The sequence below is a fragment of the Streptomyces sp. NPDC028289 genome (genome assembly GCF_055565975.1).
Map to the genome: position 1 here is coordinate 1 of NZ_JBVHTI010000018.1, position 57671 is coordinate 57671.

Consider the following 57671-nt stretch of genomic DNA (forward strand, 5'->3'; position numbering starts at 1 on the left):
ACTGCCGCGGATAGTTCTTCATGACCACAAGATATCCGTTCTCAGATCCTCAGGACCCAGCGTCTCGCGTGTCCAGGATCAGAGGTCAAGGCCCGTGGCCCGGTCTGCGTACCCGGGTGACACAGCGGGCGCAGTACTCGCCGGGGTGGCGCAGGCCGAGCGGCTGGACGTGACGGCGACAGACGCGAAACGGATCTTCAGGACGGCGACGGAAGACATGGCGTTCTTGGCCATACCGCAAGTCGTGGCCCTACACATCGAGTTGTGCGTCGGCACGGTGATCGAGTGCAAGCGTTTCCCGAGCCTCATCGGGCAACAGAAGCAGTCGCCTGAGTGGTGGGCTGTGCCGCTCTTGGCGAAGACGGTCAGGTTCCGTGAAGCGGAGACGACCGCAGACCATCTCATGAAGTTCTGCGTAAAGCTGCGGAACACCATCATGCATGGTGCCGGCAAGGTCGACGACAAGCTGATCCAAGTATGGAGAGACCTTCCTCATGCGGCGAAGACGCGCTGGGAAGCGCTGGTCGGACGACCCTTCACGTACGCGAGGATCGGTGCGCTGCCGGACCTCCACTGGCCTGAGGTCATGGCCACGCTTGCGGTGACGAAGGAGTCGGCCGGCGAGATCAACGCACGGATCGGGCGGCTGCTCACGCGGGAGCAATAGGCTCAAGTCATCGCCCTTGACTATCGGAACGGTTCGCGGCACAGACGGAGGCGCTTCAACAGCATGACGCCGCGCAGGACGGTGGCGGACGAGAACAGCAAACCCCGTCCGGGCCAGGAGCGTGCCCTGCAACGGCTGCTGGGGCACGCCACCACGTATTACCGCCCGTTGGGGATGACCCCCGACGAACTGCGTGCGGGCCGAGAGGCCATTCGTTAGGAGCGGGCGCTCTGCCATTGAGCTACTGGTGGACCGAAAGTCCACGGACCGGGCTCGAACCGGTATCTCCCGCACAGTTACGACTCTGGTGATGAACCGGCCCATCCCGCAGATGATCGCCTCACACACACTTTACCGAGGAACGCCGTCAGCTCAAGCGCTCATTCGTCAAAACGAGCGCTCGATCACAGCTGCAATGCCGGGGACGAGTCGTTGTCTCGACTACAGCTCGATCTGGATGTGCTCCACATCGGTGAACTCCACGCCAAGGCCCGCGGCCCGGGTGTTGTTGGCGCGGAAGTACATCCGTGCGAGGCCGTCGGCCGCGATCTGCTGGAGCTGCTGCTCGGTGGCGCCCTGCTCGCGGGCGGTGAACAGGCGGTCCGCGAACTCCGGCGGCAGGGCCTGGGTGATGTCGCGGATGCGGGCGTCGTCGGTCGTGCCCGGCGCGGCGGTGAACCCGAACCGGGCGCGGGTGGAGACGACCAGGCCGGCCGTGGACGCGGCCCGCTTCTTCGCCTTCGCCCGGATCTGGGGCTGCCACCGCTTCTTGACCTCACGCTCTATGCGGTCACGCAGGTCCCGGCGGGGCCGCTTGAACTTGCCCGCGACGTACCGCTCCACGGTGCGCTGGGAGATCCCGAGGGTATCCGCGGCGGCCTTGGTGCCCTTGAGTTGCTTGACCAGGTACTTCATCTGCGCCTGGGCGCTCTGCGGGATGCGGCGGGTGAACGCCCCTTCCAGCGCGGCGTCCAGGCTGTCCCCGATCGAGTCGGCCATCGTCGGCTACTCCCCTTCCCCGGAGGCCGGGTCGGTCTTGATGAGGTTGGCGAGGTTGAACACGGCGCCCGCCTCTTCGAACTGAGCTTCCGCCCACAGCACGGTCTGGGTGCCCTGGTGCTTGACCATGCCCGGCGAGACGCCGAGCCGGAACGTGCCCGGTACCGGCTTGCCCTCGTCCGTGTACGGCAGGACGTCCAGCGGGGACGGCCCGGGTGAGGGGTAGACGATGCAGTCCGTGCCGATCGCGACGGGGTGACGGCCGGTCGCGGCAGCGGTCTTGAGGATCTTGCGGTGCATCCCGATCCGGACGGTGGCCAGCACGGCGGCCCGGATGTCGGGGCGCCAGGTCTCCCGCGCGAGGGCCGGCCACGGCTCGTAGTACGGCACCTGGCCCCGGCTGCGCTGCCGCAGTTTGCCGATGCCACCCTTCGCCGTGGACTTGATCGCGTTCAGCAGCAGCGCCATCGTCGGGTCGACCTGCTTGTGCACCGCCATCGCGTCCAGGAACTCCTGGCCGCCCATCTTCGTGGTGACACCGAGATCGGCCATCGTGGCCACGTAGGCATTGCGCAGCCGGTCGTACCAGGGGTCCAGGTAGCGGCCGGACTCCAGACGTACGTACGCCTCGATCGGCGCGACCTCGAACCCGAGCTCCTGCGCGTAGGCGACGGTTGGGGTGGCGTACCAGGCCGGGCCGGTCGGGCGGTCGCCCTTCGGCGTGAACGGCGAGGGCAGCCGGTCGGCGTCCAGGGTGCGCCCGCCGGTCTGCACGCGGGACAGGTTGACGTGGGATAGGTCGACCAGCCACGAGCCGGGCACTTTCGGGTCGAAGGCGGGGTTGCCGGTCAGGTGGGTGGGGGCACCCAGGCCGACGGTGAGGCCGTTGGTGGCCGCCGCGAACGCCATGTTGACGTCGATGGCGACCAGGTACGGCAGCATGCACTCGTCATCGGTCAGCGGCCGGCACCAGTCGTAGGGCTCCTCCATCAGCATCTCTGCCGGGGTCCGCAGGTGGTGGCGCTCGAACTTCCCCTTCAGGATCGGGTGCTCGTCCGGGACCTCGCACTCCACGACCTCGTACACCGCCGTCAGGGCGTCCGCGTTGAGCGCCCGCTCGAACTCGCCGGTGGTCTCGTTCTTCTCCGCGCGGGTCGGCGGGCGCAGCGCGGTCATGAGCTCCAGGCCGGTCGTCGACGTGGTGCCGCGCGGCGTCATCACCCGCTGCGCGTACGTGCCGAGATAGCGGGCGAGGTCGGCCGGGTGCATGCCCGGCAGCTGCGGGTCGTCCTTCTTGTCCCACTCCCGGGCGTCCAGCGCGTTCCACGACGGGATGCACAGCTGCACGCAGCGCCGCCGGGAGCCCTCCGGGTCGCGGAAGACGCGTGCCCACGGGCCCAGTCCGCGCTGGGTGAGCTGGATTTCGGCCCGCTGGATCTGCTTGACCACCTTGTGGCTGTCCTTGAGCCGGCCCGCGCGTCGTTCCTCGTCCGACAGCACGGCGGGCAGTCCGTAGCGCTCCAGCGCGGCCGGGGTGAGGACCAGGATCGGGTCGGCGTCGCGGCCGTTGCGGTGCAGGCGAGTCTGACCGAGGCGAGCTTCGGTGATGGTCCAGTCGACCAGCGCGGGCAGCGACTTGGCGGGCACGTCCAGGACCAGGCCGCCGACGCAGTACGCCGACACCTGCCCGCCCTCCCAGTCGACGACGGCGAGCGGGCCGTTTTCGAAGCGCGGGTCGACGACGGCCGCCGCCGAGGCGGCGGTCTTCTTCACCGCCTTCTTCGCGGCCGGCCGCCGCGACGTCGACGTCGGCCTGGTGAAGCTCGTCGGCGGGTGGGCGGGCGGCTTGGCAGCGGCCGGCGCCGCCGCGGACGGGGTTTCCGGAGCGGAGGTGGCGGTGAGCGTATCCGGCACCGCAGGGTCGGGGGCCGCCTCGGTGGCGGGGGCGGGGAAGCGCGCGGTGAGGCCTTCGAGCAGCCGGGCGTACGCGGTGCGCTGCGGCGGCCGCGGTTCGTTCTTCCCGGACTCCCAGTTCGCCACCGCCTCCCGACGTGTGCCGAGCACCTTCGCAATATCGGTCTGCGTCAGACCGGCGGCCTCACGCAGACGCCGGCGTTCCGCGGGCGGCGGCAGGTCGTTCTGGTCGACCCGATTCAGCAGCGCATCGACATTGTTGAGCAGCTCGTACTCAGTGGGCACAGAGCTCACCTCCATCAGCACCCTACTCCAAGCACTCATTGGATCGATCAATGATTCGCACATTGGATCGCACATTTTGGATGGGGTGCGGGGCTTGGTCTGTGCGTCACAGCAGTGCTCCGGTCAACGGTCCGCGGCGGGCTGGTGGGCCAGGCCGGTGTCGCGCATGATGCGGTCGACGGTCTCATGCAGAGCGCTGTCGGCGCCGATGACGGTCTCGGCGCCGCCGGGCAGGAGATCGCGTGACCGGTACCAGTCGCGCAGCTGCGTCTCGCTGACGTCGTCCGCGATAGGCTTGGTGGCGTGCCGGGTGAGGGTTTCTCCGAACGGGACGTCCAGGTAGTAGCCATGGGCCGGGCCGCGGTGGTGGGTCTGATGCAGGTTGGGGTGACAGCTTGTTGGCGGTGCCGGGCCGGTCCCGTTCGCGGAGCACGATGCGGCGGAGGTTGTCCTGAGCGATCACGGCCAGGCCGCGGCCGAACCGCTCGCGCAGGCCGGCCGCGACGGACGACTTGCCCGAGGCGCTGTTGCCGCGCAGGACGACCAGCCGGGTTTCTTCGGTGCCCACCATCACGGCGGTCACGTAATCGACGGCCTGTGACAGCGCCGGCGGTGTTCCGGGGGGCCGGATTCGGCGTCCGGACGGCTGGCTTTGCGCTGTGGCGCAAAGCTCCCGCCGACGCGCAGCACGCCCTCCGCTGGGTCAGGCTGCGCTTCGTGAGAGCTCGACCTGCCAATTCAATCTCGATTGATGGCTGCGTCGCGTCTGCGGTTGAGCTGCGTCATGAGCCACGGCTATCCGCTCCGCGCCAGGCCGGGCGGCAGCCGACCTGGAGCAATTGTCAATTCCTGTGGATTGCTGGGTGGTACTCCAGTGCGACCTCGTGATCTAGCTAGGCGTCGAGGTAGTGGTAATTCCCATCCGGGAGGCCGATCACCAGGCCGCCGCTGTGGACCCTCCACTCGCTCATGCCGTCGACGTCGTGGCTGACCAGAAACAGCCCCCGGGGCCTCTCGTCGTACTCGTCATCCTGGTAGGAAGCCGGGATCTGGGCGATCTGACGCAACCTCTCCTCGAACCAGTCGAGGGACACCGCGCGGATGTAGCCCCCGTAGAAGGCCCACCTGACGCCGTTGTACTGCCGAGCGGGGAAGGCCCAGCCCCCACTGTAGGTGCGCTCCGGATCGTCTGCTTCCACGATCTCCTTGATCTGGGCCAGCTGTTCGTCGTCACACTCCAGCCAGCCCCTGACCGAGACCATGGTTCCCACGGCGGTTGCTCCTCATTCGTGTGGCGCGCTGCCCTGGCGCACGGTTCCTATGCGCTTGCACGCTAGAGGCAACCTGCTCGGTCCCGCAAAGGGATTGACAGGTGGATCAGCTGCCTCAGGCGAGAGCGCGCCATGCCCATTCGGTCGGCCTCGCGATTTTGCGCTGGGCCTGGGTGAGTATGAGAACGGCCAACGCGTGGTCATCAGGGGTTGTGTGGACTCCTGAAGATCGTGCGATGGCCACGGGTCACAGCATGGACGCGGCCCGCTGGCAGGCGATGTTCGGCCAGGCCATGGCCCGCATCGCGGGCCGGTTTCGCCGAGTGGAACTGCGGGCGACGGCACGGGCGTTCATCCTCGGACTGCTGTCCGGCGTTCGAACGCAAGAACTGCATGCAGCTGGCCGAAGACGCTGGCCAGGCCCGCCCCGGCGCGATACAGAGGCTGCTGCGAAGCGCACGCTGGGACGCCGACGGGGTGCGTGACGAGGTCCGCCAGGCACGCTCTTTCAGACCACCGGCCACACCGCAGTACCACCTTCTGGCCTGGTCAATCTGGCGCAGGCTCCACCAGGCACAGGCCAGACGCGCCCACCACCGACGACGGCTCACCAGCCACTCGGACACCTAGACGATCAAGTCCTATGTCTGGCTGACCCGTCTCGCAGGGTTCCGCCTCAGCGCGCCTTGGTCACGATGCCATTGGCGCCCGCATAGGACAGAAACTGACCTATATCGGGGTTAGCGTCTTCACCAAGTTGTGGTTCGCGCTCCAGGAGGCAGTCAGATGTCCGTCAAGCCGGTTCCCCAGGGCTACACCACCGTGACGCCGTGGATCATCTCTCGCGACACGGTGCAGCTCATCGCCTACATGAAGAGGGCCTTCGACGCGGAGGAGCTCGCTTGTCTCACCGGTGAGGACGGAAGCGTCGAGCATGCGGAGGTACGAATCGGCGACTCGGTGGTGATGTTGTTCGACGCACGGCCGGAGTGGCCGCCGACCCCCGGCTTCCTCCGCCTCTACGTCGAGGACGCCGACGCCGTGCACCGTCAGGCCGTTGCGGCTGGCGGCACCTCGGTCACCGAGGTCACCCATCTGTTCTTCGGTGACCGGGTCGGGCGGGTGCGTGATCCGCTGGGCAACCTGTACTGGATCCAGACCCGCGTGGAGGATCTGAGTCCGCAGGAGATGGAACGCCGCCTCGGCGACCCGGAGTTCACCAAGGCGATGGAGTACGTCCAAAGCGCCGACTTCTTCCCCGGCCGGGCCTCTGACCTCGGCTGACAACGTGCCTATGCGTTGGTCAGGTCGGCGGCCTGGAGCATGGTCCTCCAGCAATCGCGCCGCCCGCCGACGGGCGGGACCGGAGTGTCCAGGAACGTGAAGAGGGTGACCAAGATCGTTGTGTGACGAACAACCTGGACACCCTGCTGACCGCACTGTACGTGAAGACCGACGACGAACTGGCGACAGGCCGATGGATGGGCAGGCCACCGCAGTTGACTGATGCGGAGCTGGTCACGCTCGCGGTCGCTCAGGCTCTGCTGGGCTTCGGTTCCGAGACGCGCTGGCTGCGCTACGCGAACTCGCACATGTCCTCGATGTTTCCGTATCTGCCGCAGCAGTCCGGGTACAACAAGCGCCTCAAGGCGGCGTTGCCGCTGGTCAAGAAGGCGATACGGATGCTGGCTGCGGACACGGACTTCTGGTTCGACAATCACTGGATCGTCGACTCCACGCCGGTGCCGTGCGGCATGTCGCGGCCGACGGTGAAGCGGTCGGACCTTGCCGGGTGGGCCGGATACGGATACTGCGCCTCCCACTCGCGGTTCTTCTGGGGCCTGCGCCTGTACCTGGTCTGCACGCCGACCGGGATGCCGATCCTGTGGGCCCTGGCCAACCCGAAACTCGACGAGCGCGAGGTGCTCCAGGCCATGCTCGACATCGGTGCCGGCCTCGTGGCCGACCGGCCGCGGCTGTTGCTCATCTCCGACAAGGGCTTCGCCTCCAAGGAGTTCGAGAACGACCTCGCCCTGCGCGGCATCACCCTGTTGCGCCCGTCGTTCAAGCGGGAGAGGAAGCGCAAGGGCGAGGGACTGCTCAAGTCGGTGCGGCAGCTGATCGAGTCGGTGAACGACACGTTGAAGGGCCAGTTGGACCTGGAGCAGCACGGCGGCCGCACCCTCGAGGGCGTCGCCGTCCGCGTCGCCCAGCGCATCCTCGCAATGGCCGCCGCGATCTGGCGCAACCACAAGACCGGCGCGCCGATCATACGGTCGCTGGTCACATTCGATCACTGAAGACATCGGACTTGATCGTCTAGATCGCGAAGCCACAGTGGAGTATTAGGGCAACGGGTTGGCGCCTTGGATGACCTGCCCTCCGGAGGCCGCGGGGGCCGACATGAGACGCTGGACGTCTTCTCCTCGGAGCGTCACGAAGGCGGTGAGGCCAGTATCGAGTGCTGCGACCCGATGCCCGTAGACCAGGGCCTGCGTCAGCGTCAGGTCGATCGCTTGTGCTGAACCGCTGAGCTGGTGGTTGCGTCCAGGGAGATGGTGTACGGGTTCGACCTGATCCGGGGGTTTGCTCCGGCGTTGGGATGAGGCCCGCATAGTTGAACGGTCACCGGCTGATCTTCGAGGTGTCGAAGCCCGAAGGAGACCAGCACGATGACCGCACCCGACAGTCTGCCCCTGCACGTCCTCGCCGAGGACAACCTCGCCGCGGCGAGTCCCGATCTGCTGCACGCGATGGTCAAGACGTTCGCCGACGCGCTCATGTCCGCCGAGGCGGACGCCCTCTGCAACGCCGAATACGGCCAGGTCAGCGACGAGAGAGTCAACCACCGCAACGGATATCGCCCACGCGAGTGGGACACCCGCGCGGGCACCGTCGAACTCGCCATCCCCAAACTCAGGTCCGGCAGTTACTTCCCGCACTGGCTGCTGGAGCGACGCCGACGGGCCGAGCAGGCCCTCATCTCGGTAGTCGCCACCGCCTACCTGCTCGGGGTCTCCACCCGCCGAGTCGAGAAGCTCGCCGAGAGCCTGGGCGTCACCCAGCTGTCGAAGTCGCAGGTCAGCGCGATGGCCAAGCACCTGGACGAACAGGTCGCCGCATTCCGTAACCGGCCCCTGGACGCCGGCCCCTACGCCTTCGTCTGGGCCGATGCCCTGACCCAGAAGGTCCGCGAGGGCGGCCGCATCGTCAACGTCCACGCGCTGATCGCGGTCGGCGTCAACGCCGACGGGCACCGCGAGATCCTCGGCCTGGACGTGGCCACCGCCGAGGACGGCGCCGGCTGGCTGGCCTTCCTGCGCTCCCTGATCGCCCGTGGCCTGGCCGGCGTCCAACTGGTCATCTCCGACGCCCACATGGGCCTGGTCAACGCGATCGGCGCCACCCTGCCCGGCGCGAGCTGGCAGCGCTGCCGCACCCACTACGCCCGCGCACTGCTCAGCCAGGTCCCCAAGTCGGCCCAGCCGTGGGTGGCCACCCTGCTGCGGACCGTCTTCGAACAACCCGACACCGACGCAGTCCAGGCCCAGATGCGACACGTCCTCGATGCTCTGGAGGCCAAATTTCCCAAGGCAGCAGCCCACTTGGACGCCGCTCAGGGCGACGTGCTGGCCTTCACCGCGTTCCCGCGGGAGATCTGGCGGCAGATCTGGTCGAACTGTGAGGCTTGCCGGGCAACGCTCCCGTGTCGTGGTCTGGCCCGTGGTCTAACTGGCACCCGTGCCTATGGATTGATCTGCCGGCCACGGCACGGTGCGTTCGCTTCCCATTGCGACCGGACTGCCTTGTCCCGATAGGGGCCTTGCCACCGCTGGCGCCATCAGGCCGTGGCCTACACCCTGCAGCTCCTGGCCCGCCGCATCCAGCACCTCACCGACGAGGTTCGCGAACTCACCCGCCGCATCACCGCCACCATCCAGCTCCACACGCCAGCCCTCCTGGAAGTTACTGGCGTCGGGCCCGACAGCGCGGCCGTTCTCCTCATCACCGCAGGTGACAACCCCGAACGGCTGGCCAGCGAAGCATCCTTCGCGGCGTTGTGCGGTGTCAGCCCGGTCGAAAGGTCATCCGGCAAGACCCAGCGCCGGCGCCTGAACCGCGGCGGTGACCGCCAAGCCAACGCCGCCCTCTACCGCATCACACAAAGCCGCCTGCGCTGGGACAGCCGCACCCGCGCCTACCTTGAACGACGCGTCCAAGAGGGCAAGAGCCGCCGCGAGATCATCCGATGCCTCAAGCGCTACATCGCCCGCGAAATTTACAACCACCTGCGGGGCCTCCCTGCCCACGTCCGCCAGCCGCAGGCAGCTTGACGAACCATAGGGGCATCAACCCACAGGAACGACTCAACAAGGAGATCCGCCGCCGTACCGACGCGGTCGGCATCTTCCCCGACCGCACCGCCCTGATCCGCCTGGTCGGCGCGGTGCTGGCCGAGCAGAACGACGAGTGGACCGAAGCCCGCCGATACATGGGACTCGACCTCCTGGCCAAGGCCCGCCTCCACCCGATCGAGTCAGAAACCGACGACACCGTCCTCCCGACCGAACTCACCGCATAGCCTCAAAGAAGAGATCACCGAGTGGCCGTCGATACACCACTCCAGCGGACGTGACCGCAAGGCGACCGACTCCCTGCATGGATCGAAGCGGCCAGCGCCACCACCGAACTGCCCAGCCTTCGCCAGTTTGCTCAGCGCCTCCTGCGCGACCTCGACGCCGTCACCGCCGGCCTCACCCTTCACCGAGAGTCACACGTCCACACGAAGTGGACCAGAGCCCGTTCTCGTGGAAAAAGCCACGTTTTGGCTTCGATCACTTCTTGCGACAGCGTTTGTTGACGAGTTCTGACGTCGTCGTCCGGCCGAGGACTCCGCGGTTCGTCACGAGTTTTGAAGGCACCTGCCCATGCAGCCGAGTCGTGTCGGCGGCTCGCGACAGGGCTGCCACAAGGTTTCAAGATCGCTTGACCTTGCCCCAGAGGGAAGGGCGACAGTGTCTCCGTAGATCACACGAGCGAGCGGTGTGCGCTCGCCAGCCGGGCTGGACGAAGAGGGGGAGTTCGAGTGACGGCGACCTGCGTCATTCTCGATATCGGTGGCGTGCTGGAGATCACGCCGGAAACGGGGTGTGTGCAGCGGTGGGAAGAGCGGCTGGGGTTGCCGTTCGGTACTGTGCATGAGCGGCTGCGCGACGTGTGGCAAGCCGGGAACGTCGGGAGTATCAGTGAACGAGAGGTTCACGAGCAGGTGGCAGCACGCTTGGGGCTCGACGCGCCCCAGGTTGAAGCCTTCATGGCTGATCTCTGGGCGGAGTACCTGGGAACGCCTAACGAGGAGCTCATCGCTTACGTGCGTGGGCTGCGAGGAAGCTGCAGGCTGGGCATTCTAAGCAACAGCTTCGTCGGTGCCCGGGAACGGGAGACCGCGCTGTATCACTTCGACGAACTGGTCGAGCAAATCGTGTACTCGCACGAGATCGGCATCGAGAAGCCGGACCCGCGTGCCTTCGAGACCGTATGCGCCAGCCTGGAGGTGCGGCCGGAGAGCTGTCTGTTCATCGACGATCTCGCAGTAAATGTTGAGGCTGCTCAGGCGGCGGGTATGCAGGCGCATCTGTTCCAGGACAATGCCCGGACGATTACGCGCATCGCAGCTCATCTGGACGCTGGTCCCCGGGTTGGAGGGCCTGTCCCGCTCGGATGATGTCGGCCTGGCCGACATTTAACGGTTGCCGGCCAGGCGGTGGAGCGGTTGATCAGCCCGCTTCTGCGTGTTCGGCACGGGCTCGGGTGCTGGCCAGGCGGTAGGAGTCGGTTCCGGTCTCGATGATGGTGCCGTTGAAGGTGAGCCGGTCGACGATGGCGGCGCAGAGACGGGGGTCGGTGAAGGTCTTCGTCCAGCCTCCGAACGACTCGTTTGAGGCGATGGCGACGCTGTTCTTCTCCTCCCGCTCGGTCAGAACCTGGAACGGCAGCTCGGCGCCGTGCCGGTCCAGTTCCATGTACCCGAGCTCGTCGATGCACAAAAGGTCGACGCGGCCGTAGCGGGCGTTGGTCTTGTTCAACTGCTTCTCGTCGGCGGCTTCAACCAGCTCGTTCACCAGCTTGGTGGCGAGCGTGTAGCGGACGCGGTAGCCCTTCATGGCGGCCTCGGTGCCCAGGGCGATGAGCATGTGGGACTTGCCGGTGCCGGAGTCGCCGATCAGGCAGAGCGGCTGTCCCTTCTTGATCCACTCGCAGCTGGCGAGGGTGTTGATGGTGGCCGCGTCGACGTTGGGGTTGGCGTCGAAGTCGAAGGCCCGTAGTGACTTCTCCCTCGGGAACCCGGCCGCCTTGATCCGCCGTTCCGAGCGTCGGCGGGCCCGGTCGTCGCACTCCGCCATCAGCAGCTCGGCGAGGAAGCCGCGGTAGGTCATCTGGTCCTTGGCGGCCCGGTCGGCGATGTCGGCGAACTCGTTGCGGATCGACGGCAGACGCAGCAGACGGCAGGCGGTGTCGATGGCGGTGGTGGCGGCTTGCTCGGTCAGTCCTCGCTGGCGAGGCAGGGCCACTGTGCTTCTCCCTCTCGGTGGTCACCGCCGCTGACGCGACGTCGGAGCAACTGGTCGTAGGGCGTCATCGAGGGCAGTGGCCTGGTGTCCGGCGGCAGGTGGTTCAGCTTCCACTCGTGCAGGAACGTCACGGTCGCCGACGGCTGCCCGGTGGCCAGCGCAGACGAGGTGGCTGGACCGGGTTCATCCTCGGTCTGGGCGGCTTTGCGGGCCTCCAGGGCGACCGCGTCCGCGGTCAGGGCCCCGGCCCGCAACGCGGTCGCCAGACCGGCGGCCAGGTACTCGTGCGGGATGTGCCGGGCCATCAGGAGCACCTCGATCAAGGCCCGGGTGCCCTCGGTGTCGCCGTGTGCCTTGACCGCTGCGGCCCACCAGGCGTCATGGACAGGGGTGAACTTGCCGGCGGAGCGGGCCTGCTCGAGTGCGGTCGCGCCGGGGAAGGCGCCTGGCTTGCGGATCAGGGCTTCGAGGTAGTGGTCCAGTTCCAGGCGGCAGCTGCCCTTGGCGATCAGCCGCTCATGGCGGGCCACTTCCACATTCTTGTCGTAAACCACCAGGTGAGAGGCGCGCAGCATCACCCTGACCCGCTTGCCGATCAGCCTCACCGGCACCGAGTAGCGGTTGGTGCGGACCGCGATCTGGCTGTAGCGGTCGACGCGAGGCGTGAACACCCGCCCGGTCTCGAACGGCTCCTCGGGCAGCGGCATCAGCAGCGGCCGCTCGACCTCGAAGTACTCGTCGATCGTTCGGGGCCGGGACCCGATCCGGCGTCGGCCGTCGTGCTGGTCCCACTGCTCGACCAGCTCGTTCAGCTCCGACAATGAGGCGACCTCGGGCACTGGGGTGAAGTGGTTGCGTCGGAAATAGCCGATCTGCCCCTCGACCCCGCCCTTCTCGTGGGCGCCGTCGGTGCCGGGCCGGCAGTAGAAGCTCTCGAGCCCGAAGTGCGATTTGAAGGCGATCCACCGGTCCGTCTCCACCCTGGCCCGGCTCAGGCCCAGCACGCGTGCGACGGCGGCCTTCAGGTTGTCGTAGCGGACCTTGCTCCGTGGGACACCGCCCAGCGTCCGCAGGGCGTGCACGTGCCCTTCGAAGAAGGCTTCCTGGCCGCAGGAGGCGAAGACGCGGTGGACGGCCTTGCCCGAGTACGACAGGCGGAAGGAGAACAGGTAGCAGGTGACCAGTTCGCCGGCGAGGCGCACGCCGACGTCGCCGAAGTCGACCTCGGCCTCCATGCCCGGCTGGTGGGTCTGGGGCACGAACGCTTCCAGCGGGGCCTTGCCAGACTCCACCAGGATCCGAGGCTTCCGGTCCGCGACGTAGCGCCGCACCATCTGGTAGGACACGTCGGCGCCGTGCTCTTCGACCAGGCGGTGGAAGAGCCGCGTGACCGTGTGCCGCTGCTTGCGCGGCGCATCCAGGTCCGCCCGCAGGATCCCGTCGATCACCGCCTTGTACGGGTCCAGCGCAGTCGGGCGCGGCGGCAGCTTCTTCCGAGGCTCCGGCCAGACCGAGTCCACGGCCCTGCGGACCGTCCGCCACGACACATTGTACTTGCGCTCGATCTCCCGCATCGTCATGCCGCCGCGGTGGTCGCGCCGTATCGCGGCATACAGCTCGACCTTCGACATCTGCGGCATGACCAGGGCCTTTCACCAGGAACACCCCGATGCTCCCGTGGCAAGGACCCCACTGCCGTCAAAACTCGTGAACATCACCCGACCGTGGATCTGGGTGCCTCCCAAACCCGTGAACAACTGACGACGCAACTCGCGAACAAAGCCAACGTTTTGTCGGCTCATTGCTGAAGGTCATCAACAGCGCTGCTTTCTGCCGGAGTTGGCTGATGGAGTCCCAGGGCTCAGGGGCGTGCGGGGTCGGGGCGCTTCGGGTACGGGTGGCGGTCGAGCCCGAGCCGGATGCCCTCCCGCTCGCGCCGGTTCCTGCCGAGCCGGAACACATAGCGGTGCGGTCCGGAGTGCCCCACGTTCTGGGCGCCGACGGCGAGCAGGGCGTCCCGGAGCCAGAGCGCGGGGTCGCCGCCGGCCCGCGGGACGGGCGCGCCGAGCCGGACGAGCTGCGCGGCGGCGTATTCGTGGCCCCGTTTCTGCCTGCGGATTTTCTCGGCCGCTCGCGAGGAAGCGCACAGGTTCGCAAAATCCTGAGCGGCGGCGCGGGGGAACCCGTACGCGAATGCCCGGACAGGTACGGCTACGTGCACGGGTTGTGGCTGCTATCAGCTGTCAGGTCGGGCGGTGCATGGGCAGGGAGTACAGGGCCGCGAGGGCAAGATGGCTTGGTTCGTTCGGTCCTGCCGAGTTGTTGACGAGTGCTGAGGCGCGGGCCACGCTGCTGCGTCTCGTGCACGTCCGGTCTCGGTGACGAGGCTTCGCGCGTGGAAGGAGGTGGCTTCCACGCGTTCGAGTACGCGGCGGACCCGGGCGCGGTCGGCGCGTCGGGGATTGAGCGGGTGCACCAGAGGGCGGCAGGCCTTGCGGAAGGCTTCCAGCGCCTGATCGAGATCAGGTGCATCGGGTGCGGGCTTCGGGGCACCGGCCGTCGGCGCGCAGTGCGCGAGGTGGTCGAGAATGGCAAGCAACTCCGTCAGACGCATTTCGGCGACCGTGTGGACACTCGTGGGGACGACCAGCGCAGCTGCCAGAATCCCGCACCCGGCCCCCAGAACGGTCTCCTGGATGCGTAGGGCGAGCAGCTCCGGGGAGAGCGTATGCAGCAGTGCGAGCACCATGCTGAGCGAGCCGGTGATGAAGAAGGTCACCGCCCAGTAGCTGCCGGAGGGGGTGTAGAACATCCCGAAGATGCAAGCGAGGAGAAAGGCCAGGTCCAAGGTGGTGTGCCCGGCGGCCAGGACGGCCAGGCCGTATCCGAACGGCACCCCGACGACGGTGCCGATCAGCCGCCGGCCGCTCTGCAGCAGGATGTCCCCGGTGTGCTCGGCATTGATGAAGACGACCCACGCCGTGGCCACGGCCCAGTACCACAGGTGCGGGGAGAGAAGATGTCCGCCGAGTACGGCGAGCGCGGCCGCGGCGGTCACCTGGAACGCCTGCCGCGTCGTGTGCCGCCACGGGCCTGAAGGCTGTGCTGCCCCTGGACGCGGTGCCACACGGTCGCGCTCTGTTCGATCCGTCGGGTCCATCGTCTCCGCCTCCCTCATGGTGTTTACGGAGTACGCCGTCGAATCCTTCGACGCGCGGATCGCGAGCATGCCGAGGCTCTGCGCGGCCGTGTCCGCACGTGCCGTCCGCTCCAGCTCCGCCTTCGTGTCGCGGAGCAGCCCGACGGGAGCCTCGTACAGGAATTCCTGAAGCAGCAGCGCGGAGGTGTGCAGCCGGTCGAGACGTCGTTCGACTCTGCGGACGCCGGCTCCGCCGTCTTCGAGTAGATCTGACATGGCCTGCTGCGCATCACGAAGCCGTCTGTTGAATGCCGCCCTCAGGCGCCTCAGGATGCCGTAGGACGTCGTGGGCATCAGACAGAAGCGAGTGATTGCGGCTGCCGCGAAGGCGATGGCCAACGCCCCGGTCAGTTGCGGGAGTTGGTGGGGCTGGATCCTGGCGAACTGGGACAGGAAGTAGGCCATGAAGGCGAAGATCCCGAGGTCCAGGCCCCGTCGTCCGAAGCGGCGCGTATAGACCGCGGTGAAGATCAGCAGCAGGAAGGCCAGGTGGGACGCGAAGGGGAAAGGCGCGAGCAGGCCCCCGGCTGACAAGGCGGCAAGGGCCACGGGCGCCCCGGCGAGCAGAGTGCGGAACTGGTTGCGGGGGTGCAGGTCGCTGATCGCCAACGAAGTGACCACCGCCGTGAAGCCGCCAGCCAGAAGCACGGCAGAGGACTGATTCAGTACCGTCAGCGCGGCCAGGGTTTGAGTGAGGCCGAGGACGGCACGCAGCCCGGCGGCCAGACGCAGGAGCCCCGGGTCGGCTGCGGCAAACCGGTCCCACAGCGACGCTGTCTTCGCAGCCACCGTGGATTTCCGTTCCTTCGTCGTGGTTGGCCGTCCCCGTCCCGCCACGACGAGCGAGGCCGTGTTCAGCCCGGCCCACTGGCCTCGGGCCTGCGTTTTCGCAAGGCCTTGGGGACAAGCGGGGGCATCGGGATACCAGGGCGAAGGGGCCACCTGGCGGGTTACTGCTGCCACGCCCTTGTGGCCAGTCTGGTCCGGCGGGATGGCGTGCGGTATACGTCAGGTGACTGCTTCCATGGCCGGGCGTGTCCCTATTCCAGGTGGGCCGCCGTCGCGAGGGTGCCCTCGATGAGGTCGCGCAGCTGGGAACGGGCGGTGATGCCCAGCTTGGGGAAGCTGCGGTAGAGGTGCGAGCTGACCGTGCGCGGGGAGAGGAAGAGCTTCTCGCCGATCTCACGGTTGGTCAGCCCGCGGGCGGCAAGCCGGATGATCTGCTGCTGTTGCGGGGAGAGTTCGGCGAGCGCGTCGGGGGCCGCATTCGTGACGTCGAGGCCGGCGGCGCGCGATTCGGCCCGGGCTCGCTCGATCCACGGGTGCGCGCCCAGGCGACGGAAGATCTCCAGGGCCTCGGTGAGCGGCCCCCGCGCCTCTGCGATGCGCCGACGGCGCCGCAGCCACTCGGCGAGGTCGAGTAGGGTCTGTGCGCGTTCGAAGGGCCAGTACTCCAGTACCGGATCCGCCAGAGCCGCCCGGAAGTGCGGTTCGGCGTCCTCGGGGTCCGCCAGCAGGCCACGGGCTCGGCTGATCAGCGCACGCAGACGAGGTGAAGCGTTGTCCGCCAGCGCAGATGCCGAGCGCTCGACGATCGCGACAGCCTCCTCATGGCGGCCGCAGCGCACAGCGGCGGCGGCCAGATCCGCGAGGGCCGGGTAGGCGGCGTGGTAGTGCACGGGCGCGCCGTCGGCCGTGAAGACCATGCGGAGTTGGTCGTACGCGGCCTCGTAGGCGCCTTCCGCGGCTGCCGCGGCACCGAGCGCACGACGGGCATAGACGGAGACTGAGCGGCTTTCCAGCGGATCGATGAGAGCGAGCGCGTCCTCGGCCCGGGTTCGGGCCGAGGACGCATCGCCCTGGAAGGCCAGCACGGTGGCGTCCACGGTAGCCGCACAGGCCACGGCGTGGTCGAGGCCGGCCGCCCGGCCGACCGCGGTGGTGCGGGTGCAGGCCTCACGGGCCTGTTCCCACCTTCCTCGCTCCACGTAGGCCCAGGCGACTGCGCCGCCCAGACCCTCGGGCAGCGCTCCCTGCAGCTCCCAGCGGTCGAAGGCCTCGTCGAAGGCGCGGACGGCCTGTGGGGTCTCGTCCAGGAGCCACGCCATGATCCCGACGGTGGTGAGCCGCTCCGGCCGGGCTTCCGCCTCGGCGGCCAACTTCGGCAGCAGAGACACGAGTTGGGCCCGGTCGTCGAAGGGGTCCGAGACTGCTCTCACCCAGGTGCGCAAGCCTGCGTGTGAGGCGTTCTCGGGAAGGCGCCGCAGGATGTCCTGGATGCGGTGGCGCTGGGTGTCCTCTCCGGAGTAGAAGCGGACCACGGCGGCGCCGGCCACGAGGTCCAGCGCGGCGGCGGGCTGGGAGACCGTCAACTCCTCGGCAGCGTCGGCCAGTCGGGAGAAGACCATAGTGTGGCGTCCGGTCAAAACCGCCAGCCGTCCGGCCTGCACAGCGGCGGAGGCCAGCAGGGTTGCGTCATCCGTGCGCGCGTGTGCCGCGGCGACCAGTTCCTCGACCCAGGCGATGTCTCCGGTGAACACAGCCGCCGCGGCGGCTTCGACCAGCAGCTGGGCGCTGTCCTCGCGCCGCGGTGCGAGTTCCGCGGCGCGCTGCAGGGCCTGGGCCGCCGCTGCATGGCCGCCGCGTCGGCGGGCCCGGCCGGCGGTCCGCTCCAGCTCCGCCGACACGGCCGCGTCCGGGTGCGGGCTGGCGGCGGCCAGGTGCCAGGCACGCCGGTCCGGTTCGTCCCGCAGCAGTTCGGCGAGCGCGAGGTGTGCCTCGCGCTGGGCAGCCAAGGACGCGGCGTGATACACGGCGGACCGGACCAGTGGGTGGCGGAACCGGACGTCCCGGCCGGTCCGCCGGACCAGCCCGGCCTGCCCGGCCGGCAGCCAGGCCGCGTCCTCGGCGCGCGGCAGTCCCGCCGAGGCGGCGATCGCGGAGTCGGCGCTGTCCATGGCGGCCAGGAGCAGCAGGGCCCGCGTGGTGGAGGCGGGGAGGCTGTTCAGGCGGGCGGCGAAGATCCGCTCCAGGTGATCGGTGAGCGGAAGCGGACCTGCGGACGGCAGCCCCGCAGCCGTGTCGTGTGCCGATGCTGTCCTCGTCAGTTCCACCAGCGCCAGCGGGTTGCCGCCTGCCTGGTCGAGGATCCGCGACCTGGTGTGGCCAGTGGGGCTCTTCGGCTGCAGGTCCAGCAGCTGATTGGCCGCAGCGTTGTCGAGCGGTCCCAGGGTGAGCATCGGCACATGACGGTCGAGTCCCGGAAGGTGATCGCCGTCACGGGCCCCGATCAGCATCGTGACCGGTTCACCTTCCAACCGTCTGGCAGCGAAGGACAGCGCATCCAGGGAAGCACGATCGAACCACTGCACATCGTCCAGCACCACGAGCACGGGATGGTGGTCGCCCAGGCCTGACAACAGGCTCAGGACGGCTACCCCGACCAGCATGAGATCGGGTCCCGACGTGGCCGACCCCTCGCCGAAGGCGTCCTGCATCGCAGCGCGCTGCCTCCCTGGCAGTCCGTCCACCTCGGCCGGCACCGGCCGCAGCAACTGATGCAGTGCGGAGAAGGCCAGGCTCGACTCCGACTCGCTCCCCTCGGCACGCAGTACGCGAGCACCGCCGGCTTCAGCCCGGCGCACCGCGTGCTCCAGCAGCGCGCTCTTCCCCGTGCCCACGTCACCGACCAGCATCAGCACCGGATCGGCCGACACCGAGTCCACCGCACGAAAGAGGCGTGCCAATTCCGCGTCCCGGCCGACGATCAGCTCCCCCGGATCCAGCTCCGGTCCCATGACCGCACCGCGGTCGCCAGTGTGCTCGTCCACGGAATCTCCCGGAATTGCGGCTTTCGATCGAGGTCGCCTTGCCCTGGCCCATCCAGGCTACAAGCGGCCGGGCCCAGTGCCCGGGCCATGCGCGCAGGTGCAGTCACGTTACGGATACCGCGCGCGCCGAGGCCGCTCGTACGGTTCCAGGAAAACCTCCACATTCCCAAGGATGTCTCATGGAACAAATCACGCTGGGCGACGTCTCCATCACCCGGGTATGGGAGTACTTCGGCTCCGTCGAAATGACGCCCGACACCTTCTTCCCGGAAAGCCCGAAGGAAGTGTGGGACGACGGCGCGCCCTGGCTGACCCCGCATTTCCTGGATTCCGAGACCAATATCGTGAATTCCGCGATCCAGACCTGGCTGCTGCGCAGCGGAGGCAAGACCATCCTCGTCGACACCGGCGTGGGCAACCACAAGGACCGCCCGTACGCGCCGGTCTGGAACCGCCTCGAAACTGGCTTCCTGGCCAATCTCGCGCGCGCCGGCGTCGCGCCCGAGGACGTGGACATCGTGATCAACACACATCTCCACATCGATCACGTCGGCTGGAACACGTACCTGGACGGCCGGCAGTGGGTGCCCACCTTCCCCAACGCCACCTACCTGATGCCGAAGGACGACTTCGACTTCTGGAATCCCGAGAACGGCCACAAGCCGCTGCTCGGCCGCGGCAACCAGAACGTCTTCGAGGACAGCGTGGCCCCGGTGCACCAGGCCGGCCAGACGCTGCTGTGGGAGAACAGCCACCAGATCGACGTCGGCCTCCGCCTGGACGCGGCTCCCGGACACACCCCCGGCTCCTCCGTGCTGACTCTCACCTCGGGGACGGACCGCGCGGTGTTCGTCGGCGACATGCTGCACAGCCCCGTGCAGATCATCGAGCCCGACTCCAACAGCTGCTTCTGCGAGGACCCCGCGGGCGCCCGCGCCACCCGCCGCAAGGTGCTGGGCTGGGCGGCCGACAACAACGCACTCGTGATCCCCGCGCACCTGGGCGGCCACGGCGCCGCCGAAGTGGCACGAGAGGGAGACAGGTTCGCCATCAAGGGCTGGGCCCCCTTCGCCCCGTACACCGAGCAGGCCTGAGTCCTGCGGAAAGGCACGAGACATGAGCCACCACACCGAGCCCATCGTGACCACGGCGCAGGGAGCCGTCCGCGGCCTGCGCCAGGGCGACACCACCGCTTTCCTGAACATCCCCTACGCCGCCCCGCCCCGCGGCGCCGGCCGGTTCGAGCCGCCGCAGCCGCACGAGCCGTGGGACGGCGTACGGGACGCCACCGTGCCGGGGCCCAACGCGCCGCAGTCGGAACGCCGGCTCGGCAGCGTGGACATGTCCCCCTACTTCGGCACCGGCTGGAGTCGCGGCGAGGACTACCTCACCGCCAACGTCTGGACGCCCGCGGCCGCGAACGGCGACCTGCCCGTCATGGTGTTCGTCCACGGCGGCGGATTCGTCGCCGGATCGACGCGGTCCGCGCTGTACGACGGCTCCGCCTTCGCCCGCGACGGCGTCGTCCTCGTCACCCTCAACTACCGGCTCGGCATCGCCGGGTTCCTCGACATCCCCGGCGCGCCAGCCAACCGCGGCCTGCTAGACGTCGTCGCCGCGCTGCGCTGGGTGCGGGAGAACATCGCCGCCTTCGGCGGTGACCCGCACAACGTCACCCTCTTCGGCCAGTCGGCCGGGGCCACCATCGTCGGCGGCGTCCTCGCCGCCCCGGAAGCCGCTGGCCTCTTCCGCCGGGCGATCGTCCAGAGCGGCAGCGGCCTGGGGGCGTTCACCACCGAGCAGGCCGCCCGCGTCACCAGGGCAGCAGCCGAGGCCCTGGGCATCGAGCCCCAGGTCGACGCCTTCGCAGACATCTCCGACGACCGCTTGGTCGAGGCCGGCTCCCGGCTCGCGGGCATCGACCTGCAGACCGAGACGCACCACGACCCGCTGATCGGACTCAGCCCCTTCAGCCTGGTCCTCGACACGCAGCCCGCCGAATCCGTCGCCGCCGGCCTCAGCAGCGCCATCCACCTGCTCATCGGGACCAACACCGAAGAGGGAAACCTCTATCTAGTCCCGGTGGGCAAGTACGCCACCTCGACCACCGGTGACGTCGACGATGCCGCGGCGCGCGCACACCCGAAACCGGCGCGACTCGTCGAGACGTACCGGAAGGCACGCCCCGAGGCGTCCTTCGGCGAGCTGCACTCCGCCATCATGGGCGACGCGCTGTTCGGCGCGGGTAGCTGGGCCTTGACCGGCGCGCATGCCGCCCACCCCGAATCCGCCACCTACGCCTACGAGTTCGCCTGGCGCTCCCACGCCTTGGACGGAGAGCTCGGCGCCACCCACGCGGTCGAGCTGCCTTTCGTCTTCGATGTCGCCCACCTTCCGCAGCTGCACGGATCCGCCGCCCTGCTCGGCCCTGACAAGCCCCCCGCGGATCTCGCCGCCCGTATGCACGAGACATGGGTCCGGTTCGCCAGGACCGGCAACCCCGGCTGGGACCCGTACGACGACGAGCGCCGGGCCACGATGCGCATCGACGCCGAGTGGACCCAGGTCGACGATCCCCGCAGCCAGGAACGACAGGCCTGGCGCTGACCCTCCGGCCACCATTCCCAAGGACACACCATGACCAGAACCGTCATCACCACCGAGAACGCACCCGCCCTCGCAGCCCCGCTGTCCCAAGGCATCCGCAAGGGCCCCGTCCTGCAGGTCTCCGGGCAGCTCCCGCTCGATCCGGACACGGGCGACGTCGTCGGGACCACGGTCGCCGAGCAGACCGAGCAGACCCTGCGCAATGTCACCGCCGTACTCAAGGCGGGCGGTGCGGGCCTGGAGGACGTCGTGATGCTCCGCGTGTACCTCACCGATCCCGCCCACCTGGCCGAGATGAACGAGGCGTACGCGGCGGCCGTCGGTGAACCCTTCCCCGCCCGCACCACCGTCTACATGCAGCTTCCGCCGGGGCTGCTCGTGGAGGTCGATGCTCTGGCAGTGCTGGACGACTGATCAGGATGGCCGGTCGTCTGACGAGGGCGTGCACCAGCCTGAGGGTTCCGCCGGCGCAACTGCTGGACGCCCTGTGCGCACTCGCCGGACGACCGCCGTCCTCCTGGGGGCCTCATCCCGTACGTCGCGTTTACCGGCAGGTGCTCCAAGCAGTGGGGTCCTCGCCGCTGGGCGCGCTGCAGCCAGGCGATGTGAGCGCGGCCACGGATGTGCACGCGGGCCTCTTGAACGTCCAAGTCCCGCCCCAGGCCGATACGGCCGCCCTCTGCATCCGCCGCACGGTCGACGACCTCGGATCATCCGACCTGTGGGAGCTGGCCCGCGGCACTGCCCTTACCCGGGACGATCTCACGTGGGGCGCTGCCGCAACCCTGGCGGAGGGACGCCTCGTGAACGGAGACCTTCTGGACGAACTCGCCGCGCACACCCTCGCGGAGGAGATCGCCGAACGGACCCCGTGCCACTGGGGCCGACACCACGCCGATGCGGTACGCGCCGCGCTGTACCGGAGCCTGGCCGACCTACGCGTTGTCCCGTAAGTGCTGGTCGCAGGTGAGATGATCTCGTCGTGGCTGGTGTGATCACGGCGTCCGAGCCGTCTTGGATAGCTTGGTTCACGGGGCTGAGTTCGCGTCAGTTCGGCAGGCTGGTCACCGCACTACGGCGCGAAGGCGCGGATCCGGTCCGCAGGGGCCGGCCGTGGGGCCTGCCGCTGGAGGACCGAATCTTGCTGGTCGCCGCGTACTGGCGGCCGAATTTGACTCTGCGTCAGCTCGCCCCGTTGTTCGGGATGTCGAAGTCGGCGGCGGACCGCGTCATCGACCATCTCGGGTCGGCGATGCGGCAGCCGCCGCGGCACGCACCAAGGGCACCTACCTCAACGCTCACTACCGACGGCTGATCAGACGCATGGGCAACAAACGCGCACTCGTCGCGGTCATGCACAAGATCGTCATTGCCGCCTGGAACATGCTCACCAACGACACCGACTACCAGGACCTCGGACCCAGCCACTGGCAACAGCATCCGCAGCAGGTCAAGCGACGCCAGCAACGGCTCATCGCCGAGCTGAGCGCCCTCGGGGTCGACACTTCCGGCCTCGCACCCGCTTGATTTCCCGTACCCCAGCCGTACTGCCGGGGCGATCAGCCCTGCCCTCGTGTGGCCATTTTCGAGTCAGATCCTCCGAGACTGCCGCCTCAAAGGCGACGGAGTCCAGCACGCCGTGCTCGGGATCGCTCGCCTGCACAACCTCACCCTCGCTGGGTGACCGGCAGGAACAGCCAGGACAGCCACCACGACGAAGACCCAGGAAGCAGGCTGGTCATAACTCCTCTCTCAACCGCGCCCAGGTGTGAGTGTCCAGGCTGTCATGGGGGCCAATGCGGGAGAGCTCGGTGCCGTCGCGTCCCAGGGCCACGATGACGGGACGGGTTCCGCGGCTGATGTAAGGGGACGTCCAAACAGCGATGAGCTTGCAGTGCTCGGGATTCTCGATCCGGCGGGCACCGATGAGAACGTGCCCCACGTCCCGCCCGAGGCTCACTTTGACGCAACTGATCCATGGGGCTGCGGTGATGGAGCGTGGAGGGTCAATGCTGCGGGTAAGGCTGAGGACGCCCCCGCCGTTGCGAACGTCGAGCACATCGACGTTGACAGGAGCGTCTCCGGAGCCGCTGCCGCCCCCCACGTACCGCCACTGCTCGTCGTACCTCTCCAGGAGCGCAATGTGCTCACGCATGCGTGGTGACTTCGGACGCCACACGTTCCAGACCGCCCCGACACCGGCAGTGGTGTCGACGTCGGCCGACACCACGGTCAGCAGGCGCCGCGGGATCCACCACGGCTGCGGCGCATCTCTCGCCATCACCCGCCGCACCACGCCGCGCAGAAAGGCCTCCACCCGGGGTCCCGTCCTCACGGCCTTTCCCCATGCCTGCATGCGCCTGCGATACCCGGCGCGCAAGGGCATCAAGCCCCGAGCCGGTGAGGCAAAGCCTCACAACCTTCCGACCGAAAGATTATTACGGGACAAACCTTAGCGCGACATGCCGGCGGACGACTGTTTTGGTCCGGTCGTAGACGATCGACATCGGCACCCCGCCGTAGTGGGCAAACGCCCGCCGGTGGCAGTCGAAGAAGGTCTGAAGATCCTGGCTGGTGGTGAAGCAGCAGAACGGGTCGCGGGAGTACGACAGCGTCATGTGGAACGAATAGACCTTTGCGATGCCCAGATGAGCGAGGATCCCCGCGTGGCCCGCAACGTCGCCGTCGACCACCGCCGCCGCGACCGCTGCGTACCGGTGGGGGTCACCGCCGCCGACTTCGCGGGCACCGCGCTCGTGCCCGTCCGCGACCATGCCGGCGCCGTCGAAGACCGCTCCGTCCTGGTCGGCGCCCTGCGCGCGCTCGCCCCCGCGCACCGCGAAGCGGTGGTCCGCGTCCACGTCATGGGCCAGGCGGGCGAGGACGTCGCCGCACCGCCGGGCGTTCGGCGCGGGGCGGTCAAGTCCCGTACCCATCACGGTGTCCGTGCGCTGCGGGCGGAGTCGGCGCGGCGGCCTGAGCGCCCGCTCCCACGGCGGAATGCCGCGCTGACACCTTGCGGGGGCCACGGCCGCACCCCGTGGCGCCGTTGAGACATGTCGCAGGTGTGACACCAGAGGCCAGTGACATGCTCACCGCCACAGCAGATTCTGTCGGACATCGCGTGACTCCCAGCTGTACGAGAGGTGCTTGGCTGATGGCATGGATCCGCCTGACGGCGGCGATATCGACAGGATTGCTGCTGGCCGCCGGAGGCGTACCGGCCGCCTCCGCCCGGACGCCCCAGGACACCGCGGCGCGACCCGCCGACGGCCAGGGCGCGCCGCCCGTGACCGTACGCCTGGTGACCGGCGACCGCGTGACGGTATCGCCGGGGGCCGACGGCCGCCGCGCCGCCTCGGTCGAGCCGGGACCCGGCCGTGAGGGCATCGTCTTCCGCACGTACCAGGAGGACGGCGGCGACCTGACGGTGCTGCCGTCGGACGCCGCGGACCTGGTCTCCGCCGGGACGCTGGACCGGCGTCTGTTCGACGTCTCCACCCTGATCGCCCAGGGCTACGACGAGGCCGGCACCTCCGCGCTGCCGCTGATCGTCTCCGCCTCCCCGCGCGGCGGCGTGGCCCGGACGACCGCGAAGAGCGAGAAGGCCGCGGCCGCCGTCGCGGACCGGGTCGCCGCGTTCAACGAGGCGTCGGCCCCGGCGCGGACCCTCGCCAGTATCGGCGCGCGGTCGCTGCGCGTCGCGGACGACGACCTCGGCGCCTTCTGGAAGGCCTTGAACCCGGGCGACGCCGAGGGCACCGCCCGCGCCGCCGCGACCCCGCGGGTGTGGCTGGACGGCCGGGTCGCACCGGTGCTGGACCGCAGCACGGCGCAGATCAACGCGCCTGCGGCGTGGAAGGCCGGGTACGAGGGCCAGGGCGTGAAGGTGGCCGTGCTGGACACCGGTGTGGACGCCGCCCACCCCGATCTGGTGGGCCGGATCGCGGAGTCGAAGGACTTCTCGGGCAGCGGAAACACCGTGGACCACTTCGGGCACGGCACGCACGTGGCGTCGATCGTCGGCGGTACGGGCGCGGCGTCCTCCGGTTCCCGCAAGGGTGTGGCGCCGAAGGCGGAGCTGCTGATCGGCAAGGTTCTCGGCGACGACGGCTACGGCTCGGAGTCGCAGGTCATCGACGGCATGGAGTGGGCGGCCGCCGAGCACGCCAAGGTCGTCAACATGAGCCTCGGCTCCGACGAGCCGACCGACGGCACCGACCCGATGAGCCAGGCCCTCAACACACTGTCCGCCTCTGGCAACACCCTCTTCGTCGTCGCGGCGGGCAACGCGGGCGAGAACGGGGACTCCACGATCGGTTCGCCCGGTGCGGCCGACGCCGCGCTGACGGTGGGCGCTGTGGACCGCGACGACTCCCTCGCCTCCTTCTCCAGCCGCGGTCCGCGCCTCGGCGACAAGGCCGTCAAGCCCGACGTGACCGCCCCCGGCGTCGGCATCGTCGCCGCGCGCGCGTCCGGCACCACGATGGGCGACCCGGTCGACGCGAACTACACGGCGGCGTCCGGCACCTCGATGGCGACCCCGCACGTGGCGGGTGCCGTCGCGCTGATCGCGCAGCAGCACCCCGGCTGGACCGGTCAGCAGTTGAAGGACGCGCTGATCAGCACCGCGCACACCGTGCCGGGCACGAAGGTGACCGAACAGGGCGGCGGCCGGATCGACGTCGCCGCGGCCATGGGCGCGGTCACGGCCACCGGAAGCGTGCTGCTGCCCGCCGTCCAGGTGGGCGGCGAGAAGCGGCAGTCGGCGACCCTGCACTACACCAACACCGGTGACAAGGCAGTGGACCTGAAGCTGAGCGTGGCCCTGGCCAACTCCGACGGCGTGGCCCTGACGGCCGGTGTCGTCGCGCCCGGCGCGAGCACCGTCCACCTCGCCCCCGGTGCCTCCGCCGACGTGCCGCTGAGCACCGACCCGAAGGACGCCAAGCGCGGCGCCTACTACGGCTACGCCACCGCGACGGGCGCGGACGGCACCGTCCTCGCCCACACCACGCTCTCCCTGGTCGTGCACGCGCCGCTGCACCGGCTCACCGTGATCGCCCGCGACCGCGCGGGCAAGGTGCTGCCGGGCTGGCTGCCGACGATCTGGGGCCAGGACGGCTTCGTCTCGTACACCAGCGCCGACCCCGCGGTCGCCGTCGTCGAGGAGGGCACCTACCAGGTCGACTTCAGCACTGTGGACAACGCCTCGGACGGCCAGGAACTCGTCGAGGTGATCAACCCGCAGGTGAAGGTCTCCAAGGACACCACGGTGACGCTGGACGCCTCCAAGGTCACCCAGGTGCAGATCCGCACGCCCGAGCCCGCCGAGCAGCGGGGGATCCTCAGCTACCAGACGTACCGGCGCATCGAGGGCCACGGCCTGATCCAGGGCGTGATGTTCTTCGACGTCGCCAAGCGCATCTACGTCAGCCCGACCGCGCAGGTCACCGACGGCACCTTCGAGTTCGCCTCGCGCTGGCAGATGACGGCCCCGCAGTTGCGGGCGAAGGTGTCCGGCACCTCGGCTCCCTTCGTCCCATACTACCTGCCGACCTCTCGGGTCTTCGACGACAAGGGCGTCCGGCTGACCGCGGTGGACGCCGGAGCGGGCACCGCCGCGGACCTCAAGGCCGCCCATGTGCGCGGGAAGCTCGCTGTCGTCCGCTACGACTTCGGCGACGACGCCGAGCTGGCGAAGGCCGCCGCGGACGCCGGGGCCAAGGCGCTGATGCTCGTCATGCCCGAGGGCTTCTTCCCCTGGACGCGCTGGCAGCCGGAGGGCGACCGCCTCGCGCTGCCGATCATGCGCGCCGGCGCGACGGAGGGCACCGACCTGCTGAAGCGCGCCGGTGAGCACACCACCACGGTGGACTTCTCCGGCACGGTGAAGAGCCCCTACCTGTACGACGTGATGCAGGTGTCCCAGCAGCGTGTTCCCGAGAAGCTGGTGTACACGGTCAGCGAACGCAACAGCGCGGTGGTGAAGGCCGCCTACACCCGCACCGGCGCCTCGGCCTGGGGAAGCGAGCAGCGTTTCGGCTGGCGCCCCTACCAGGAGTTCGCCTGGAACCAGTACACCCGTGACGTGCCGGTGGGACAGCAGCGCACCGAGTACGTGACGGCCGGTGACACGTTGTGGAGCCACACCGTGCACCACGACACCGTCATGGACCGCGACCTCGAGCTGGGCGTCGGCATGCAGGACGCCGCCCGCACCTACCGGCCCGGACAGCACGCCGCGGAGAAGTGGTTCGCGGGGCCGGTGCGCCCGTCGATCCCGCACGGTGTGACGGGCTGGCCCGGATCGGTGCGCAACGGCGACACCTTGTCCCTGTACATCCCGGAATTCACCGACTCCCAGTCCGGCCACTGGTCGTTCGCGGAGGCCAGCTCGCTGGGTGGCGGTGTAGGCACCGGTGCGGCGGTGTCCGCGGTGGGCGACCCGAGCGACGTGGCCCACGCCGAGGTGTACCGCAACGGCCGGCTCGTGGCGCAGTCCGGCACCGGGGCCTGGGGCGGATTCGAGGTGCCCGCGGGCAAGGCCGGCTACCGGCTGGACCTCACCACCGCCCGTACCTCCGCCGACTGGCAGTTCGGCACCGGCACCAGGACGTCCTGGACGTTCACCTCGGACACCGCGGCGACGGCCACGCTGCTGCCGCTGCTCCAGGTCGACTACAGCGCGCCGGTGGACCTCCGCAACGCGGTGGGCCCACGCCGGTCGCACACGCTGGGTCTCAACGTACGGATGCCGGACGGCCTGGCCGCCCCCCGTGGGGTTACGCTCAAGGTCGAGGCGTCGTACGACGACGGCCGTACCTGGCACACCGCCCGCACCGCGCAGCACGGCGGCACGCGGTTCACCGCCGCGGTCGAACGGCCGTCGGGGGTGCACGGGGACGCGTACGTCAGCCTGCGGGTGACCGCGGCGGACGCCGCGGGCAACACCGTGCGGCAGACGGTCGACCGCGCCTACCTGCACCGCGGCCCCTCCTCCGGGCGGTGACGGCGGCCCCGCGGAACGGCTGAACGACGGCGGGTGCCCGGGCGGAAGCCCGGGCACCCGCCGTTTGCTTGCCCGGTGGTGGCTCGCGGTGCAAACTTCAACGGGCCGTTCCGCTTCTCGGGGCCGGCCGCGGCGAGGGAGGGGCACGGCATGCTGGAGGCGGCAGGTCTCACGGCGATCGAGGAGACGGTCTACCGGCTCCTGGTCGGGACCGCGACCGCGTCGGCCCAGGAGGTCGCCGACCGGACCGGGCTCCCGCTCGACTCCGCCGAGGCCGTGCTCACGGCCCTGCGCGGCAAGGGCCTCGCCAGCCCCACCGACCGCGATCCGCTGCACTACGCCGCCGTACCGCCCGACGTGGCGCTGCTGCCGCGGTTGCAGCGCAACGCCGACGCGCTCGACAAGGCCCGTACCGCCGTCACCGACCTCCTCGACAGCTACCGCAGTACGCGCCGCAGGCACGACCCCGGCCAGCTGATCGAGGTCATCACCGGAGCGGAGGCGCTGCGCCAGCACCTGCGGCAGATGCAGGACAACGCGCGCCACGAGATGCTCTGGTTCTGCAAGGCGCAGTATGTGGCGATGCCCTCGGGCAGCAACCGCGCCGAGTACGACGCCCTCGCCCGCGGGGTGCGCTACCGCGTCCTGTACGAGCAGGCCTTCTTCGACGACGAGGGCGCCGTCGACAACGTCGTGGAAGGTGTGCGCGCCGGTGAGGTGGCCCGGTCGGTCCCGCACCTGCCGCTGCGCCTGGCCGTGGCCGACCGCGCCATCGCCATCTGCCCGCTGGTCCCCGGTGGGCCCCAGGGCAGTCCCCATGTGGCGACGGCCGCGCTGGTGCGGGGCAGCAGCCTGCTGGAGGCGCTCATCTCGCTCTTCGAGCGCTACTGGGAGACCGCGGTCCCGCTGAACGTCAGCGCGTCCGGCGGGGTGGAGGGCAGCGACGGGGTCGTCGATGCCGACCCGCTGACCGAGACCGACCGCCGGCTGCTCTCGCTGCTCGTGGCGGGCGTCGCCGACAAGGCCATCGCAAGTCAGATGGGGCTGAGCAGGCGCACCGTGCAGCGCCACATCCAGCACATGATGACGCTCGCCGGCGCCGACACGCGGATGCAGCTCGCCTGGCAGGCCGCTCGCCGCGGCTGGCTCTGAGTCCCGCCGCTCCAGGCGAACTGACTGCTCGCCAGTCCTGGTGGGTTACCGTCCGGTGCGGGGGCGGCCGGGCGCGGCCGAGCCCGTACGGACCGGTCTCGGCGGCGGCCGGGCGGCGGGCCCGGGACCCCTGGCATCGGCCGGAGCTTTCCGCCCTCGTCGCGGACTCGGCCGGTCGGTGGGGCGCTTGAACCATATGAGCCGCGCGTCGTGCACTCGCGTTGGTGGAGTCCGCTCACGGCCCCGGCCGTGCGGGCACGAGCGGGAGCGGTCCGCCTGGCAGAAGTTCGCCGTCGCGATCGAAGGCCCTCACATGTGCCGGCCGAGTCCCGGGCCCACGGACGCGCTCTGACGGGGTCGCAGCCACGCACCGGCGCGGCCATCGAGCGATCCAGGCGCAAGAGACATCCCATCACAGGTTCACAACATTGATGGGATGGATCTGTTGTCGACATCCCATGACGCGGGCCTCCGGTCGCGCGTTCTGGCGGAATTCTCCAGCGCCTGCTTCCGACCTCTAGACAACCCCCTCGGACCCACCCTATAAACATCCCATCTCTCCAGTTGCGACACCCAACCGTCGCATCGGCGTAACAACTCCGCCTACGGGACCAGCGCGAGGAAGTACCCATGAGACTCAGAACCGCACTCGGCTCCACCGCGTCCGTCGTCTGTGCGCTGACGCTGCTCAGCGCGTGCAGCAGCGGCTCCGGCACCTCCGCCTCGTCGAGCGACAAGCCGCTCGTGGGCGTCGACTATCCACGGTCAGACACCGACTTCTGGAACTCCTACATCAAGTACACGCCCGACTCCGCGAAGCAGCTCGGCCTGTCCCTGAAGACCACGAACTCCCAGAACGACGTCGCCAAGCTCACCGCCAACGCGCAGACGTTCATCAGCCAGGGCGTCAAGGGCATCGCGATGGCGCCGCAGGACACCGCCGCCATCGCGCCGACCCTGGCCCAGCTGGAGGCGAAGAAGATCCCCGTCGTCACCGTCGACACCCGCCCCGACACCGGCAAGGTGTTCATGGTGGTGCGGGCCGACAACCGCGCCTACGGCGAGAAGGCCTGCCAGTTCCTCGGCACGAAGCTCGGCGGCAAGGGCAAGGTCGTCATGCTGGAGGGCGGCCTCGACTCGATCAACGGCCGTGACCGCACCGAGGCGTTCAACGACTGCATGAAGAAGAACTACCCCGGCATCAAGGTGTTCGGCGAGGCCACGAACTGGGACGGCGCGGTCGCCGCGCAGAAACTGCAGACGGACCTCACCGCCAACCCGGACATCAAGGGCGTCTACATGGAGTCCAGCTTCGGCCTGTCCGGCACGCTGCAGGTGCTCAAGCAGAAGGGCCTGCTGGTGGATCCGAAGGACAAGAAGCACGTCTTCATCGTGTCCAACGACGGCATCCCCGAGGAGCTCAAGGACATCGCCGCGGGCAAGATCGACGCCACCGTCTCCCAGCCCGCCGACCTGTACGCCAAGTACGCCCTGTACTACCTCAAGGCCGCGATCGACGGGAAGACGTTCAAGCCGGGCAAGACGGACCACGACAGCACGATCATCCAGGTCCGTGACGGTCTGCTGGAGGACCAGCTCTCCGCTCCCCTGGTCACCGCCGACGGCGGGACCTACGGCGGCGTTCCCAGCGTCAAGAGCGACGACACGTCGCTGTGGGGCAACCACCTCGGCTGACCTGCCCGGTCAGGGACCCAACGGCTATCCAGAACAAGGCGGTTGAGATGAGCGACGGGGAGCGTACTGTCACCCCCGCGCCCGCCCCGGCGGACGACGGGCGGGCCCCCGCGGCCCCGCCCGTCGTCGAGGCGACGGGCATAGTCAAACGATTCGGCCCGACGGTGGCCCTGAACGGCGCCCGGATCACCGTCCGGCCCGGCGAGACCCACGCACTCGTCGGCCGCAACGGAGCCGGCAAGTCGACCCTCGTGTCCGTGCTGACGGGCCTGCACGCCCCCGACGAGGGGACGGTCACCTTCGGCGGCGACCCCGCACCGCGGCTCAGTGACCGCGACGCCTGGCGCCGGCGCGTCGCCTGCGTCTACCAGAAGTCGACGATCATCCCCACGCTGACCGTCGCCGAGAACCTCTTCCTGAACCGGCACCACCACGGCCCCCACCGGCTCATCAGCTGGACCGGCGTACGCCGCCGGGCCCAGGAGCTGCTGTCGGCCTGGTCGGTGGACGTCGACCCGCAGTCACCGGCCGGCGACCTCAGCGTCGAGCAGCGGCAGTTCGTCGAGATCGCCCGGGCACTGTCCTTCGGGGCCCGGTTCATCATCCTCGACGAGCCCACCGCGCAGCTCGACGCGGCGGCGATCAACCGGCTCTTCGACCGCATCCGCGACCTGCAACGCCAGGGCGTGACCTTCCTGTTCATCAGTCATCACCTGCAGGAGGTCTACGAGATCTGCGACATGGTGACGGTGTTCCGCGACGCGGCGCACATCGTGACCGCGCCGGTCGCGGAACTGCCCCGCACCGAGCTGGTCGCCGCCATGACCGGTGAGGCCGCGGCGGACCGGCGCCAGGAGCGCACCGGCAGCCTGGACGAGAGCACCGTGCCCGCGCTGACCGTGCAGGGCCTGGGCAGCGACGACACCTACACCGACGTCACTTTCCGGGTGGGAGCCGGGGAGATCGTCGGCCTGGCGGGCGCCGCCGCCAGCGGACGTACGGAGGTCGCCGAGACCGTCGTAGGACTGCGGGCCGCGGCGACCGGGGAGCTGGAGATCGCCGGGCGCCGGCCCCGGCCGGGCAGCGTGCCCGCCGCGCTCGCGGCCGGCGCCGGGTTCGTGCCGCAGGACCGGCACCACCAGGGCTTCGTGCCGGACATGTCGATCGCCGACAACGCGACCCTGTCCGTGCCCAGGCGGCTCGGCAAGAACGGCTTCCTCAGCCGCGGACGGCGCGACCGGCTGGCCGAGGGCATGATCGAGAACCTGGCCATCAAGACCCCCGGACCGGAGCTGCCCGTCTCCGCCCTGTCCGGCGGCAACCAGCAGAAGGTCGTCATGGCGCGCGCCCTGGCCGACGACCCCCGGCTGCTGGTCCTGATCAACCCGACCGCCGGCGTGGACGTGCGCTCCAAGGAGTTCCTCCTCGGCAAGGTCGAGGAGACCGCCGAGTCCGGCACCGGCGTGCTCATCGCCTCCGACGAGCTGGACGACCTGCGCATGTGCGACCGGATCCTGGTGATGTTCCAGGGCCGGGTCACGACCGAGATAGCCCGCGGCTGGCACGACCACGACCTCGTGGCCGCGATGGAAGGAGTGGACCTCGATGCCTGAAACCGTCCTCGCGGACGCCACCGCCCAGTCCGTCGACCCCGGGCAGAAGCGCACCGCGCTGCTCGGCGGCCGGATCCCCCTGGCCCGGCTGCGCGATCTGGCGCTCGTTCCCGCGATCGTCGTCATCGCGATCGTGGGCCAGATCGTCAACCCGGTCTTCCTGCAGGCCGACAACCTCATCAACGTCCTGCAGACCATGTCCGAGATGGCCCTGCTGGTCCTCGCCCAGACGATGATCCTGATCGTCAAGAAGATGGACCTCTCGCTGGAGTCCACGATGGGCCTGGCGCCGGGCGTCGCGGCCTGGCTGGTCGTCCCGGCCGGGGCCGGACACGGACTCGGTCTGCTCCCGGGCGCCTGGGCGGTCCCCCTCACCCTCGCCGTGGGCGCGCTCGTGGGTGTGATCAACTCGCTGCTGATCATCCGCTTCGGCCTCAACGGCTTCATCGTCACGCTCGGCATGCTGATCGTGCTGCGCGGCATCCTCACCGGTATCTCCGGCGGGCAGACCTTCTTCCAGCTGCCGCAGTCGATGCTCTACACCGGCACCGCCGAATGGTTCGGCATGCCCGCCTCGATCTGGATCTGCCTGGCCCTGTTCGCCGTCGCGATCGTGGTACTCGGCTGGACCAGCTTCGGCCGCTCCCTGTACGCCATCGGCGGCAACGTCGACGCGGCGAAGGCGGCCGGCATCCGCACCGACCGGGTGCTGTGGATCGTCATCGTCACCGGCAGCGTGCTCGCCGCCCTCGCCGGGCTGATGCTCTCCGGACGCCTGGCCTCGGTCGCCTCCGCGCAGGGCAACGGCTACATCTTCACCGTCTTCGCCGCCGCCGTCATCGGGGGCATCAGCCTCAACGGCGGCAGGGGCACCATGTTCGGCGCGTTCTGCGGCATCCTGCTGCTCTTCATGATCCAGAACGTGCTGACGCTGGCCGGTGTCCCCGCCCAGTGGATCGGCGCCCTCAACGGCCTGATCATCCTGGTCGCCCTCGCCATCTCCCGTATCACCGGCGGCAAGGTCCAGGAGTGACCCGGGCGGCCCACCGGCCGCCCCGCCTCCACCGCGTTCACGTCTCGTCGCAGGGGAAACCGTCTCCCCTGCCCCTCACAGGAGTTGCCGCCATGTCCTCCCCCGTGCCCCCGTCAGCCCGCATCATCGCCCTGGACGTCCTGGACGTGCGGTTCCCGACCTCCGAACACCTCGACGGCTCGGACGCCATGAACCCCGAGCCCGACTACTCCGCCGCCTACGTGGTCCTGCGCACCGACGCGGGCGACGGGCTGGAGGGTCACGCCCTGGCCTTCACCACCGGGCGCGGCAACGACGCCCAGGCCGCCGCCATCGCCACCCTCGCCCCGCACGTGGTCGGCCTGTCCGTGGAACAGGTCTGCTCCGACCTCGGCGCCTTCTCCCGCTCCCTGGTCCACGACCCCCAACTGCGCTGGCTGGGGCCGGAGAAGGGCGCCATCCACATGGCGACCGGCGCGGTGGTCAACGCCGCCTGGGACCTGGCCGCCAAGCGGGCGGGCAAGCCCGTGTGGCGTCTGCTGGGCGAGATGTCGCCGGAGGAGCTGGTCGCGCAGGTCGACTTCCGCTGGCTGTCCGACGCCCTCACGCCCGAGGAGGCGCTGGAGATCCTGCGCCGGGCCGAACCCGGCCGTGAGCGGCGCATCGCCCGCCTCCTCGACCAGGGCTACCCCGCCTACACCACCACCCCCGGCTGGCTCGGCTACTCCGACGAGAAGCTGGCCCGCCTCGCCCGCGAGGCCGTCGCGGACGGCTTCACCCAGATCAAGCTGAAGGTGGGCGCCGACCTGCAGGACGACATACGGCGCCTGCGCACCGCCCGCGACACCGTCGGCCCGGACATCCGCATCGCCGTCGACGCCAACCAGCGATGGGACGTCCAGCCCGCCATCGACTGGATGCGGGCTCTGGCCCCCTACGACCCGTACTGGATCGAGGAGCCCACCTCCCCCGACGACATCCTCGGCCACGCCGCCGTCCGCAGGGCGCTGAGCCCCATCAAGGTCGCCACCGGCGAACACATCGCCAACCGTGTCGTGTTCAAGCAGTTGCTGCAGGCCGGCGCGGTCGACATCGTCCAGATCGACTCCGCCCGCGTCGGCGGCGTCAACGAGAACATCGCCATCCTGCTGCTGGCCGCGAAGTTCGGCGTGCCCGTCTGCCCGCACGCCGGCGGCGTCGGCCTGTGCGAGATGGTGCAGCACCTGTCGATGTTCGACTACGTCGCCGTCTCCGGCACCACCGAGGACCGGGTCATCGAGTACGTCGACCACCTGCACGAGCACTTCGTCGACCCGGTCCGCATCGTCGACGGCCACTACCTCGCGCCGACGCTGCCCGGACTGAGCGCACAGATGCACCCCGCCTCCCTCAAGGAGTACAGCTACCCCGACGGCCCGGTCTGGTCCGCCCGTGTCTGAACCGCTGCCCCTGGTCGACGCCCACCACCACGTGTGGGACCTGAACCGCCGGCCCCAGGCCTGGCTCGACGAACCGGGCCACGAGCCGATCCGCCGCAGCCACGGTATCGAGGACCTGCGACGGGCCGCCGACCGGCCCCTGGCGGGACGCCGGCTGACGAGCACGGTGGTCGTGCAGTGCGTCACCTCCGTGGCGGAGACGGCGGAGCTGCTCGACCTCGCCGCCCAGGACCCGCTGATCGGCGCGGTGGTCGGCTGGGCGGACCTGACCTCCCCCGCGGTCGGCGACGTACTCGACGAACTGCGCTCCGGGTCCGGGGGCGGGTATCTGCGGGCCCTGCGCCACCTGGTGCAGGGCGAGTCCGCCCCGGAGTGGCTGCAACAGCCGTCCGTCGAGCGGGGCCTGCGCGCCGTACAGCACCGGGGTCTCGGCTACGACGTGCTCATCCGCAGCCACCAGTTCGACCAGGCGATCCGCCTCGCCCAGCGCTTCCCGGACCTCCCGCTCGTGCTGGACCACGCGGGCAAACCGCCCATCGGACAGCCCGCGTTCTCCGACTGGGTGCGCAAGGTGCGCGTGCTGGCGGGCCACCCGCAGGTGCGGTGCAAGGTCTCCGGACTGATCACCGAGGCGGACCACCGCACCTGGACGATCGACGACATCCGCCCCGTCTGGGACGTCCTGCTGACCGCCTTCGGTCCCGAGCGGCTGATGTTCGGCTCCGACTGGCCCGTCTGCGTGCTCGCCGGAGGCTGGTCCCGCTGGGCGGCCACCGTCGAGCACCTGCTGGACGACTGCTCGCCGCACGAGAGGCACGCGGTGCTCTGCGAGACGGCGACCGCCTTCTACCGCCTGTCCGACCACGAGAACCAGAAGTAAGGAGAGGACTGCGTGCTGCTGACCGAACTGCTGCACCCCGGCATCCTCGAAGCACTGGCCGGAGCCGGGCACGGTGCCCGTGTCCTGCTCGCCGACGGCCACTACCCCGCCAGTACCGCCGTCGGCGAACGAGCCAGAACCGTCCACCTCAACCTGGCACCCGGCACTCTCGACGTCACCACCGTCCTGGACGTGCTGCTGCGCGCCCTGCCCGTGGAGTCGGCGCAGGTGATGGTGCCCCCCGAGGGCGAGCCGGAGCCGGCGGCCATCGCCGAGTATTGCTCCCGACTGGCGCCGGTGCCCGTCGACGCACTCGGCCGCTTCGCGTTCTACGACGCCGCCCGCTCCCCCGACCTGGCCCTCGCCGTCGTCACCGGCGACACCCGTACCTACGCCAACCTGCTGCTGACCATCGGCGTCCGCGCGGAAGGGACCCTGACCCCACGATGACCCTCGCCGTCCGATACACCTCGGCCCGCACCCTGGACACCGCGCCGGCCACCGCCTCCGAGCCCGGCCCCGGCGAAGTGGAACTCGCCCCCGCCTACGTCGGCATCTGCGGAACCGACCTGCACATCTTCCACGGCGACATGGATGCCCGGGTCGCCGCGCCCGCCGTACTGGGACACGAGATGGCGGGCAGGATCGTCCGCGTCGGGCCCGGCGTCGAGGGCTGGCGGCCCGGGGACGCGGTGACCGTGATGCCCCTGCGCTGGGACGGCACCTGCCCGGCCTGCCGCACCGGCCACCAGCACGTCTGCCAGCACCTGGACTTCATCGGCATCGACTCCCCCGGCGCCATGCAGCAGCGCTGGACGGTGCCCGCCTCCACCCTCATACGGCTGCCCGACACCCTGCCCCTGGACCAGGCCGCGCTCGTCGAACCGACCGCGGTCGCGGTGCACGACGTGGGGCGGGCGGCGGTGAAGAACGGCGAGAAGGTCGTCGTGGTCGGCGGCGGACCCGTCGGCATCCTCATCGCCCTGGTCGCCCGTGCCGCCGGCGCCGAGGTGCGTGTGGTCGAACTCAACGCCCACCGTCGGCTGCTCGCCGAGGAGTTGGGCCTGAGCGCCTGGGACCCGGCCGCCACCGACATCACCGAACTCGTCCAGCGGTGGACGGGCGAGGCGGGAGCGGACGTCGCCTTCGAGGTCTCCGGCGCGGCAGGCGGTGTGGACACCGCCGTCGACGTCCTCGGCGTGCGCGGCCGGCTGTGCCTGGTCGCCATCCACCCACGGCCCCGCGAGATCAACCTGCACCGCTTCTTCTGGCGTGAACTCACCCTCGTCGGGGCCCGGTTGTACGACCGCGGCGACTTCGAGCGGGCCGTCGCCCTGGTCGCCGACGGCACCATCCCCGCCCAGCGCCTGATCACCAAGATCGTGCCGCTGACCGAGGCGCCGGCCGCCTTCGAGGCGCTGGAGAGCGGCGGTGACGTGATGAAGATCCTCGTGGACTGCACCGACGACACCCGAGGAGCCGCCATATGAGCGCCTTCGACCTCACCGGGAAGCTCGCCGTCGTCACCGGCGCCCGCCGCGGCATCGGTCAGGCGATGGCCCGCGCCCTCGCTCAGGCCGGCGCCGACATCATCGGTGTCAGTGCCCACCTGGAGGAGTCCGGCAGCCAGGTGGAGAAGGAGGTGCTGGCCGCCGGGCGCTCGTTCGAGGCGATCCGCACCGACTTCGCCGACCCCGCCGCCGTACGCGCCCTGGGCGAGAACCTCGCCGGACGCGAACGCCCGGTGGACATCCTCATCAACAACGCGGGCACCATCCGCCGCACGCCGGCCGCCCAGCACAGCGACGCGGACTGGGAGTTGGTGCTGCAGGTCAACCTCACCGCGCAGTTCGCGCTCACCCGGGCCGTGGGCGCCACCATGGTGGCCCGGGGACACGGCAAGGTCGTCTTCACCGCCTCCCTGCTCAGCTACCAGGGCGGTATCACCGTTCCCGGCTACACCGCCGCCAAGCACGGCATCGCCGGACTGACCAAGGCGCTGGCCAACGAGTGGGCGCCGCACGGCGTCAACGTCAACGCCATCGCCCCCGGCTACATCGCCACCGACAACACCCATGCCCTCCAGGACGATCCGGCCCGCAGCAGGGCCATCCTGGAGCGCATCCCCGCCGGACGCTGGGGCACCGCCGACGACCTCGCCGGCGCCGCCGTCTTCCTCGCCTCCCCCGCCTCCGACTACGTCCACGGCACCACCCTGCCCGTCGACGGCGGATGGCTCGGCCGATGACCACCGGCCTGGCCTCCGTACTGGCGGGGTCTCGGCTCCTGCCCGTGCTCACCGTGGCGTCCGTCGCGAGTGCCGGCCCCCTGGCCGACGCACTCGCGGCGGGCGGCGCCCGCTGCGCGGAGGTCACCTTCCGCACACCGGACGCCGAGCGGGTCGTGAAGGCGATGGCGGCGCACGGCGCTCTGACCGTCGGAGCCGGCACCGTGGTCAACGCCGGGCAGGCGGAACGGGCCGTGGCGGCCGGGGCCCAGTTCCTCGTCTCGCCCGGTCTCGACGATGAAGTCATCGCCAAAGCAAGCGAGTTGGGAGTGCCGGTCGTGCCGGGCGTGGCGACGGCGAGCGAGTTGATGCGCGCGTTGAAGGCGGGCCTCGACACGGTCAAGCTGTTCCCCGCCGAACCGCTCGGCGGCACCGGCATGCTCCGCGCACTCGCGGCGCCGTTCCCGCAGGCGCGCTTCGTCCCGACCGGCGGCATCGGCCCCGGCCGGTTGCCCGCCTATCTCGCCCATCCGTCGGTCCTCGCCGTGGGCGGAAGCTGGATCGCCACTCCTGGCCACCTCGAGCGCGGGCAGTACGACGAGATCCGCCGGCTGACCGCCGAGGCGGTGGAGAGGACGGCACCGTGACCGACGTGATCGCCCTGGGCGAGGTCATGCTGCGCTTCGACCCCGGCGAGGGCAGAATCCGCACCGCCCGCACCTTCCAGGTGTGGGAGGGAGGCGGCGAGTACAACGTCGTACGCGGACTGCGCCGCTGCTTCGGCCTGCGCACCGCCGTCGTCACCGCCCTCGCCGACAACGCGGTCGGCCGGCTCGTGGAAGACCTGATCCTCCAGGGCGGCGTCGACACGTCGCACATCCGCTGGGTCGCCGCGGACGGCACGGGGCGCACGGCCCGCAACGGCCTGAACTTCGTCGAGCGGGGCTTCGGCATCCGCGGCGCGCTGGGCGTGAGCGACCGCGCGAACACGGCCGTCTCCCAGCTGCGCAGGGGGGACGTCGACTGGGACGCGGTGTTCTCGGCCGGAGTGCGCTGGTTCCACACCGGCGGCGTCTTCGCCGGGCTGTCCGACACCACCGCCGACGTCGCCGACGAGGCCATGGCGGCCGCCCGCCGCCACGGTGTCACCGTCTCCTACGACCCCAATTACCGGCCCAGCCTCTGGGACGGCCGGGGTGGCGCCGAACGCGCCCGCGAGACCGACCTGTGCCTGGCCCGGCATGCGGATGTCGTCGTGGGTGCCCTGGGACTCGCGGGCCCGCATCCGGGCGCCGTGCGGTTGACCGACGACGAGGTGCCCGAGGCGCTCGCCTCGGTCGCATCCCTGCTGCCGCAGGCGAGAGTGCTGGCGACGACTCTGCGCGCAGTGCCCTCGGCCGGGGTCAACGACTGGTCCTCGCTCGCCTGGTCACCCGAGACCGGTCTGGTCAGCGGCCCCCGCTTGCCCGGTCTGCACGTCCTGGACCGCATCGGCTCCGGCGACGGCTTCGCCGCGGGACTCGTCTACGGCCTGCTCACCGGTGCGGGCCTGGAGCGCGCCCTCGCCTACGGCACCGCGCACGGCGCCCTCACCATGACCACGCCCGGTGACGTCTCCATGGCCACCCTCGCCGAGGTCGAGGCGCTCCTCGCGGGCGCCACGGCACACGTCCGACGCTGAACCACCCCTCCCGGGAGCACCCTTGCACCGCCGTACGATCCCCACCACCGCCGTCCGGGTCACCGAGCTCGGCTTCGGCGCCTCCGTCATCGGCAACCTCTACCGCACCACCAGCGCCGAGGACGCGGCGGCCGCCGTCGACACCGCCTGGGACGCGGGCATCCGCTACTACGACACCGCTCCCCACTACGGCCTCGGCCTCTCCGAGCACCGCCTGGGCGCCGCCCTGCGCGACCGGCCACGCGAGCAGTACGTCATCTCCTCCAAGGTCGGCCGCCTCCTCGTCCCCAACGACCACCCGACAGGCGTCGACACCGAAGGTTTCGTCGTCCGCGACGACCTGCGCCGCCACTGGGACTTCAGCCCCGACGGCGTGCTTCGCTCCATCGAGGAGACGCTGGAGCGCACCGGCCTGGACCGCCTCGACATCGTCTACCTCCACGACCCCGACGACCACTGGCAACAAGCCGCCGACCAAGCCATGCCCACCCTCGCCGAACTGCGCGACCAGGGCGTCATCGGAGCCATCGGCGCCGGCATGAACCAGTCCGCCCTGCTCGCCCGCTTCCTGCGCGAGACCGCCGCCGACGTGGTGATGCTCGCCGGCCGCTACACCCTCCTCGACCAGTCGGCCCTGGACGACGTCCTGCCCGCCGCACAGGAACACGGCAAGGCCGTCGTCGCCGTGGGCGCCTTCAACTCCGGCCTGCTCGCCCAGGACCGGCCCGCCGAAGGCATGAAGTACGACTACCAGGCCGCCCCGCCCGCACTCGTCGACCGCGCCCGTGCCATCGCCGACGTCTGCCAGGCCCACGGCACCACCCTGCCCGCCGCCGCCATCGCCTTCCCCCTCACTCATCCCAGCGTCATCAACGTCACGCTCGGCATGCGCGACCCCGGACAGGTCCGGCGCAACGCGCGGCTGCACCAACAGTTCATCCCCAAGGAGCTCTGGCACGACCTGCGCGACCAAGGGCTCCTCCGCGCCGAGACCCCCTTCGCGCCCGACGAGCGGAGTCAACCGTGTCCCTGACCGACAAAGCGATCACCCAGATCCGCCAACTCATCGCCTCCGGGGTTCTGCCTCCGGGCGCGAAGCTTCCCCCCGAGCCCGAGCTGGCCGCCCAGCTCGGGCTCTCCCGCAACCTCGCACGCGAGGCGGTGAAGGCGCTGTCCGTGGCGCGCGTGCTGGAGATCAGACGGGGCGACGGCACGTATGTCACCAGCCTGCAGCCGAGCCTGCTGCTCGAGGGCCTCGGTGGCGCGGTGGAATTGCTCCAGGGCGATCCCGGTGCAGTACTGGACCTCATGGAGGTGCGGCGTCTGCTCGAGCCCGCCGCCACCGCCCTGGCCGTCGCCCGGCTTTCGGACGAAAGACTGGCGGAGGTGAAGCGGCATCTGGACGCCATGCGCGAGGCGCGCGACGACGTCGAGCGTCTCAACGCGCACGATGTGGCGTTCCATCGCGCCATCGTGGACGTCACCGGCAACGAAACGCTGATCACCTTGCTGGAGGGCATCTCGGGCCGCACCCTGCGGGCCCGGATCTGGCGTGGTCTGGTGGACACCCGGGTGGCGGTCCGTACGCTGGCGGAACACGAGGCGATCTACGCTGCACTGGCCGCCCGTGACGCCGTGCTGTGCCATGCCGCGGCCCTGGTGCACGTCAACAACACCGAGCAGTGGCTGCGGGAGCACCTGAAGTCCACGGAGGCCTTGCCGGTGACGGGATCCCTCGAATGAGGCCGCGGCGTCCGCGCCGCCGCAACGGTGGGAGAGGGACTGCCCGGACGGTTCTCCGTCCGGGCAGTCCCTCTGTTCGCCGCCTTCACGCCCGTGTCACTGGGCGGTGAGAGTCCACAGCAGATTGGTGCTGCTGCCGTAGCCCCACTGCTTGGTGACGGAGCCGGAGGCCACGTTCCCGCCGCCGTCCAGGACGAGGCCGGTGGCCCGGTTGGCGATGGTGCACATGCCCTCGCCGCGGTGGGTGACCGTCCACTGCTGGTTGTTGCTGCCGTTCCACGCCGCTTGCTGGGCCGGGGAGCCGTTGGACGTGGCGCCCCAGCCGTCGGCGACCATGCCGTTGGTGCGGTTGACCAGCTTGTAGTAGCCGCCGCCGACCTCCACGAGCTGCCACTGGAGGTTGGGGCTGCCGTCCCAGGTGTACTGCTTGAGATTGGATCCCGACGCGACGTTTCCCCCGCTGTCCAGGGCCAGACCGTCGGTGACGTTGGTGATGCGGAAGTAGGCGGCCGGATTGAACTGCACCTTCAGGGACGTGATCTGGTCGTTCTGGCCGGTGACCCTGAGGTCGGGGTTGTCGGCGGTGAAGGTCCAGGAGGTGCCGGTGAAGTTGTCACCGCTGTAGGCGACGATCTGGTTCCCGGCCGCCGGCCTCAGGGAGGAGATGCTCTGGGCGTCGAGCCCGGCCAGCTGCAACTGCTCGGCCGTGTAGGTGCCGGGATCGAGCACCGCGTAGTTCGCGGAGTAGTTGACGTCCTGGTAGACCACGGCACCGACCGCCGGCCGCAGCGGGGGGATCTGGCCGGAGAAGCTGAGCTTGAGGACGTAGGCGCCCGCGGTGTACGGCGCCGAGGAGGGCAGCGTGACGGTCAGCCCGGAGGAGTCCTGCGTCGGCGCCGCCAGGTTGACGTACGTGCCGGCGGTCGAGTCCAGCAGCTTCACCGAGGTGAGCGAGGAGAGGCTGATGCGGTCAGAGCTCAGGGTCTTGATCTTCAGTGAACTGCCGGGCCAGCCCAGCACGGTGGCATACAGCACCGTGTTGCCCTTGCTGCGGGTGAAGCGGATGTCCTGTGCGGTGCCGACGAGCGGGGCGGTGAACGCGCCCCCTCCCATCCGGGTCGGGCCCTCGCCGTACTGCGTCCAGGCACGCGTCGCGTACATCGACTCCCCGAAGCGCTTCAGGTAGTCGCCGATGCCGAGCAGCACGTCCTTCTGACCCTGGGGGATCGTGCCGTCGGCCATCGGCGCGATGTTCAGCAGCATGTTTCCGTTCTTGCTGACCCGGTCGATGAGGGAATGCAGCATCTGCTGGGTGCTGTAGTAGCCGATGCCCTGCGTGTAGCACCAGCTGGAGCTGGAGATGCTGTCGTCGGTGAGCCAGTAGGGCGCGGTCAGGTCGGCCGGGCCGCCGCGCTCGTAGTCGAAGACCTCGCCGTGGCCGTTGAAGCCGTCCTTGTAGGTGGCGACGACCTCTTTGCCCCAGGAGTTGGCCTGGTTGTAGTAGTACGACAGGAAGTTCAGGCGCTGGGTCTCGTCGACCTTGTTCAGGTCGAAGTCCTCCCAGAGGATGTCCGGTTGGGCGCGGTCGATGACTTCCTTGAGCTTGTCGTACCAGAGCTGGTTCTCAGCGGTGGAGCCCAGCTGTCCGTAGAGCTTCTTCAGGCTGGGGTCGGTCTGGGCGGGCACGTGGTCGTAGTACCCGTTGAAGTTGTACGCGTGGTGCATCGCCACCAGCAGCTTCAGGTTCTTGGCCCGGATCGCCGTGGTGAACAGCTTCAGCAGGTCGAGCTTGGGGCCCTTGGCGACCGAGTTCCACTCGTTGACCTGCGAGTCCCACATGGAGAATCCGTCGTGGTGCTCCGCGACGGGTCCCGCGAACTTCGCCCCGGCGTCGACGAACAGCTGGGCCCACTCGTCGGGGTCGAAGTTCCCGCCGGCGGACTTGAGTTTGGGTGCGAACTGGGTGAAGTGGCCCGACTTGTCGTTCGCTCCGTTGATGAAGTTGTGGTACGGCCACACCGAGGGGTCGCCGTAGGTCGCGATGTGGTGCGTGTTGGCGTTGCTCCCGGCGATGTACATGTTGCGGGGGTACCACTCGCTGTCGTACGCGGGGACGCTGAAGACGCCCCAGTGGAAGTAGATGCCGAACTTGGCGTCCTGGAACCACTCCGGGGCGGGCGGGTGCTGGTTCACCGAACTCCATGCGGGTGTGTAGGTGCTCGGGGCGGCCTGCGCGGTGCCGGCGCCGAACACTCCCCCCGCGACGGCTGCGGCGGCCACGCAGGTGGCACCGGCCAGGAACTGACGTCTGTTGATCGAACTGGGCATGGGCCATCCCTGTGACGGACGAAGGCAGACGGGAGAGGTGGGACCGGCGCGACGGCCACCACCCGTTGCGCCGGCCGTTACGGAAGAAGGTCCGTCATGTGTCCTCGCCATGTCAACGGGTGTGCAGGGATGAAAACAGGCTTTCACTTGGTATTTTGTACCGATATAAGCCGCCTGCTGCCATTTATCCAACGGCAAACATACAATGTTTCGGGGCCGGAAAGGGCTTCACCGACGTGCCGCCACGCACCATGTGGCGGCGGCACTTACCGACGGCGGACCCTCGGTGGCCTCCCCGGTATGATCGGCGGCACACTCGACGCGCCGCCCCGGTCACTCGCGCACCGGACCACACCGCGCGCTCACGGAAGGAGCTCACGTTGTCCCTGACAGACAGGGCCATCGGGCAGATCCGTGAGCTCATCCGCTCCGGCGCACTGCCGCCGGGCGCGAAGCTGCCCCCTGAGCCGGAGCTCGCCGCGCAGCTGGGCCTCTCCCGCAACCTCGCCCGCGAGGCGGTCAAGGCACTGGCCGTGGCCCGGGTGCTTGAGGTACGGCGAGGCGACGGCACCTACGTGACCAGTCTCCAGCCCAGCCTGCTGCTGGAGGGACTCGGTGGCGCCGTGGAGCTCCTCCAGAGCGACACGGGCGCCCTGCTGGATCTCATGGAGGTCCGGCGGCTGCTCGAACCGCTCGCCACCGGACTGGCCGCCGCCAGGATCACCGATGACCAACTGGCCGAGGTCAAGGGCCACTTGGATGCGATGCGGGAGGCGAGCGACGACGTGGAGCGGCTCAACGTCCATGACGCGGCCTTCCACCGCTCGGTCGTGGCGGCCACCGGCAACGAGAGCCTGCTCACCCTGCTCGAGGGCATCTCGGGCCGTACCCTGGGCGCCCGGATCTGGCGGGGCCAGTTGGACGACCAGTCCGCCGGGCGGACTCTCGCCGAGCACGAGGCGATCTACAACGCCCTCCGCACCCGCGACGCCGCAGTGAGCCAGGCCGCGGCCCTGCTGCACGTCAGCAACACGGAGCACTGGCTTCGCGAGCACCTGCGATCGAACACCGCACAGGCATAGCGAACGGGGGCCGGTTCCCGGCCGGGCTCGGCGCCGTGCCTGGCTGCGCCCGTCAGTTCATCAGGCTCCAGTGCTGGTTCGCGCCGCCCGTGCAGGCCCACAGCCGTTCCTTCGTCCCGTTGCCGGTTGCCTGGCCGTTGGCGTCCAGGCACAGTCCCGACCGCACTGCTGTGATCGTGCCATCCGGATTGGCGTTCCCTTGCTGACCCGCCTGCCCGCTGCAGTCCCAGATCGCCGCCGGGCTGCCGCTGCCGGTGGACCGGCCGACACCCAGGCACTTGTTGCCGTATACGACCAGTTGCTTTCCGCCGGAGTAGGTCCACCGATGGTTGGAGCCGCCGTTGCAGTCCCACAGCTGTGCCTGTGTGCCGTTGGCGGTCGTGGAGTTGTCGATGTCGAGGCAGCGTCCCGACTGCTGACCGGTGATCTCCTGGTCGACGGTGGGTGGCGGAGGCGGCGACTGGTTCGAGCCCAACCGGGTGAGGAACTGCCACACCGCGGCAGAGGTCCAGGTGCGCCAACCATCACCGGTGGAACCGCCGACGGGGGCGGGGTCGTGGCCTGCTCCGTCGAAGGCGGCCCGGACGAGGGGATATCCGGACCTGCATCCGGAGTAGGTGGTGATGATGTGTGTCAGGCTTCCGTAGGCGGGTTCCGGCGAGTTCCGGCGGATTCTGCGGGGTTCGAGCCGTTTTTCGGAAGTGGATGCGGCCCGTGGGGACGTCGGGATCGAGGCCGATCGTCCCGGTCGTGAGGGCGCCGGCTGCCGCGGCCGACCGGGCTTGTGGTCGAAAGGCGGCCGGGGAGGGGGCGGTCACGGGAGTGTCCGTGTGGGCGTCGCCGCCCCGGCGTTTCGGCAGCCGGTGGTCGCACGCCGGTACGGCGGCGGGGACGCCCTCGATGAGGCGAGCGGCATCTGCGGAGTCTTTCCAGCCATGTGCTTCGCCGGCGATGTGGCCGTCAACGGTCTGCGCGCTCCGGGGATGGGTGGGGTGCCACCGTTGCCGCGGGCGTGGCGGTTGCGCTGCCGCGCGGAGTTCGGCGCGGACATGACGGATCTCCGGGTGGGGGTGCGGAAACCACACCCCCACCCGGAGACCGTGACCCGAACTGCTTCGTCAGCTCACGGAGAACTGGCTGAACTTCGCGGTGCCGGGCGCTGCGCCGTGAGCGTTGAAGAACACCCCCGCGTCCTCGGTGCTGTTGGCACCGGTCAGCGTCGCGGTGCCCACCGTGGTCCAGGTGGTGCCGTTGGCGGAGTAGGAGCCGGTGACCGAGTCGCCGTTCCTGACGAGGCGGAGCCAGACCGGGGCGATGGCGGTGCTGCCGGTCTTGGTGGTGTTGGAGTCGAGGTAGCCGTCACTGTCGGAGTCCGACGACAACGTGACGCCCTGGCCCGGCGTGGCGACGAGGACCAGGTATCCGGTGGAGGAGCCGGTGCCGGTGATGTCGTTGCGCAGCATCAGGCCGGCCTTGCCCCAGGCATTGGTGTTGTCCTGGCTGTCGACATGGACGGTGACGGTCGACGACGTGCCCGCCGCTCCCGGCTGGTAGGCCGCGGAGTAGTCGTCGTCGTGTAGCGCGCTCGTGGCCCATGTGTCGATGCCCGCGTTGGTCAGGGAGGTCACTCCCTGGCTCTGGCCCACCGCGGCCGGGATGGAGCCGTAGGCCTTGAAGGGCGAGGTGACGATCCGCAGGTTGCTGAAGGCCGCGCTGCCGACGGTGGTGCTGTGGGCGCTGTGGATGACACCGGCGTCCTGGGTGGCGGCCATGGACGGCAGGGTGACCGCCGAGCCGACCTGGGTGAAGGCGGATCCGTCGGTGGAGTAGTAGGCGGAGACCTGGATGGCGGTGCGGGTGAGCCGCACCCAGACCGGCGCCTTGACCATCGAGGACGTACACGACATCTGGTCGAGGTAGCCGTCCGCGGTGGAGTCCCACTGGAAGCACACGCCGTGGCTCGGGGTCGCCGTGGCGACCGCGTATCCCGGGGAAGAGCCGTTGCCGGTGAGGCTGTTGCGCAGGACGACGCCCGCCTTGGCCCAGCCGTTGGTGTTGTCGACGTTGTCGACCCGCGTGGTCACCGAGGTGCCGGCGACAGCGGAGTTCGCCAGGTAGGCGGTGCCGTAGGCGTCGTCGTGCTGTCCGCCCGCACCCCAGATGTCGGCTCCCGCGTCGGTGACGGTGAAGCGACCGCCGCTCTGGCCGGTCAGGGCGGGAGTGGAGGAATAGCCGCTGTACGGGGCCGTGACGGGGTCCGTGGTCAAGGGCCGGTACTGGGGCTGGATGCCCGCGTTGTCCATGACCGTGCGGGCGCCGGAGGGCCAGTTGCCGTCGGTGACGACCACCGTGCCGCTCACCACATCACCGCGGCCACCGTTGAAGATGTCGGTCGAGGGCGTGGTCGACCAGTTGTCCTGGAGGGTGAGGGCACCGGTGTTGTTGGTGGAGGTGCCGTTCTGGTGGGACCACCGGCCCACGTTACGGAAGACGTTGTTGGTGTCCGTGAAGTTCCTGGATCCCTCGTCGTGGTAGAAGCCGTAATAGTTGTTGTTGCTGTGGCAGTAGTTGCGTTCGAAGGTGCTGCCGGGCGACACCGACAGGGTGTACAGACAGCCGCCGTCGTTCATCTGCTGCATGACGTCGTGGATGTAGTTGTCGGTGATGTGGTTGTTCGCGGCGGTGGTGGGGGTCGAGTAGATGGGCTGGTAGTTGTACAGACCGCGGTTCACGTAGTCCTGGCTGCCGCCCGGGTCGTTGACGCCCCAGCCGTAACCGATGGTCAGCCCCGAGTAGGGCAGGTTGTACACCTCGTTGTGCGACACCGTGGCGCCGTTGACGTAGGTGGCCAGGATGGCCGACATGTCCCGGTAGTCGAGCGCCACGTCGTGAATGACGTTGTTGCTCAGGGTGATGTTCTTGTTGGTCATCCGGCTGTCACTGGGGTGATGCGCGTCCGCCTGGACCCCGCCGACGACGATGCCGCCGCCCGCGTCCTGGGTGAAGACGTTGCCGGTGGCGGTGACGGTGTCGGCACCGAGGCCGACCCCGGTGGCATGGGCGTTGGCGTCCTGGCCGATGCCGAGGCCCACCTGGCCGAGCTGGGTGAACCGGTCACCGGTGAAGGTGATGTGGTCGGCGGCCGAGACCTGGACGGCGGCCGGCATCTGGTCCCAGTGCGGACGGGTCGCCTCGAAGAGCGGGCAGCCGCCCTGGCAGGAGGTCAGCGCGTCGGACGGACGGTCCCAGGTACCGGTGAGGTACGCGCCGGTCTGCTGGCTGGCGTAGCCGTGAGTGCTGGGGCCCAGCCAGCTGGTGCCCGAGAACTGCAGACCCGAGAACGTGATGTGGGTGGCGGGAGAGGCATAGCTTCCCCCGACGTCGATGAGCGACTCAAGCTTCGGCACCTCGACGTCCGCGGTGGTCATGTTCTGCCCGGCGAGCGGCTTGTAGTACAGGGTGCCGGAGCTCGTGTCGAGGTACCACTCGCCGGCCGTGTCGAGGAGTTCGTAGGCGTTCTCGATGTAGAGCGGTGCCGACCGGAAGGGCTTGGTCAGGGTGTCGTAGCCGAAGGTGTTGTCGTCCCAGGACGGCTGATCCATGGTGATGGTGCCGTTGCTGATGCCGGACACCGGGGCGTAGCGGTCGGTGAAGGATCCGATGCCGTGGATCTCCGTGCGGCTCGAGGCGGCCAGGCTGTTGAGGTAGTTCAGCGAGGTGTTGGTGAAGGTGTAGCCGCTGGTGGTCGCGGTCAGGTCGGCGCGGTTGATCGAGGAGCGGGCCCTGGTCGCCAGGACGCCGTCGACGTACAGCTGCCGGGTGTCGAACCCGGTCCCGACGTTGGCCTGCCAGATGTTCTTCGCCGAGTCGTGCAGCGTCCAGCCCGTGGCCCGCCGCGCGCCGGTGATGACCGGGCGGGCGCCCAGCGCGGCCTTCCAGATCACCGAGTGGCCGCCGGTGCCGGAGTCCGCCGCGGTGAAGGTGAGGGGGTCCGTCAGCCGGTACGTCCCGTCGGCGACCTCCACGACGATGTCTCCCGTCATGGAGTTGTTCATGGCCCGGACGTTGATCTTGGCCTGGGTGAGGGAGCACGGCTGGCTGGTCGAGCAGGCGGTACCGGTGCCGCTGGGGGACACATAGAGCGTCGCGGAAGTGGCGGCGAACGCGGGCACGGCCTGGGCGACGACGGGCCCGGCAGAGGCGGTGAGGAGCGCGAGTGCGGCCAGACATGGTCTGAGCCGGTCACGCACTGCGGGGCGGAAGCGGGTTGGGCGCATCTGACACCTTCCGATTGTGCAAGAGGGCACGCGCAGGGCGTCCTCCCGCTCATGGGAATAGGGCCCTGCGGTGATTGCGGAGGTGATACGGCGACGTAACGTAAGTCGTCATACGTATGTCGTCAAGGTGCGCCGCGGAAATAGATCTGCACCTCAAAAGAAACCCGCCCTCGGCCTGACGGCTCGGGGGGCGGGTTCCGACGCACGCAAGGGCGCGGGGTGCGCTCAACCGGTGGTGAGACCGGGGCGCGGAATACGGCGGCGGCTCCAGGCCGCTTCGATATGGGCCGTCATGGCCTGCGCTGCACCCTGGGGGTCGCGGGCCATAAGCCGCTCGGCGACCCGGCGGTGCTCGGCGTTCGCCTGCTCACAGGCGTGGCCGTCAGGAGTGCCGTTGTACAGGAACGTACTGCGGGCCTGGGTGTGGACGGTCCGGATGATGGAACGCCCCAGCCTGTTCCGGGACGCCTGCATGATCCGGTCATGGAAGAGCACATCGGTCTCGATGAACCGGGCGGGAGTGGCGATCTCCTCGTCGAGGCGGCCGAGCAGCCTCTCGACCTCCCGGAGATCGTCATCGGTGGCGAGCTCAGCGGCCTGGGCCGCCATCTGTGCTTCAAGGGCCGAACGCACACCGACAAGCTGGTCCAGCACGACGAGTTCGTCGTCGTGCTGGACGGTGGCCGCCAGCACGACAGGATCCAGGAGATTCCACTCCTCGGGCTGGGTGACCGTGGTGCCGGAACCCTGCCGGGCCCGAACCAGCCCCTTGGCCTCCAGCGACTTGACCGCCTCACGGACCGTGATGCGGCTGACGCCGAACGTCTCGCACAGTTCGGGTTCGACCGGCAAGGTGGAGCCCGATGGGATGGCACCCGAGACAATGCTGTCGGTGAGGGACTCCACCACCGCATGGGCCAGCCGCGCCGGGCGCCTGGGCCAGGGTTTCAGGGCCGACGGATCCTCGACGCCGCTTCGACCGCTCTTCGCCATATGGCCCCCTCTCCGCTGTGGACGATCGCCGATTCTACTGCTCCGAACACCTTGACAGCATTCGTATGACGACTTACGTTACACGAAAATTTCGCAGCAGCAGCTGCCGTCGCAAGGGGCAACACCGTGCGCATTGCCGATGTGGAGAGCTATTCCGTCCAGGTTCCAGGAGTCAGTCCGCCGTTCGTCTGGCGTGACGGTCTGCTGGGCAGCCCGCCGGACGGCGAGGCCGCGGTGCTGCGCATAGTCACCGACGAAGGGGCCGAGGGGGTGGCGATGGCACCCCGCCGGGGCAGTGCAGTCATCCTGGCGAACCTGCTGGACCGCTTCCTGCGCAAGGAGCTCGTGGGCCAGGACCCGCTGCAGCGGGAGTGGCTGTGGCACCGCATGTGGGAGCTGGACCGTACCGAGGAACTGCCCCTCTACCTTCTCGGCCTCGTCGACATCGCACTGTGGGACCTGGCGGGCAGGCTTGCCGACCGGCCGACCTGGCAGATGCTGGGCGGTTTCCGCACCGCGATACCCGCCTATGCCTCCACCGTCACCTACTCCTCGGTCGAGGAGTACCTGGACATCGCCGACCAGGCCCTGGAACTCGGGTATCCCGCCATCAAGCTCCACGCCTGGGGCGACGCACGCCGCGACGCCCGGCTGTCGGTGGCCCTGCGGGAACACGTGGGGGGCGCGATCCCCCTGATGTTCGACGGGTCCGCCGGATTCGACCTCCCCGACGCGATCTACCTCGGGCATGCCCTGTCCGACGCCGGTTATCTCTGGTACGAGGAGCCGATCCGGGAGTTCAGCATCACCGCGTACAAGCGCCTCTCCGACGCGGTGGCAGTGCCCCTCCTGGTCGCCGAGACCTCCGACGGGGCCCACATGAACTCCGCCGACTTCATCCAGGCCGGCGCCGCCACCTTCGGCGTCCGCGCCTCCACCCAACTGCGCGGCGGCTTCACCGGCGCCATGCGCACCGCCCACCTCGCCGACGCCTACCGGCTGCGCGCCGAGGTGCACGGGCCGGAGATCCCCAACCGGCACCTGTGCATGGCCATCTCGAACACCACCTACTACGAGTCCCTGGTCATGGGCAATCCCATCAGCCGCGAGAGCGGCATCGACGCCCAGGGACTCGTCCACGCCCCCACCGGGCCCGGCGTGGCACTGCCCGCCGGCCTGGACTACCCTCCCGCCCTTCAGCGGTTTGTCGACAAGGGGACTTTGACGCCGCCGAAGGCCTGATCCACCCAGTCCATTGCACTGTCACGATCGCCCCGTACCCGCCCCTCCACGCCTTCGGTACCTGGTCCCTCCACACCTCCCCTCTCCGGTGCTTGCGCCGACATCCCGCGGATCTCCGCAGAACGCAGACATGAGGTCAGTCATGAACAGCGACGTTCCCGTCACCTCCCGCCGCCAGGTCAGACGCGTTGCCGGCGCGGCCCTGGGCGCCGTCTCCCTTCTCGCACTCGCTGCCTGCGGCAGCGCGGATCCCGCAGCTTCCGGGGCGTCCTCCTCCCCCGCGACCTTCAAGCCTGTGAAGCAGGAGGAAGGCAGCCAGATCACGGTCTGGGCGGACGCCGCCCGAGTCCCCGGCGTGCAGGCCTATCAGAAGGCTCACCCGGACGTGAAGATCAAGATCGTCACGTACAGCGGGGACGCCAACGGCGCCAATGACCTGCAGACAAAGGTCCGGCTGTTCGACCGGAGCGGCAGCGGCTGGCCGGACGTCGCCTTCAGCGCCAACGTCAACGACGGCAGTTGGACCACTCAGGGCAAAACCCCCTTTGCCGCCCCGGTCGACAAGGGCCTGATCCCCCAGTCCACCCTGAACGGCTTCGCGGACGGCGCGCTGAACCCCTGCAAGGTCAACGGCACCACCTACTGCCTGCGCAACGACCTGGCCCAGAACGTGCTCTGGTACAACAAGAAGCTCCTGGACAAGTTCGGCTACTCCGTCCCGACCACCTGGGAGGAGTACGAGGCACTCGGCAAGAAGGTCGCCGAGGAACACCCCGGCTACCTGGTCGGACTCGCCGGGGACGCCTGGAGCCCCGAGGTGTACTTCTGGGCGAGCCAGTGCCCTGCCAGCTCAGTGACCGACGCCAATAAGGTCAAGGTCAACCTGCAGGACGCCAAGTGTGCCCGGATGGCGAAGCTGCTCGACGGGCTGATCGCCAAGGGCTCGGTGTCCAAGGACACCGTCTTCAGCGCCGGCTTCATCAAGAAGGAGGCGAGCAAGGTCCTCCTGCTCCCCGGCCCTTCCTGGTACGGCCAGGTGCTCTTCAACTCCACCTTCAAGATCCCCAAGGGGCAGATCGCCGCAGCCTCGCCGCTGAAGTTCGAGGGCGACGCCAAGAACTACACCGGCAATGTCGGCGGCGGGCTGTGGTTCGTCTCCTCCCACAGCAAGAACCTCAAGGCGTCCGCCGACCTGGTCACCTGGATGACGACCTCCAACGAGTACCAGGCCACTGCGGGCACCTACCCCGCGTACAAGGAGGCAGCCGTCGCCTGGCTCGCCGGCCAGAAGAAGACCGGCTACTTCGCCCAGGACGTCGGCCCGGTCTTCCAGGAGGCGGCGGAACTCATCTGGCCCGGCTGGTCCGCCACCCAGTACAGCCAGGAAGCGATCTACTCCTCCACCGTGGTCCCGGCCCTGAACTCGGGCAAGACCCTCACCGACACCCTGGGCACCTGGCAGACGGCCATCACCGACAAGGCCAAGTCCCTCGGATACACCGTCAACTAGCGAAGCGGACCGATGACCACCCACCTCGCAACGGAGCGGAGCGGCCGCCGCGGCGGCCGCTCGGCCCGCAACCCGGTCGGACGCGCCGGTTACGTCTTCGTCTCCGGCTACGTCCTCCTTCTGCTCGCCTTCGGCGTCCTGCCCACCGGTTACGCGGTGTGGCTGGCACTGTCCAACTCCCGCCACCAGCTCGTCGGGATCGGTAACTTCACCCGGACGTTCGCCGACTACCGCTTCGGACCGGCCTTCCTCCACATCGGCCTGTACCTGGTGATCTGGCTGGCCAGCCTGATGATCCTGGTGGTGCTGCTCTCCCTGATGCTGCACGGCCGCATGCGCAGGGCCTCCACCACCCTGAGGTTCCTGTTCTACCTGCCGGGCGCCCTCGCCGGGGTGGCGAGCGTCCTGCTCTTCCTGATCCTCCTCGACCCGGCCGCCAGCCCCGTCGGCTGGCTGCTCAAGGGCTTCGGCTGGAACACGCTCGCCCAGGTGAACGCCCCCGGCCACCTGCCGGTTCTCTTCACCGTCATCGCCTTCTGGACCGGGGCGGGCGGCTGGATCGTGGTCATGTACGGCGCGCTCAACAGCATCCCGGACGAAATCCTGGAGGCCGCCCGCATCGACGGCGCCGGCACGCTCCAGATCGCCCTGCGCATCCAGATCCCCATGATCACCAAATGGATCGCGTACATGCTGATCCTGGCCTTTGCGGCCGGCGCCCAGCTCTTCGTCGAACCGCAGCTGGTCTCCGTGGCCAGCTGGGGCATGATCCCCGACAGCTGGTCACCGAACCAGCTGTCCTACCAGTACGCCTTCCAGGCGGGCGACTTCAACGGAGCGGCGGCGCTCTCCGTCGACCTCCTCATCCTGGGCCTGGCCTGCGCGGCCCTCGTCGTCTTCCGTACCGGCTTGTTCGACAGGGACGAACGATGACCACAGCTCCCACGAACACCGTCCGCCACACTCAGCCGCCCCACACCGCCGGCGCCCGTACCAACCCGGGGAAGCCCATGCGCCGGATCCGCCGCCCCGGCTCGCTGGCCGCCCGGCTGGCCTGGCTCATCGTCATGGGCCTGTTCCTGCTGTTCTTCTGCGTGCCGGTGGTGTGGCTCCTGTTGGCCCCGACCAAGACCGACAGCCAGATCGTGCGGGACAACCCGTTCTCCTTCGGCTCTCCCGGTTCGATCGCCGACGCCTGGCACCACCTCTACGCCTTCCAGGACGGTGCCATCCTGACCTGGCTGCAGAACTCGGCGGTCTACACATTCGGTGCGCTGGTCCTCACCCTCGTGACCTCGATCCCCGCCGGGTACGCGCTGGCTCTCACCCAGTTCATCGGGCGCCGGATGCTGTTGACCATCACCATGCTCGTGATGCTCATGCCCACGGCCGCAATGGTGCTTCCCCTGTACCTCGGGATGAACGCCGTGCACCTGGACGGCACGATCTGGTCGGTGATCCTGCCCTTCTCCTTCTTCCCGTTCGGGGTCTACCTCACCTACATCTACTTCTCCTCCAACGTCCCCGCCGACCTGCTGTCCGCCGCGCGGATCGACGGCTGCTCGGAATGGCAGGTCTTCCGTCTCGTCGCGATGCCGCTGGCCAAGCCGGTGATCGCCCTGGTCGGGTTCTTCAACTTCGTCGGCAACTGGAACAACTTCTTCCTGCCGTTCGTGATGCTCCCCGACAGCTCGCAGTATCCGGCGCAGGTGGGGCTGAACAACCTGCTCGCCGCCTCGCCGCTGTTCAACACCTCCAGCGGCACCGGCAACCAGATCATGCGGCCCGAACTGGCCCTGGCCACCCTGGTCACCATCGTCCCCGTGCTGATCGTCTTCCTCTTCTCCCAGCGCGCCCTCGTGGCCGGCATGCTCGCCGGCGCGACCAAGGAGTGAGGCACAGATGAAACGGATTGCCCAGACGATCCGCCTGCGGCCCGAACACCGTGAGCTGTATCTGCGGCTGCACTCCGCGGTCTGGCCGGGCGTCGAGGCCGCGCTGCGGGCCGCAAACATCCGCAACTACAGCATCTTCCTGCGCGAGGACACGCTGTTCGCCTACCTCGAGTACCACGGCGACGACTTCGAGGCCGACATGGCCGCGATGGGCACCGACGCGACCACCCAGGCCTGGTGGAAGCTCACCGACCCCTGCCAGGAGGCCTGGGCCGATACCGGCACCGGGGGCAGCTGGTCCGACCTGACCGAGATCTGGCATCTGCACCCGTCGCAGGGAGACGCCCGGTGAAACTTCTACGAGTCGGCGCGCCCGGCGAGGAGCGTCCCGCAGTCCGCACGGAGGACGGCCGGCTGCTCGACCTGTCCCCCGTGACCTCCGACATCGACGGCGCCTTCCTCGCCTCGGACGGCGTCGACCGGGCCCGGGCGGAGGTCGCGGCGGGAAGTCTGCCCGAGCTGGACCCGGACGGTCTGCGGATCGGTGCCCCTCTCGCCCGCCCTGCCAAGATCGTCTGCGTCGGCCTGAACTACCGCGACCACGCCGCCGAGACCGGCGCGGCGATCCCCCCGCGGCCCGTGGTCTTCATGAAGGACCCCGGCACGGTGATCGGCCCGTACGACGAAGTGCTGATCCCCCGGCGCTCCGTGAAGACCGACTGGGAGGTCGAACTGGCGGTCGTCATCGGACGACGGGCCCGCTACCTCGACGGCCCGGAAGCCGCGCGGGCCGTGATCGCGGGGTACGCGATCAGCCATGACGTCTCGGAGCGGGAGTTCCGGCTGGAGTACTCGTCGCAGTGGGACCTGGGCAAGTCCTGCGAGACGTTCAACCCGCTCGGACCATGGCTGGTGACCGCCGACGAGGTGAGCGATCCGGAGGACCTCGGTCTGCACCTGAGCGTCAACGGCGTGAAGCGGCAGGAGGGCCACACCAGCGACATGATCTTCCCGGTCGACCACATCGTGTCGTACCTGAGCCAGTACATGGTCCTGGAGCCGGGTGACGTGATCAACACCGGTACTCCGGCGGGCGTGGCCCTCGGCCTCCCGGGCACCCCCTATCTCCGTCCCGGCGACAACGTCGAGCTCTCCGTCGACGGCCTCGGCGCCCAGCGCCAGACCTTCGGCCAAGCGTGAAAGGCACCCCTTTGAGCAGCTTGAGGAGCTTGAGCGGCCTGTCAGGGCTGAAGGCCGTCGTCACCGGCGGCGCGTCCGGCATCGGGCTGGCCACGTCCTGGATCCTGGCCGAGCACGGCGCCACGGTGGCCGTCCTCGACCTCGACCCCTCCGGCGCCCCCGAGCCGCTGATCGCCATCAGGGCCGACCTCGGCAGCGACGCCTCGGTGCGCCCGGCCGTGACGGAGGCCGCCGAGCGGCTCGGTGGCCTGGACATCCTGGTCAACAACGCGGGCATCGGCGCCATCGGCAGCGTCGAGGACAACCCCGACGAGGAGTGGCACCGCGTCCTCGACGTCAACGTCCTCGGGACGGTGCGCACCACCCGGGCCGCCCTGCCGTATCTGCGGCGCTCGTCGCACGCGGCGGTCGTCAACATCTGCTCCATCGCGGCCACCGCGGGCCTCCCCCAGCGCGCCCTGTACTCCGCCAGCAAGGGCGCGGTGCTGTCGCTGACCCTGGCAATGGCCGCCGACCACGTCCCTGAGGGCATCCGCGTCAACTGCGTCAACCCCGGCACCGCCGACACCCCTTGGGTGACCCGGCTCCTGGACGCCGCCGACGACCCGGAGGCGGAACGCGCAGCCCTCGACGCACGCCAGCCCCTCGGCCGCCTGGTCACCGCGGACGAGGTGGCGGCGGCCGTGGTCTACCTGGCGAGCCCCGCCGCGGCCTCCGTCACCGGCATCGCCCTCGCCGTCGACGGTGGCGTGCAGGGACTCCGGCTGCGCCCGGTGGCCGGCTCATGAGAACGACCACGCTGGGCACCACCGACGTCAGGGTCACCGAGCTGTCGTTCGGGGCCGCCGGCATCGGCAACCTCTTCCGCCCGGTGTCCGACGAGGCCGCGTCCGCAGCGGTGGAGGCGGCCTGGGAAGCGGGCGTACGCACCTTCGACACCGCCCCGCACTACGGACTCGGGTTGTCCGAGCGCCGCCTGGGTGCCGCGCTGCGCGGCCGGGACCGCGACGCGTACACCGTCTCCACCAAGGTCGGGCGGCTGCTCGAACCCCGCCCGGAGGGTGGCCGTGGCGACGATCTCGCCCAGGGCTTCGCCGTGCCCGACACTCACCGCCGCGTCTGGGACTTCAGCTCCGACGGCGTCCTGCGCTCCCTGGAAGCGAGCCTGGATCGCCTCGGCCTGGACCGTGTGGACATCGCCCTGCTGCACGACCCGGACCACCACGCCGAGCAGGCCCTCACCGAGGCGTACCCGGCGCTGGATCGGCTGCGCGGTGAAGGCGTCGTCAAGGCGATCGGCATGGGGGTGAACCAGTGCGCGCTCCCCGCACGCTTCCTGCGCGAGA

Annotated in this window: 46 protein-coding genes and 6 pseudogenes (1 of these 52 running past the window's edge); 37 read left to right on the plus strand and 15 right to left on the minus strand. The window is 69.4% G+C overall.

Annotated features, from left to right (window positions below):
- A partial coding sequence (locus ACZ4UV_RS50060) for a hypothetical protein (protein ID WP_467849207.1) occupies positions 1-667 on the plus strand: 667 nt, incomplete at its 5' end.
- A gap of 63 nt (positions 668-730) precedes the next feature.
- The gene (locus ACZ4UV_RS50065) at positions 731-886 is read left to right on the plus strand and encodes a hypothetical protein (RefSeq protein ID WP_467849213.1); all 156 of its coding nucleotides are present in this window, start codon (positions 731-733) and stop codon (positions 884-886) included.
- 222 nt (positions 887-1108) lie between these two features.
- Here ACZ4UV_RS50065 and tpg read toward each other — a convergent pair whose 3' ends face one another.
- From tpg to ACZ4UV_RS50085, 4 genes and pseudogenes are all read right to left on the minus strand, one after another.
- The gene (gene tpg, locus ACZ4UV_RS50070; RefSeq protein WP_467849220.1) at positions 1109-1666 is read right to left on the minus strand and encodes a telomere-protecting terminal protein Tpg; all 558 of its coding nucleotides are present in this window, start codon (positions 1664-1666) and stop codon (positions 1109-1111) included.
- A gap of 6 nt (positions 1667-1672) precedes the next feature.
- Positions 1673-3865 (minus strand): telomere-associated protein Tap, encoded by a 2193-nt coding sequence (gene tap / locus ACZ4UV_RS50075; protein ID WP_467849224.1) that lies wholly within the window; start codon positions 3863-3865, stop codon positions 1673-1675.
- Positions 3866-3988: 123 nt separating this feature from the next.
- A pseudogene (locus tag ACZ4UV_RS50080) lies at positions 3989-4436 on the minus strand (P-loop NTPase family protein).
- A 322-nt stretch (positions 4437-4758) separates the two neighbouring features.
- Positions 4759-5127 carry a hypothetical protein gene (locus ACZ4UV_RS50085; protein ID WP_467849440.1) on the minus strand — a complete coding sequence of 123 codons (369 nt, stop codon included), beginning with the start codon at positions 5125-5127 and terminating at the stop codon, positions 4759-4761.
- Between the two features lie 302 nt (positions 5128-5429).
- On the opposite strand from ACZ4UV_RS50085, the pseudogene ACZ4UV_RS50090 reads away from it, so the two are divergent.
- The 7 genes and pseudogenes from ACZ4UV_RS50090 to ACZ4UV_RS50120 all read left to right on the plus strand — a co-directional run.
- Positions 5430-5631 (plus strand): annotated as a pseudogene (locus ACZ4UV_RS50090) (transposase); the annotation flags it as partial.
- 291 nt (positions 5632-5922) lie between these two features.
- A complete protein-coding gene (locus tag ACZ4UV_RS50095; RefSeq protein ID WP_109001234.1) occupies positions 5923-6420 on the plus strand; it encodes a VOC family protein in 498 nt (165 codons plus the stop codon).
- Between the two features lie 122 nt (positions 6421-6542).
- On the plus strand, positions 6543-7436 hold the full coding sequence (locus ACZ4UV_RS50100; protein ID WP_467849235.1) for an IS982 family transposase: 894 nt from the start codon (positions 6543-6545) through the stop codon (positions 7434-7436).
- 372 nt (positions 7437-7808) lie between these two features.
- Positions 7809-8816 (plus strand): annotated as a pseudogene (locus ACZ4UV_RS50105) (IS256 family transposase); the annotation flags it as partial.
- Positions 8817-8981: 165 nt separating this feature from the next.
- Positions 8982-9470, plus strand: a pseudogene (locus ACZ4UV_RS50110) (transposase); the annotation flags it as partial.
- Between the two features lie 17 nt (positions 9471-9487).
- Positions 9488-9718, plus strand: a pseudogene (locus ACZ4UV_RS50115) (transposase); the annotation flags it as partial.
- A 504-nt stretch (positions 9719-10222) separates the two neighbouring features.
- Positions 10223-10861 (plus strand): HAD family hydrolase, encoded by a 639-nt coding sequence (locus tag ACZ4UV_RS50120; protein ID WP_451021190.1) that lies wholly within the window; start codon positions 10223-10225, stop codon positions 10859-10861.
- A gap of 52 nt (positions 10862-10913) precedes the next feature.
- On the opposite strand, the gene istB is transcribed toward ACZ4UV_RS50120, so the two are convergent.
- The 5 genes from istB to ACZ4UV_RS50145 all read right to left on the minus strand — a co-directional run bounded on the left by istB (position 10914) and on the right by ACZ4UV_RS50145 (position 18737).
- A complete protein-coding gene (istB, locus tag ACZ4UV_RS50125) occupies positions 10914-11708 on the minus strand; it encodes an IS21-like element helper ATPase IstB (protein ID WP_451021191.1) in 795 nt (264 codons plus the stop codon).
- On the minus strand, positions 11681-13339 hold the full coding sequence (gene istA / locus ACZ4UV_RS50130; protein ID WP_467849445.1) for an IS21 family transposase: 1659 nt from the start codon (positions 13337-13339) through the stop codon (positions 11681-11683). The genes istB and istA overlap by 28 nt, the downstream gene beginning before the upstream one ends.
- 230 nt (positions 13340-13569) lie before the next feature.
- Positions 13570-13929 (minus strand): hypothetical protein, encoded by a 360-nt coding sequence (locus ACZ4UV_RS50135; RefSeq protein ID WP_451021193.1) that lies wholly within the window; start codon positions 13927-13929, stop codon positions 13570-13572.
- A gap of 15 nt (positions 13930-13944) precedes the next feature.
- Positions 13945-15696 (minus strand): FUSC family protein, encoded by a 1752-nt coding sequence (locus ACZ4UV_RS50140; protein ID WP_467849252.1) that lies wholly within the window; start codon positions 15694-15696, stop codon positions 13945-13947.
- A 251-nt stretch (positions 15697-15947) separates the two neighbouring features.
- On the minus strand, positions 15948-18737 hold the full coding sequence (locus tag ACZ4UV_RS50145; RefSeq protein WP_467849258.1) for a helix-turn-helix transcriptional regulator: 2790 nt from the start codon (positions 18735-18737) through the stop codon (positions 15948-15950).
- 179 nt (positions 18738-18916) lie between these two features.
- On the opposite strand from ACZ4UV_RS50145, the gene ACZ4UV_RS50150 reads away from it, so the two are divergent.
- From ACZ4UV_RS50150 to ACZ4UV_RS50170, 5 genes and pseudogenes are all read left to right on the plus strand, one after another.
- Positions 18917-19831: an MBL fold metallo-hydrolase gene (locus ACZ4UV_RS50150; protein ID WP_451021196.1), complete on the plus strand. Its 915-nt coding sequence runs from the start codon at positions 18917-18919 to the stop codon at positions 19829-19831.
- A 22-nt stretch (positions 19832-19853) separates the two neighbouring features.
- Entirely contained in the window at positions 19854-21344 is a 1491-nt protein-coding gene (locus ACZ4UV_RS50155) for a carboxylesterase/lipase family protein (RefSeq protein ID WP_451021197.1), read from the plus strand.
- A gap of 30 nt (positions 21345-21374) precedes the next feature.
- A complete protein-coding gene (locus ACZ4UV_RS50160) occupies positions 21375-21758 on the plus strand; it encodes a RidA family protein (protein ID WP_451021198.1) in 384 nt (127 codons plus the stop codon).
- A gap of 389 nt (positions 21759-22147) precedes the next feature.
- Positions 22148-22297, plus strand: a complete 150-nt coding sequence (locus ACZ4UV_RS50165) for a hypothetical protein (protein ID WP_467849271.1) — start codon at positions 22148-22150, stop codon at positions 22295-22297.
- A 29-nt stretch (positions 22298-22326) separates the two neighbouring features.
- Positions 22327-23028: pseudogene (locus tag ACZ4UV_RS50170) on the plus strand (helix-turn-helix domain-containing protein).
- Positions 23029-23082: 54 nt separating this feature from the next.
- On the opposite strand, the gene ACZ4UV_RS50175 reads toward ACZ4UV_RS50170, so the two are convergent.
- Positions 23083-23661, minus strand: coding sequence for a hypothetical protein (locus ACZ4UV_RS50175; RefSeq protein ID WP_451022544.1), 579 nt, complete (start codon positions 23659-23661; stop codon positions 23083-23085).
- A 121-nt stretch (positions 23662-23782) separates the two neighbouring features.
- A complete protein-coding gene (locus ACZ4UV_RS50180) occupies positions 23783-24280 on the minus strand; it encodes a DDE-type integrase/transposase/recombinase (protein WP_451022545.1) in 498 nt (165 codons plus the stop codon).
- 221 nt (positions 24281-24501) lie between these two features.
- Here ACZ4UV_RS50180 and ACZ4UV_RS50185 point away from each other — a divergent pair, with 221 nt between their 5' ends.
- The 14 genes from ACZ4UV_RS50185 to ACZ4UV_RS50250 all read left to right on the plus strand — a co-directional run bounded on the left by ACZ4UV_RS50185 (position 24502) and on the right by ACZ4UV_RS50250 (position 41798).
- Entirely contained in the window at positions 24502-28356 is a 3855-nt protein-coding gene (locus ACZ4UV_RS50185; protein ID WP_451022546.1) for a S8 family serine peptidase, read from the plus strand.
- 150 nt (positions 28357-28506) lie between these two features.
- The gene (locus tag ACZ4UV_RS50190) at positions 28507-29508 is read left to right on the plus strand and encodes a helix-turn-helix domain-containing protein (protein WP_451022547.1); all 1002 of its coding nucleotides are present in this window, start codon (positions 28507-28509) and stop codon (positions 29506-29508) included.
- A 630-nt stretch (positions 29509-30138) separates the two neighbouring features.
- Positions 30139-31203 carry a sugar ABC transporter substrate-binding protein gene (locus ACZ4UV_RS50195; RefSeq protein ID WP_451019157.1) on the plus strand — a complete coding sequence of 355 codons (1065 nt, stop codon included), beginning with the start codon at positions 30139-30141 and terminating at the stop codon, positions 31201-31203.
- 47 nt (positions 31204-31250) lie between these two features.
- Positions 31251-32816, plus strand: coding sequence for a sugar ABC transporter ATP-binding protein (locus ACZ4UV_RS50200; RefSeq protein WP_451019158.1), 1566 nt, complete (start codon positions 31251-31253; stop codon positions 32814-32816).
- Positions 32809-33849 carry an ABC transporter permease gene (locus tag ACZ4UV_RS50205; RefSeq protein ID WP_451019159.1) on the plus strand — a complete coding sequence of 347 codons (1041 nt, stop codon included), beginning with the start codon at positions 32809-32811 and terminating at the stop codon, positions 33847-33849. The genes ACZ4UV_RS50200 and ACZ4UV_RS50205 overlap by 8 nt, the downstream gene beginning before the upstream one ends.
- Before the next feature lie 92 nt (positions 33850-33941).
- Positions 33942-35267: an L-fuconate dehydratase gene (locus ACZ4UV_RS50210; RefSeq protein ID WP_451019160.1), complete on the plus strand. Its 1326-nt coding sequence runs from the start codon at positions 33942-33944 to the stop codon at positions 35265-35267.
- Entirely contained in the window at positions 35260-36147 is an 888-nt protein-coding gene (locus ACZ4UV_RS50215; RefSeq protein ID WP_451019161.1) for an amidohydrolase family protein, read from the plus strand. Before ACZ4UV_RS50210 ends, ACZ4UV_RS50215 begins: the two co-directional genes overlap by 8 nt.
- Positions 36148-36159: 12 nt before the next feature.
- Complete coding sequence (locus ACZ4UV_RS50220) at positions 36160-36597, plus strand: RbsD/FucU domain-containing protein (protein WP_451019162.1); 438 nt, start codon at positions 36160-36162, stop codon at positions 36595-36597.
- On the plus strand, positions 36594-37637 hold the full coding sequence (locus tag ACZ4UV_RS50225) for a zinc-dependent alcohol dehydrogenase (protein WP_451019163.1): 1044 nt from the start codon (positions 36594-36596) through the stop codon (positions 37635-37637). Before ACZ4UV_RS50220 ends, ACZ4UV_RS50225 begins: the two co-directional genes overlap by 4 nt.
- Complete coding sequence (locus ACZ4UV_RS50230) at positions 37634-38395, plus strand: SDR family oxidoreductase (RefSeq protein ID WP_451019164.1); 762 nt, start codon at positions 37634-37636, stop codon at positions 38393-38395. Before ACZ4UV_RS50225 ends, ACZ4UV_RS50230 begins: the two co-directional genes overlap by 4 nt.
- A complete protein-coding gene (gene eda, locus ACZ4UV_RS50235) occupies positions 38392-39021 on the plus strand; it encodes a bifunctional 4-hydroxy-2-oxoglutarate aldolase/2-dehydro-3-deoxy-phosphogluconate aldolase (protein ID WP_467849299.1) in 630 nt (209 codons plus the stop codon). The genes ACZ4UV_RS50230 and eda overlap by 4 nt, the downstream gene beginning before the upstream one ends.
- Positions 39018-40055 carry a PfkB family carbohydrate kinase gene (locus ACZ4UV_RS50240; RefSeq protein ID WP_451019166.1) on the plus strand — a complete coding sequence of 346 codons (1038 nt, stop codon included), beginning with the start codon at positions 39018-39020 and terminating at the stop codon, positions 40053-40055. The genes eda and ACZ4UV_RS50240 overlap by 4 nt, the downstream gene beginning before the upstream one ends.
- A 22-nt stretch (positions 40056-40077) precedes the next feature.
- A complete protein-coding gene (locus ACZ4UV_RS50245; protein ID WP_467849308.1) occupies positions 40078-41088 on the plus strand; it encodes an aldo/keto reductase in 1011 nt (336 codons plus the stop codon).
- Entirely contained in the window at positions 41079-41798 is a 720-nt protein-coding gene (locus ACZ4UV_RS50250; protein ID WP_451019168.1) for a FadR/GntR family transcriptional regulator, read from the plus strand. Before ACZ4UV_RS50245 ends, ACZ4UV_RS50250 begins: the two co-directional genes overlap by 10 nt.
- Positions 41799-41894: 96 nt before the next feature.
- On the opposite strand, the gene ACZ4UV_RS50255 is transcribed toward ACZ4UV_RS50250, so the two are convergent.
- Positions 41895-44126 carry an alpha-L-fucosidase gene (locus tag ACZ4UV_RS50255; protein WP_451019169.1) on the minus strand — a complete coding sequence of 744 codons (2232 nt, stop codon included), beginning with the start codon at positions 44124-44126 and terminating at the stop codon, positions 41895-41897.
- 380 nt (positions 44127-44506) lie between these two features.
- Here ACZ4UV_RS50255 and ACZ4UV_RS50260 point away from each other — a divergent pair, with 380 nt between their 5' ends.
- Positions 44507-45208 (plus strand): FadR/GntR family transcriptional regulator, encoded by a 702-nt coding sequence (locus ACZ4UV_RS50260; RefSeq protein ID WP_093507491.1) that lies wholly within the window; start codon positions 44507-44509, stop codon positions 45206-45208.
- A gap of 52 nt (positions 45209-45260) precedes the next feature.
- On the opposite strand, the gene ACZ4UV_RS50265 is transcribed toward ACZ4UV_RS50260, so the two are convergent.
- The 3 genes from ACZ4UV_RS50265 to ACZ4UV_RS50275 all read right to left on the minus strand — a co-directional run bounded on the left by ACZ4UV_RS50265 (position 45261) and on the right by ACZ4UV_RS50275 (position 50478).
- A complete protein-coding gene (locus ACZ4UV_RS50265; RefSeq protein ID WP_467849325.1) occupies positions 45261-45704 on the minus strand; it encodes an RICIN domain-containing protein in 444 nt (147 codons plus the stop codon).
- Between the two features lie 622 nt (positions 45705-46326).
- A complete protein-coding gene (locus ACZ4UV_RS50270; RefSeq protein WP_467849327.1) occupies positions 46327-49485 on the minus strand; it encodes a DUF1349 domain-containing protein in 3159 nt (1052 codons plus the stop codon).
- Between the two features lie 225 nt (positions 49486-49710).
- Positions 49711-50478 (minus strand): FadR/GntR family transcriptional regulator, encoded by a 768-nt coding sequence (locus ACZ4UV_RS50275; protein WP_451019172.1) that lies wholly within the window; start codon positions 50476-50478, stop codon positions 49711-49713.
- Positions 50479-50604: 126 nt separating this feature from the next.
- Between ACZ4UV_RS50275 and ACZ4UV_RS50280 the strand changes: the two genes are divergently transcribed.
- The 8 genes from ACZ4UV_RS50280 to ACZ4UV_RS50315 all read left to right on the plus strand — a co-directional run.
- Positions 50605-51720 carry an enolase C-terminal domain-like protein gene (locus ACZ4UV_RS50280; RefSeq protein WP_451019173.1) on the plus strand — a complete coding sequence of 372 codons (1116 nt, stop codon included), beginning with the start codon at positions 50605-50607 and terminating at the stop codon, positions 51718-51720.
- 142 nt (positions 51721-51862) lie between these two features.
- Complete coding sequence (locus ACZ4UV_RS50285; RefSeq protein ID WP_467849335.1) at positions 51863-53230, plus strand: ABC transporter substrate-binding protein; 1368 nt, start codon at positions 51863-51865, stop codon at positions 53228-53230.
- 12 nt (positions 53231-53242) lie between these two features.
- The gene (locus tag ACZ4UV_RS50290; protein ID WP_467849339.1) at positions 53243-54163 is read left to right on the plus strand and encodes a carbohydrate ABC transporter permease; all 921 of its coding nucleotides are present in this window, start codon (positions 53243-53245) and stop codon (positions 54161-54163) included.
- Between the two features lie 77 nt (positions 54164-54240).
- Positions 54241-55125 (plus strand): carbohydrate ABC transporter permease, encoded by an 885-nt coding sequence (locus ACZ4UV_RS50295; RefSeq protein WP_390036510.1) that lies wholly within the window; start codon positions 54241-54243, stop codon positions 55123-55125.
- 7 nt (positions 55126-55132) lie between these two features.
- Positions 55133-55477, plus strand: a complete 345-nt coding sequence (locus tag ACZ4UV_RS50300; RefSeq protein WP_451018146.1) for an L-rhamnose mutarotase — start codon at positions 55133-55135, stop codon at positions 55475-55477.
- Positions 55474-56325: a fumarylacetoacetate hydrolase family protein gene (locus tag ACZ4UV_RS50305; RefSeq protein ID WP_467849346.1), complete on the plus strand. Its 852-nt coding sequence runs from the start codon at positions 55474-55476 to the stop codon at positions 56323-56325. Before ACZ4UV_RS50300 ends, ACZ4UV_RS50305 begins: the two co-directional genes overlap by 4 nt.
- A gap of 29 nt (positions 56326-56354) precedes the next feature.
- Positions 56355-57113, plus strand: coding sequence for an SDR family NAD(P)-dependent oxidoreductase (locus ACZ4UV_RS50310; RefSeq protein ID WP_451018144.1), 759 nt, complete (start codon positions 56355-56357; stop codon positions 57111-57113).
- Positions 57110-57671: the 5' portion of an aldo/keto reductase gene (locus ACZ4UV_RS50315; RefSeq protein WP_451018143.1), read on the plus strand. The gene runs 440 nt beyond the window's last position; the window shows 562 of its 1002 coding nt (coding positions 1-562); it begins with the start codon at positions 57110-57112; the stop codon falls past the right edge of the window. The genes ACZ4UV_RS50310 and ACZ4UV_RS50315 overlap by 4 nt, the downstream gene beginning before the upstream one ends.

Excerpts from the sequence above, each read along its gene's own strand:
- ACZ4UV_RS50065 (WP_467849213.1), top strand. The coding sequence starts at position 731 with ATGACGCCGCGCAGGACGGTGGCGGACGAGAACAGCAAACCCCGTCCG.
- tpg (WP_467849220.1), bottom strand. The coding sequence starts at position 1,666 with ATGGCCGACTCGATCGGGGACAGCCTGGACGCCGCGCTGGAAGGGGCG.
- ACZ4UV_RS50085 (WP_467849440.1), bottom strand. The coding sequence starts at position 5,127 with ATGGTCTCGGTCAGGGGCTGGCTGGAGTGTGACGACGAACAGCTGGCC.
- ACZ4UV_RS50095 (WP_109001234.1), top strand. The coding sequence starts at position 5,923 with ATGTCCGTCAAGCCGGTTCCCCAGGGCTACACCACCGTGACGCCGTGG.
- istA (WP_467849445.1), bottom strand. The coding sequence starts at position 13,339 with ATGTCGAAGGTCGAGCTGTATGCCGCGATACGGCGCGACCACCGCGGC.
- ACZ4UV_RS50150 (WP_451021196.1), top strand. The coding sequence starts at position 18,917 with ATGGAACAAATCACGCTGGGCGACGTCTCCATCACCCGGGTATGGGAG.
- ACZ4UV_RS50155 (WP_451021197.1), top strand. The coding sequence starts at position 19,854 with ATGAGCCACCACACCGAGCCCATCGTGACCACGGCGCAGGGAGCCGTC.
- ACZ4UV_RS50160 (WP_451021198.1), top strand. The coding sequence starts at position 21,375 with ATGACCAGAACCGTCATCACCACCGAGAACGCACCCGCCCTCGCAGCC.
- ACZ4UV_RS50180 (WP_451022545.1), bottom strand. The coding sequence starts at position 24,280 with ATGGGTACGGGACTTGACCGCCCCGCGCCGAACGCCCGGCGGTGCGGC.
- ACZ4UV_RS50185 (WP_451022546.1), top strand. The coding sequence starts at position 24,502 with ATGGCATGGATCCGCCTGACGGCGGCGATATCGACAGGATTGCTGCTG.
- ACZ4UV_RS50190 (WP_451022547.1), top strand. The coding sequence starts at position 28,507 with ATGCTGGAGGCGGCAGGTCTCACGGCGATCGAGGAGACGGTCTACCGG.
- ACZ4UV_RS50195 (WP_451019157.1), top strand. The coding sequence starts at position 30,139 with ATGAGACTCAGAACCGCACTCGGCTCCACCGCGTCCGTCGTCTGTGCG.
- ACZ4UV_RS50200 (WP_451019158.1), top strand. The coding sequence starts at position 31,251 with ATGAGCGACGGGGAGCGTACTGTCACCCCCGCGCCCGCCCCGGCGGAC.
- ACZ4UV_RS50205 (WP_451019159.1), top strand. The coding sequence starts at position 32,809 with ATGCCTGAAACCGTCCTCGCGGACGCCACCGCCCAGTCCGTCGACCCC.
- ACZ4UV_RS50210 (WP_451019160.1), top strand. The coding sequence starts at position 33,942 with ATGTCCTCCCCCGTGCCCCCGTCAGCCCGCATCATCGCCCTGGACGTC.
- ACZ4UV_RS50225 (WP_451019163.1), top strand. The coding sequence starts at position 36,594 with ATGACCCTCGCCGTCCGATACACCTCGGCCCGCACCCTGGACACCGCG.
- ACZ4UV_RS50230 (WP_451019164.1), top strand. The coding sequence starts at position 37,634 with ATGAGCGCCTTCGACCTCACCGGGAAGCTCGCCGTCGTCACCGGCGCC.
- eda (WP_467849299.1), top strand. The coding sequence starts at position 38,392 with ATGACCACCGGCCTGGCCTCCGTACTGGCGGGGTCTCGGCTCCTGCCC.
- ACZ4UV_RS50255 (WP_451019169.1), bottom strand. The coding sequence starts at position 44,126 with ATGCCCAGTTCGATCAACAGACGTCAGTTCCTGGCCGGTGCCACCTGC.
- ACZ4UV_RS50270 (WP_467849327.1), bottom strand. The coding sequence starts at position 49,485 with ATGCGCCCAACCCGCTTCCGCCCCGCAGTGCGTGACCGGCTCAGACCA.
- ACZ4UV_RS50275 (WP_451019172.1), bottom strand. The coding sequence starts at position 50,478 with ATGGCGAAGAGCGGTCGAAGCGGCGTCGAGGATCCGTCGGCCCTGAAA.
- ACZ4UV_RS50285 (WP_467849335.1), top strand. The coding sequence starts at position 51,863 with ATGAACAGCGACGTTCCCGTCACCTCCCGCCGCCAGGTCAGACGCGTT.
- ACZ4UV_RS50290 (WP_467849339.1), top strand. The coding sequence starts at position 53,243 with ATGACCACCCACCTCGCAACGGAGCGGAGCGGCCGCCGCGGCGGCCGC.
- ACZ4UV_RS50295 (WP_390036510.1), top strand. The coding sequence starts at position 54,241 with ATGCGCCGGATCCGCCGCCCCGGCTCGCTGGCCGCCCGGCTGGCCTGG.
- ACZ4UV_RS50300 (WP_451018146.1), top strand. The coding sequence starts at position 55,133 with ATGAAACGGATTGCCCAGACGATCCGCCTGCGGCCCGAACACCGTGAG.